This is a genomic window from Bradyrhizobium sp. CCH5-F6, assembly GCF_001556045.1.
Lineage (GTDB): Bacteria > Pseudomonadota > Alphaproteobacteria > Rhizobiales > Xanthobacteraceae > Bradyrhizobium.
In genome coordinates this window covers 1-56,001 of the sequence record NZ_LSIC01000140.1, presented here as the reverse complement: position 1 = coordinate 56,001, position 56,001 = coordinate 1, and the positions used below count along the sequence as shown (strand labels likewise).

60 protein-coding genes (1 of these 60 only partly in view) are annotated in these 56,001 nt (G+C 63.5%); 53 read left to right on the top strand and 7 right to left on the bottom strand.

The genetic code is table 11. The features are described 5' to 3' along the window. The 6 genes from AX729_RS25135 to AX729_RS25110 all read right to left on the bottom strand — a co-directional run. Positions 1-246, bottom strand: the beginning of a protein-coding gene (locus AX729_RS25135) for a transketolase (protein ID WP_082770530.1). It extends 603 nt beyond the left edge of the window; 246 of the gene's 849 nt are visible here — the first part of the coding sequence; it begins with the start codon at positions 244-246; the stop codon falls past the left edge of the window. Further along, entirely contained in the window at positions 221-1,258 is a 1,038-nt protein-coding gene (locus AX729_RS25130; RefSeq protein ID WP_061026896.1) for an aminoglycoside phosphotransferase family protein, read from the bottom strand. The genes AX729_RS25135 and AX729_RS25130 overlap by 26 nt, the downstream gene beginning before the upstream one ends. Then, positions 1,255-1,866 carry an HAD family hydrolase gene (locus AX729_RS25125; protein WP_245325371.1) on the bottom strand — a complete coding sequence of 204 codons (612 nt, stop codon included), beginning with the start codon at positions 1,864-1,866 and terminating at the stop codon, positions 1,255-1,257. The genes AX729_RS25130 and AX729_RS25125 overlap by 4 nt, the downstream gene beginning before the upstream one ends. Positions 1,867-1,871: 5 nt before the next feature. Further along, the gene (locus AX729_RS25120) at positions 1,872-2,873 is read right to left on the bottom strand and encodes an NAD-dependent epimerase/dehydratase family protein (RefSeq protein WP_061026894.1); all 1,002 of its coding nucleotides are present in this window, start codon (positions 2,871-2,873) and stop codon (positions 1,872-1,874) included. A 26-nt stretch (positions 2,874-2,899) separates the two neighbouring features. Further along, positions 2,900-4,465: a PfkB family carbohydrate kinase gene (locus tag AX729_RS25115; RefSeq protein WP_061026893.1), complete on the bottom strand. Its 1,566-nt coding sequence runs from the start codon at positions 4,463-4,465 to the stop codon at positions 2,900-2,902. Between the two features lie 87 nt (positions 4,466-4,552). After that, on the bottom strand, positions 4,553-5,563 hold the full coding sequence (locus tag AX729_RS25110; protein WP_061026892.1) for an SDR family oxidoreductase: 1,011 nt from the start codon (positions 5,561-5,563) through the stop codon (positions 4,553-4,555). Positions 5,564-5,728: 165 nt separating this feature from the next. On the opposite strand from AX729_RS25110, the gene AX729_RS25105 reads away from it, so the two are divergent. From AX729_RS25105 to AX729_RS24870, 48 genes are all read left to right on the top strand, one after another. After that, positions 5,729-6,316, top strand: a complete 588-nt coding sequence (locus AX729_RS25105; RefSeq protein WP_245325370.1) for an SIS domain-containing protein — start codon at positions 5,729-5,731, stop codon at positions 6,314-6,316. A 12-nt stretch (positions 6,317-6,328) separates the two neighbouring features. Continuing rightward, positions 6,329-7,336, top strand: a complete 1,008-nt coding sequence (locus AX729_RS25100; protein ID WP_061026890.1) for a lysylphosphatidylglycerol synthase transmembrane domain-containing protein — start codon at positions 6,329-6,331, stop codon at positions 7,334-7,336. 82 nt (positions 7,337-7,418) lie between these two features. Next, positions 7,419-8,687 carry a class I SAM-dependent methyltransferase gene (locus AX729_RS25095; RefSeq protein ID WP_061026889.1) on the top strand — a complete coding sequence of 423 codons (1,269 nt, stop codon included), beginning with the start codon at positions 7,419-7,421 and terminating at the stop codon, positions 8,685-8,687. A 325-nt stretch (positions 8,688-9,012) separates the two neighbouring features. Continuing rightward, the gene (gene secE / locus AX729_RS25090) at positions 9,013-9,204 is read left to right on the top strand and encodes a preprotein translocase subunit SecE (RefSeq protein WP_007611620.1); all 192 of its coding nucleotides are present in this window, start codon (positions 9,013-9,015) and stop codon (positions 9,202-9,204) included. After that, positions 9,204-9,758, top strand: coding sequence for a transcription termination/antitermination protein NusG (gene nusG, locus AX729_RS25085; RefSeq protein WP_018647229.1), 555 nt, complete (start codon positions 9,204-9,206; stop codon positions 9,756-9,758). Before secE ends, nusG begins: the two co-directional genes overlap by 1 nt. 138 nt (positions 9,759-9,896) lie before the next feature. Further along, on the top strand, positions 9,897-10,325 hold the full coding sequence (gene rplK, locus AX729_RS25080; protein WP_011088164.1) for a 50S ribosomal protein L11: 429 nt from the start codon (positions 9,897-9,899) through the stop codon (positions 10,323-10,325). A gap of 6 nt (positions 10,326-10,331) precedes the next feature. Then, positions 10,332-11,024, top strand: a complete 693-nt coding sequence (gene rplA / locus AX729_RS25075) for a 50S ribosomal protein L1 (RefSeq protein ID WP_025037003.1) — start codon at positions 10,332-10,334, stop codon at positions 11,022-11,024. Positions 11,025-11,131: 107 nt separating this feature from the next. Further along, a complete protein-coding gene (locus AX729_RS25070) occupies positions 11,132-12,085 on the top strand; it encodes a 2-hydroxyacid dehydrogenase (protein ID WP_061026888.1) in 954 nt (317 codons plus the stop codon). Positions 12,086-12,663: 578 nt separating this feature from the next. After that, entirely contained in the window at positions 12,664-13,182 is a 519-nt protein-coding gene (gene rplJ / locus AX729_RS25065; protein ID WP_063817290.1) for a 50S ribosomal protein L10, read from the top strand. Positions 13,183-13,236: 54 nt separating this feature from the next. Further along, positions 13,237-13,614: a 50S ribosomal protein L7/L12 gene (gene rplL, locus AX729_RS25060; RefSeq protein WP_061026886.1), complete on the top strand. Its 378-nt coding sequence runs from the start codon at positions 13,237-13,239 to the stop codon at positions 13,612-13,614. A 483-nt stretch (positions 13,615-14,097) separates the two neighbouring features. Then, positions 14,098-18,222, top strand: coding sequence for a DNA-directed RNA polymerase subunit beta (gene rpoB / locus AX729_RS25055; RefSeq protein ID WP_061026885.1), 4,125 nt, complete (start codon positions 14,098-14,100; stop codon positions 18,220-18,222). Between the two features lie 129 nt (positions 18,223-18,351). After that, entirely contained in the window at positions 18,352-22,548 is a 4,197-nt protein-coding gene (gene rpoC, locus AX729_RS25050) for a DNA-directed RNA polymerase subunit beta' (RefSeq protein ID WP_061026884.1), read from the top strand. Positions 22,549-22,740: 192 nt separating this feature from the next. After that, positions 22,741-24,795 carry an FAD-dependent oxidoreductase gene (locus tag AX729_RS25045; RefSeq protein WP_061026883.1) on the top strand — a complete coding sequence of 685 codons (2,055 nt, stop codon included), beginning with the start codon at positions 22,741-22,743 and terminating at the stop codon, positions 24,793-24,795. Between the two features lie 133 nt (positions 24,796-24,928). Then, positions 24,929-26,956 (top strand): ABC transporter ATP-binding protein, encoded by a 2,028-nt coding sequence (locus AX729_RS25040; RefSeq protein ID WP_061026882.1) that lies wholly within the window; start codon positions 24,929-24,931, stop codon positions 26,954-26,956. Between the two features lie 858 nt (positions 26,957-27,814). After that, a complete protein-coding gene (rpsL, locus tag AX729_RS25035; protein ID WP_007603006.1) occupies positions 27,815-28,186 on the top strand; it encodes a 30S ribosomal protein S12 in 372 nt (123 codons plus the stop codon). A 15-nt stretch (positions 28,187-28,201) separates the two neighbouring features. Next, positions 28,202-28,672 carry a 30S ribosomal protein S7 gene (rpsG, locus tag AX729_RS25030; RefSeq protein ID WP_018647239.1) on the top strand — a complete coding sequence of 157 codons (471 nt, stop codon included), beginning with the start codon at positions 28,202-28,204 and terminating at the stop codon, positions 28,670-28,672. A gap of 33 nt (positions 28,673-28,705) precedes the next feature. Beyond that, a complete protein-coding gene (gene fusA / locus AX729_RS25025; RefSeq protein ID WP_061026881.1) occupies positions 28,706-30,778 on the top strand; it encodes an elongation factor G in 2,073 nt (690 codons plus the stop codon). 40 nt (positions 30,779-30,818) lie between these two features. Next, positions 30,819-32,009, top strand: a complete 1,191-nt coding sequence (gene tuf / locus AX729_RS25020) for an elongation factor Tu (RefSeq protein ID WP_008136415.1) — start codon at positions 30,819-30,821, stop codon at positions 32,007-32,009. A gap of 83 nt (positions 32,010-32,092) precedes the next feature. Beyond that, the gene (gene rpsJ, locus AX729_RS25015) at positions 32,093-32,401 is read left to right on the top strand and encodes a 30S ribosomal protein S10 (protein WP_002712302.1); all 309 of its coding nucleotides are present in this window, start codon (positions 32,093-32,095) and stop codon (positions 32,399-32,401) included. Between the two features lie 98 nt (positions 32,402-32,499). Continuing rightward, complete coding sequence (gene rplC / locus AX729_RS25010) at positions 32,500-33,213, top strand: 50S ribosomal protein L3 (RefSeq protein ID WP_025036993.1); 714 nt, start codon at positions 32,500-32,502, stop codon at positions 33,211-33,213. A gap of 1 nt (position 33,214) precedes the next feature. Beyond that, positions 33,215-33,835: a 50S ribosomal protein L4 gene (gene rplD, locus AX729_RS25005; RefSeq protein WP_018647243.1), complete on the top strand. Its 621-nt coding sequence runs from the start codon at positions 33,215-33,217 to the stop codon at positions 33,833-33,835. After that, positions 33,832-34,134: a 50S ribosomal protein L23 gene (locus tag AX729_RS25000; RefSeq protein WP_008136362.1), complete on the top strand. Its 303-nt coding sequence runs from the start codon at positions 33,832-33,834 to the stop codon at positions 34,132-34,134. The genes rplD and AX729_RS25000 overlap by 4 nt, the downstream gene beginning before the upstream one ends. Positions 34,135-34,146: 12 nt before the next feature. Then, entirely contained in the window at positions 34,147-34,980 is an 834-nt protein-coding gene (gene rplB, locus AX729_RS24995) for a 50S ribosomal protein L2 (RefSeq protein ID WP_061026880.1), read from the top strand. Between the two features lie 12 nt (positions 34,981-34,992). Beyond that, positions 34,993-35,271 (top strand): 30S ribosomal protein S19, encoded by a 279-nt coding sequence (gene rpsS / locus AX729_RS24990; protein ID WP_008136357.1) that lies wholly within the window; start codon positions 34,993-34,995, stop codon positions 35,269-35,271. A gap of 10 nt (positions 35,272-35,281) precedes the next feature. After that, positions 35,282-35,668 carry a 50S ribosomal protein L22 gene (gene rplV / locus AX729_RS24985; RefSeq protein ID WP_008549264.1) on the top strand — a complete coding sequence of 129 codons (387 nt, stop codon included), beginning with the start codon at positions 35,282-35,284 and terminating at the stop codon, positions 35,666-35,668. 17 nt (positions 35,669-35,685) lie between these two features. Continuing rightward, complete coding sequence (gene rpsC, locus AX729_RS24980; protein WP_014494500.1) at positions 35,686-36,411, top strand: 30S ribosomal protein S3; 726 nt, start codon at positions 35,686-35,688, stop codon at positions 36,409-36,411. 30 nt (positions 36,412-36,441) lie between these two features. Beyond that, positions 36,442-36,855 (top strand): 50S ribosomal protein L16, encoded by a 414-nt coding sequence (gene rplP, locus AX729_RS24975; protein ID WP_008136349.1) that lies wholly within the window; start codon positions 36,442-36,444, stop codon positions 36,853-36,855. Between the two features lie 5 nt (positions 36,856-36,860). Next, positions 36,861-37,067: a 50S ribosomal protein L29 gene (rpmC, locus tag AX729_RS24970; RefSeq protein WP_011088144.1), complete on the top strand. Its 207-nt coding sequence runs from the start codon at positions 36,861-36,863 to the stop codon at positions 37,065-37,067. 13 nt (positions 37,068-37,080) lie between these two features. After that, on the top strand, positions 37,081-37,329 hold the full coding sequence (gene rpsQ, locus AX729_RS24965; RefSeq protein ID WP_024342452.1) for a 30S ribosomal protein S17: 249 nt from the start codon (positions 37,081-37,083) through the stop codon (positions 37,327-37,329). Positions 37,330-37,413: 84 nt separating this feature from the next. Beyond that, positions 37,414-37,782, top strand: a complete 369-nt coding sequence (gene rplN / locus AX729_RS24960; protein WP_007603030.1) for a 50S ribosomal protein L14 — start codon at positions 37,414-37,416, stop codon at positions 37,780-37,782. After that, positions 37,782-38,096, top strand: a complete 315-nt coding sequence (rplX, locus tag AX729_RS24955; RefSeq protein ID WP_061026879.1) for a 50S ribosomal protein L24 — start codon at positions 37,782-37,784, stop codon at positions 38,094-38,096. The genes rplN and rplX overlap by 1 nt, the downstream gene beginning before the upstream one ends. After that, entirely contained in the window at positions 38,089-38,646 is a 558-nt protein-coding gene (gene rplE, locus AX729_RS24950; RefSeq protein WP_018647250.1) for a 50S ribosomal protein L5, read from the top strand. The genes rplX and rplE overlap by 8 nt, the downstream gene beginning before the upstream one ends. Positions 38,647-38,692: 46 nt before the next feature. Continuing rightward, entirely contained in the window at positions 38,693-38,998 is a 306-nt protein-coding gene (gene rpsN / locus AX729_RS24945; RefSeq protein ID WP_061026878.1) for a 30S ribosomal protein S14, read from the top strand. 14 nt (positions 38,999-39,012) lie between these two features. Beyond that, positions 39,013-39,411 carry a 30S ribosomal protein S8 gene (gene rpsH, locus AX729_RS24940; protein ID WP_061026877.1) on the top strand — a complete coding sequence of 133 codons (399 nt, stop codon included), beginning with the start codon at positions 39,013-39,015 and terminating at the stop codon, positions 39,409-39,411. A gap of 16 nt (positions 39,412-39,427) precedes the next feature. Further along, positions 39,428-39,961, top strand: a complete 534-nt coding sequence (gene rplF, locus AX729_RS24935; protein WP_061026876.1) for a 50S ribosomal protein L6 — start codon at positions 39,428-39,430, stop codon at positions 39,959-39,961. A gap of 11 nt (positions 39,962-39,972) precedes the next feature. Further along, positions 39,973-40,335: a 50S ribosomal protein L18 gene (gene rplR / locus AX729_RS24930; RefSeq protein ID WP_061026875.1), complete on the top strand. Its 363-nt coding sequence runs from the start codon at positions 39,973-39,975 to the stop codon at positions 40,333-40,335. A gap of 47 nt (positions 40,336-40,382) precedes the next feature. Further along, positions 40,383-40,979 carry a 30S ribosomal protein S5 gene (gene rpsE / locus AX729_RS24925; protein ID WP_014494507.1) on the top strand — a complete coding sequence of 199 codons (597 nt, stop codon included), beginning with the start codon at positions 40,383-40,385 and terminating at the stop codon, positions 40,977-40,979. 25 nt (positions 40,980-41,004) lie between these two features. Continuing rightward, positions 41,005-41,199, top strand: a complete 195-nt coding sequence (gene rpmD, locus AX729_RS24920; RefSeq protein WP_027554162.1) for a 50S ribosomal protein L30 — start codon at positions 41,005-41,007, stop codon at positions 41,197-41,199. Between the two features lie 76 nt (positions 41,200-41,275). After that, positions 41,276-41,761 carry a 50S ribosomal protein L15 gene (gene rplO / locus AX729_RS24915; RefSeq protein WP_061026874.1) on the top strand — a complete coding sequence of 162 codons (486 nt, stop codon included), beginning with the start codon at positions 41,276-41,278 and terminating at the stop codon, positions 41,759-41,761. A 148-nt stretch (positions 41,762-41,909) separates the two neighbouring features. After that, positions 41,910-43,241: a preprotein translocase subunit SecY gene (secY, locus tag AX729_RS24910; RefSeq protein ID WP_061026873.1), complete on the top strand. Its 1,332-nt coding sequence runs from the start codon at positions 41,910-41,912 to the stop codon at positions 43,239-43,241. Further along, on the top strand, positions 43,238-44,449 hold the full coding sequence (locus tag AX729_RS24905) for a preprotein translocase subunit SecY (RefSeq protein ID WP_061026872.1): 1,212 nt from the start codon (positions 43,238-43,240) through the stop codon (positions 44,447-44,449). The genes secY and AX729_RS24905 overlap by 4 nt, the downstream gene beginning before the upstream one ends. Beyond that, on the top strand, positions 44,446-45,324 hold the full coding sequence (locus AX729_RS24900; protein ID WP_061026871.1) for an adenylate kinase: 879 nt from the start codon (positions 44,446-44,448) through the stop codon (positions 45,322-45,324). The genes AX729_RS24905 and AX729_RS24900 overlap by 4 nt, the downstream gene beginning before the upstream one ends. Before the next feature lie 185 nt (positions 45,325-45,509). Next, complete coding sequence (rpsM, locus tag AX729_RS24895) at positions 45,510-45,878, top strand: 30S ribosomal protein S13 (protein ID WP_008549231.1); 369 nt, start codon at positions 45,510-45,512, stop codon at positions 45,876-45,878. Between the two features lie 131 nt (positions 45,879-46,009). After that, positions 46,010-46,399 (top strand): 30S ribosomal protein S11, encoded by a 390-nt coding sequence (gene rpsK / locus AX729_RS24890; protein WP_007603045.1) that lies wholly within the window; start codon positions 46,010-46,012, stop codon positions 46,397-46,399. 112 nt (positions 46,400-46,511) lie between these two features. Next, complete coding sequence (locus AX729_RS24885) at positions 46,512-47,543, top strand: DNA-directed RNA polymerase subunit alpha (protein WP_029674561.1); 1,032 nt, start codon at positions 46,512-46,514, stop codon at positions 47,541-47,543. A gap of 146 nt (positions 47,544-47,689) precedes the next feature. Continuing rightward, on the top strand, positions 47,690-48,106 hold the full coding sequence (rplQ, locus tag AX729_RS24880) for a 50S ribosomal protein L17 (protein ID WP_014494513.1): 417 nt from the start codon (positions 47,690-47,692) through the stop codon (positions 48,104-48,106). A 95-nt stretch (positions 48,107-48,201) separates the two neighbouring features. Next, positions 48,202-48,660 (top strand): hypothetical protein, encoded by a 459-nt coding sequence (locus AX729_RS24875; RefSeq protein WP_061026870.1) that lies wholly within the window; start codon positions 48,202-48,204, stop codon positions 48,658-48,660. A gap of 119 nt (positions 48,661-48,779) precedes the next feature. Beyond that, positions 48,780-49,568, top strand: coding sequence for an SDR family NAD(P)-dependent oxidoreductase (locus AX729_RS24870; RefSeq protein WP_061026869.1), 789 nt, complete (start codon positions 48,780-48,782; stop codon positions 49,566-49,568). 82 nt (positions 49,569-49,650) lie between these two features. Here the strand turns inward: AX729_RS24870 and AX729_RS24865 are convergent, their stop codons facing one another. Then, positions 49,651-50,664, bottom strand: a complete 1,014-nt coding sequence (locus AX729_RS24865; RefSeq protein WP_061026868.1) for a zinc-binding alcohol dehydrogenase family protein — start codon at positions 50,662-50,664, stop codon at positions 49,651-49,653. A gap of 121 nt (positions 50,665-50,785) precedes the next feature. Between AX729_RS24865 and AX729_RS24860 the strand changes: the two genes are divergently transcribed. The 5 genes from AX729_RS24860 to AX729_RS24840 all read left to right on the top strand — a co-directional run bounded on the left by AX729_RS24860 (position 50,786) and on the right by AX729_RS24840 (position 55,855). After that, a complete protein-coding gene (locus AX729_RS24860; RefSeq protein ID WP_061026867.1) occupies positions 50,786-51,163 on the top strand; it encodes a winged helix-turn-helix transcriptional regulator in 378 nt (125 codons plus the stop codon). Between the two features lie 346 nt (positions 51,164-51,509). After that, the gene (locus AX729_RS24855; RefSeq protein ID WP_061026866.1) at positions 51,510-52,916 is read left to right on the top strand and encodes a DegQ family serine endoprotease; all 1,407 of its coding nucleotides are present in this window, start codon (positions 51,510-51,512) and stop codon (positions 52,914-52,916) included. Continuing rightward, entirely contained in the window at positions 52,913-54,250 is a 1,338-nt protein-coding gene (locus tag AX729_RS24850) for a replication-associated recombination protein A (RefSeq protein ID WP_061026865.1), read from the top strand. Before AX729_RS24855 ends, AX729_RS24850 begins: the two co-directional genes overlap by 4 nt. Before the next feature lie 52 nt (positions 54,251-54,302). Further along, a complete protein-coding gene (locus AX729_RS24845) occupies positions 54,303-55,517 on the top strand; it encodes an RluA family pseudouridine synthase (protein ID WP_061026864.1) in 1,215 nt (404 codons plus the stop codon). Positions 55,518-55,558: 41 nt separating this feature from the next. Continuing rightward, the gene (locus AX729_RS24840) at positions 55,559-55,855 is read left to right on the top strand and encodes a hypothetical protein (RefSeq protein WP_061026863.1); all 297 of its coding nucleotides are present in this window, start codon (positions 55,559-55,561) and stop codon (positions 55,853-55,855) included. The last annotated feature ends 146 nt before the right edge of the window (positions 55,856-56,001 follow it).

The window sequence follows — 56,001 nt, the reverse complement described above, 5'->3', positions numbered from 1 at the left end:
CGCCAGACAACCGTGTCCCTTGCTGAGGATCGCGCGATCGCGATTGGGATCGCGCGGGTTCTTGGGATCGATCCGCAACACGTCGTCGTAGAGCACGCGGACCATCTCGATCAGCGACAGAGCCGGACCGACATGGCCGCGTCCGGCAGAGCGGACGGAACCGAGGACCAGGCGGCGCAAATAGAGGCTGCGCTCGTCCAGCGTGCAGGTGAGAGCGGCTTCAGCGTGGGGTGAGATCTGGATCACGTTGGCAAATCGTTTGATGGAGCCGACGGGCTTTGTCGAGCTGGCCGGCAAGGCGGACCGTCAGATCGCCACCTAGCGCAGCCAGGGCGCGCCGGGAGCGGCTTTCCGGCAAAAAGGCATTCAGGACAATCAGGCACCAAATCGCCCCGAACACAGGATACAGTACGTCACGGCGGATCGCAAACGCGTCATCCCCAGCCTCGAAGGCGCGCGAGAGCCGCTCAATCAACCGCTTGGCGCCGGCCTCGGGCAGATCGCTGCCGGGATGGATCGCGGTGTCGGACACCAGCTTCACCGGATCGTCCCAGCCGAAATACTCGAAGTCGATGAAGCGCAATGTGCCGTCTTCGGCGCGCAGCGCGTTGTGCAGTCCGAAATCCGACGGGCTCAATGCGCGATGGGCGGGCGCGAGGTCCGCCGCGGGGTCCAGGCCCAGTTCCGCATAGCGCCGCCGGAGTTGCCGGATTGCGATGGCGGTGCTGGGAACCAGACTGCCGTCGATGAAGGCACGCAGCTCCGGATGTTCCTGCGATACGCGTCTCAACCCGTCCAGGCGCTGCTCGTACTGCGCGATGGCTTCCTCTGGCGAGAAGATGCTGGCTGACGCGTTCCGCAGAGTCTGAGCGCCTCCGGCGTTGCGCAGCCTTTGCAGTTCGATCAGGAAATCGGCCAACTGGTCGGCATCGTCCGGCTGGGGACGCAGGACCGCGGCCTCGCCGTCGAACCATTGATACAGCGCGCAGAACGCAGCCGCATCCTGGGCGATGGGGCGCGGCGTCGATGTGATGCCGTGGCGCGACAGGAACGAGAGCGCGTCATATTCCTGTCCCAGGCGATCACGCCCGTCGGACGGATAGTGCTTGAGGGCGAGGGGCGGTCCCTGCACCATCTCCAGCCGAAACACCCGGTTGTTGCCGCCGGAGCGCGCCGGTTGGGCGGCCGCGACGCCCGCTCCGGAGAGGCGGCTGCCGATCGAGATCGCATCCTGGACGCCGATGTCGGGCTCGCTCATTGCGCGAACACTCCGCGGCGGATATCGGCCCAGGTCGCGATCGGCTCGCAATGCGCGGGATGGGGAGGCCGCGACTGCGTGAACAGGATCGATCGCGTCGTCTTCGGAAAATGCGGCTGCTCGAAGACATCGACGAGATCGTCAATGAAGACATCGAGCCGCAGGCTCGCGAGCCGCTCGACCTTCGCGGTCAGCGTATCCTCGAAATAGATGTTGCCCGCGGCCAGCGCTGCGTCGGCGGCGTCGAGGAGACCCGCCCCCCTCAGCCAGCCGCGCGCGGCCTCGCGCAAGTCGACGCGATCGGGGTCCTGATGTCCGAACTGCGTCTTGTGGCTGACGACGTAGACGTTCGCGCCGGCCTTGCGGCACGCGGCGAGGAACTCGCGGACTCCAGGATAGATTTCGGCGCCGCCAATTCCCTTGCCGTAGACGAAGCCCTGCAGCCCCTGCCAGGCAAGCTCGCCGCCAGCGCGGGAGCGCAGATAGTCACGTACCTCGGTCTTCAGCCCGTCCCAGCTCTCCGGCACCAGCCCACGCTGGCGCGCGACGGCGGCAAAGACCTTGTCGTAGCAGATGATCGTATTGTCGAAATCGATGCCGATCCGCACGCCGCTCACTTCAGGCTGATGTTCTGCATCATCTTGATGTTGAAATACCTGGGATCGTTGAGCGAGTTCGGCAGGCGGCCGGCCTTGAAGGCGTCCACGAGGCCGGACACGGCCTGTTCGATCGTGTGCGTCGGCGTAAACCCGAGCTCGCGGCGGATCTTCTCCGAAGACACGTGGTAGGAGCGCAGATCGTCGGTGGGCTCGACGGCCACCTCGACGTTGCTTCCGACCACCGACTTGACGATGTCGGCGATCTTCATCAGCGAGTGGTTTTCGTAGCCGATATTGTAGGTCTTGCCGTCGATCTTCGCGTCATCCTGCTGAAGCAGGAACAGATAGGCCGCGGACATGTCCTCGATGTGCAGATTGGGCCGCTTCTGCGTTCCGCCGAACACGCGGATGCGGCCGGTGTTGACCGCCAGATTGGTCAGGATGTTGACGACGACGTCGAGGCGCTGCCGCGGTGCGTAGCCGCAGACGGTGGCGGGACGAACCGTGCAGGTGACGAAGCCGGACGCGGCTTCGTCGGCAAGATCGGTCTCGCACATCGCCTTGAACTTCGAGTAGTCCGTGAGCGGTTCGCAGGACAGCTCTTCGGTCACCTCGGCTTCGTCCTTGATGCCGTAGACGCTGGACGAGGACGCATAGATGAAGCGCTTGATGCCGGCCTTCTTGGCGGCGCGCACCATCGGCCGGAAGCAATCGTAGTTGATGGATTTGCCGAGCGCCGGATCCAATTCGAACGAGGGATCGTTGGAGATGCAGGCGAGGTGGATCACCGCGTTGTTGCCGCGCAGGGCCTCGTTGATTGCGGCTTCATCGCGGATGTCGCCCTTGATCAGGCGCAGGTTCGGATTGTTGCGGACGGCGTCGAAGACGTCCTCGCCGTACATGAACAGGTCCAGCACCGTGACCTTGTGGCCCGCCGCCAGCAATTGCGGAACCAGTACGCTGCCGACATAGCCGGCGCCACCGGTCACCATCACGTTCCATTTCTGACCAATCACTGTCGCTCTCCGGAATTTCTTCTGCGCTATTTCAACAACGCGGTGACGAACTTGACCAGCGGGGCCTTTTCGACCGAACTGCGGTGGCCGACGATGCCGACCTTGATCGCGCCCGCCGCATTGCCGATGAAGGCGACGTCCTCGATATTGCCGCCGGCTGCCACCAGCGGCGCCGTAATCGTCAGGAAGGCATCTCCCGCGCCGACGGTATCGACGACGGTCTTGGTGAAGGCGGGCACGCGCGCGACGCCGGTCTTCGACGAGAAGGGGTAGCAGCCGAAGGAGCCGTGCGTGATGATCATCTTGTCGCAGGCGATCTTGCCGTGCAGGCCTTCCTCGATCACCGATGCGATGTCGCTGAACTTGTCGGTGGCCGCCAGGCGCGCTTCCGGTGCGTCGATGCAGATGTAGTCGGCCCGCGGATACTTCGTGATCAGGTTGTAGCCGTGGTTGCCGCTGTTGCTCTGGGCGTTGACCGCCAGGAACTTGGAGTTCGCGATCAACGTCTCGATCGTGCTGGATGCGATCATGCCGTGACCGAAATCGGTGACGATGACCACGTCGGCCCCGCGCACGCGATCCGCGGTGACCTCGTCGATCTCTTTCCGCTGGCTATCGCTGACCGGCGTGTCGTTCATGGTGTAGACTTCGAACAACTTGTGCAGGTAGCCCAGCTCGACGTAACGCAGCTTGCGGGTCGTCGGGCGGTTCTCGACGCGGATCGGCGTCAGCTTGACGTTCGGGCGGATATGCGCGCGCAGGAACGCTTCGGGATAGTCCTCGCCGCCCAGCGTCGTGACGACCTCGACCGACTTGCAGAAGCTCGCGACGTGGTTCGCCGCGGCGATCACGCCGCCGGCGAACTGCTCGCGGTTCTTGAACAGGGTCGCGACGATGTTCTCCTTGGAGGCTTTTCCGAGTGCGGTGACGTACTGGTACTCGTCGATGATGGTGTCTCCGACCAGCACGACGTGCATGTCCTGGATCTTGTCGATCAGCTTCAGCAGGCGTTCGGCGCCGCCGCCTTCGCGCACCTTCTGGAGGTAGTCGCGCAGAGGAGGGTCGTAGATGTCGAAGTAACGGTTCAGCAGCGACGACGAGCTGAAGGTCACGTCGCGCGTGAAGACGATGCGGCCGCCATGGCGCTCGACGGCCTCGCGCTCGGTGGCGATCTTGCCGGTGACGTCATCCTCGGGATTTTCGTAGTCCGAGCCCTTCACGTAGATGTCGGGGCGGACGGTATCGAGGACCGGCTCGGCGCTGGAGGTCCGGTTGATGCCGACCCAGTCGACCGTGCCGAGCGCGGCCAGCATCTCGGCCCGCATGTTCTCCGGAAAGATCGGCCGTCCCGGACCCTTGTTGACGTAACGGTCGGCGGTGATGGTCACGATGACCACATCGGCCTCGTTGCGCGCCGCCAGGATGTGCCGGACGTGGCCGAGATGCACCAGATCGAACACGCCGTGGCACAGTGCGACGGTCAGGCCCTTCGCCTGGGCGGCACGCGCAATCTCTCCCAGCTCCTCGATCGTCTTGATCTTCTCGTGCGGTGCCGGATGGCCGGTCGGCTTGTCTGTCGCAGCATTACCCATGTGCATTTCCCAATGCGCCGGTAGGTCTGAGGTGGCCGGCCCGAAAATGATCGGCTGGCGGCGAATATCTGGCGTGAACGAACCTGCTCAACGGCTCGCCTTCGGCGTGGCGTCGTCGCCGAGATATTTGAACCAGTCCTTGGTCGCGTCGGCGATCTTGTCCACCGTCCACAGCGGAGCGTCCTTGTACTGGTCCATCGATTTCAACATCGTCGCAACGCCGTCCTCGAATTTCACCTTCGGCGACCAGTTCAGCACCCGCTTGATCTTGGTGATGTCGGCATAGGTGCAGTCGGGCTCGCCAGGGCGCTTGGGAATGTGGACCTTGTCGCCGCCGAGCAGCTCCACCAGCCGGTTGACGCTGTAGGTGTTGTCCGAACCGACGTTGAATATCTCATGCGAGACATCGGAGCGCGCGGCGGTCACGAAGGCATCGGCGACATCGCTGACGAAGGTGAAGTCGCGGGTCTGCTCGCCATCGCCGACCACCGTGAAGGGCTTGCCCGCGAGCTTCTGCGCCATGAACACGCCGAACACGGCACCGTAGGTGCCGGTGGTACGATGACGCGGTCCGAACACGTTGAACAGGCGCAGCGCGACGGCGGGCAGCTTGTAGACCTGGCACCAGTGCATGACGCACTGCTCGCCGAGATTCTTGGTGAGCGCGTAGGGATACATCGGACGGATCTCGGCGCTCTCCGGCGTCGGATAGACGTCCGGAATACCGTAGCAGGACGACGAGGCCGCATAGACGAAGCGGTGGGCGCCCGCGTGCCGCGCCGCCTCGAGAACGTTGACCGTGCCGTCGACATTGGCGCGATGGTAGGGGATCGGCGACTCGATCGAGGGAACGATGTCGGCCAGCGCCGCGAGATGGAAGACCCAATCGACCCCGTGGAAATACGGCTTGATCGCGTCGAGGTCGGTGACGTCCGCCCGCGCGACCTTCAACTGGCTCGAACCGGCGCGCGCGGCGAGGTTTTCGGCGCGTCCGATGACGAAATTATCGAGCGCGATGACCTCGTGGCCGTCATCGAGCAAGCGATCGACGAGGTGGCTTCCAATGAAACCGGCGCCGCCAGTTACAATGCATTTCATGGGGAACATCCGTGACGCGAATGCCCAGCGAAACAGGCCCGCCAATGTTGAGTGAAACCCGAAAGCCGACTACCAGCCGCTCGCAAACTTTGCAAGCAATATACCTTTGCAATCCTTGGTAATAGCCGGTATCACCCGGACATGTTGCAATCGAGCCGCCAGCCCATGCCTGTCGAGTCCGTCGATCCCGAGCACAAGGCCTTCCTTGACGACTACGTGGGCCGCCTGCATCGCGCGACGGCGATCGACGACGGTATTTTCGCCAGGATCTCCGCCACGCGCGCGTCCTGGTTGCGCACGCGAGAGCAGGGCGGTCGCGTCATCTTCATCGGCAATGGCGGCTCGGCCGGGATCGCCTCGCATCTGGCGATCGATCTGGCGAAGAATGCCTCGGTGCCTGCACTCTGCTTCAGCGATGCGAGCATGATGTCGTGCCTTGCCAACGATTACGGCTTCGAGGACTGGATCGCGCACGCCGTGCGGCTGAATGCCCGCGCCGGCGATTGCCTCGTCGCAATCAGCTCGTCGGGGCGTTCGAAGAACATCCTCAACGCAGTTGCGCAGGCGCGCACGATGAAGCTCGATGTGATCACGCTGTCGGGCATGAATGCGGACAATCCGCTGCGCAACCTCGGCGACGTCAATTTCTGGGTCGACAGCCGCAGCTACAACATCGTTGAGACGACGCACCAGTTCTGGATGATGGCCGCAATCGACCTCGTCATCGGTCGTGCGGAATATCCGGCGTCCTGAGGCGGGCATCCGATGCAGTCGCGATTCAAGCATGCGGCCCTGTTTTCGGTGAAGCTGCTGCTGTCGATCGCCGTGCTGGTCTACATCGCGCGCGGTCTCGACCTGCGCCAATTGCAAGCTCATCTCGTCTCGGTCGATCCCTTCCTGTTCGTCGTCGCGCTTGCGCTGATCTTCTTGCAGACCTTCGTGCTCAACGGGCGGTGGGAGCTGATCATGCGCGCGCTCGGCGTATCGTTGGACTGGCTGGCGGGCTGGCGAATCCTCATGATCAGCCTCTGGTTCAACCAGGTGTTGCCTTCGTCGGTCGGCGGGGACGCGGTGCGGATGTGGCTGTTGCGCCAACGTGGCGTGCAGTGGCCGGAAGCGGTCAAGGGCGTTGCAGCAGACCGCTTCACGGCGTTGATCGGGCTGATCGTGCTGATGGTGGCCGGATTGCCGTTTCTGTCGTTGCGCGTGTCCAATCAGGCCGCGATCCTGGCCATCGGCGGACTGACGCTGGCGGGCGTCGCCGGTACGTTGGTCCTGTTGACGCTCGACCGTCTGCCCAAACGTCTCATCGCGCTTCGCGCGGTCGCAAGCTTCGTCCGGTTCGGAACGCTTGTCAGGTTTCTTCTCCTGCAGTCCGACCGCCGCGCGCTGCTTTTCGGATCGGCGCTCCTCATTCATCTCGTGACGGCGGCGGCCTGCTACACCTTGGCGCGCGGTGTCGGAGCGCAGCTCTCGATCCTGGATGCCGGTATCCTGATTCCGCCCGTGGTGCTGTTGACGGCCGTCCCGATCTCGATCAGTGGCTGGGGCGTTCGCGAAGGGGCGATGGTCGCCTGCCTCGGTCTTGCGGGTGTGTCGTCCGAGGAAGCGCTGTCGGTTTCGCTCCTGCTGGGCGCCATCAGCGTGATCATCGGGCTCGTCGGCGGCGTGATCTGGCTGGCGAGTCCGGAGCGCGGCTCGTATGCGGCGGCAAAGGCGGCGGAGGAAGCTCCCGGCTACGGGCTGGGCAAGGAGGCTTCGAGCCACCCATGATCCGCCTGAGCCCGCCGCCGATCTGGTCTTCACAGGGTGGGATTGTCTCACTCGCTCGCGTATCTCATTTTTCGGTTTCACGATGAAAAACCTGTTCTACGTCCGCCATACCTGCCGCCTCTGTCATTCGGACAAGCAAGAGCTGGTCGTCCCGATGGCAGGGATGCCCATTGGCACGCCGAACTTCCAGGTGCCGAACGCCAGTGTCGACGATCCCGTCTTCCGCGCTGCGGTACCGATGGCGTTGCATCTGTGCAGGGACTGCGGCCACCTCCAGATTCTCCATGTCGGCAATCCGGAGATCCAGTACCGCAACTACGTCTATACCACCTCGCTCTCGCTCGGCCTGCGGGAGCATTTCGCGGGCTATGCCAACGACGTCGTCAGTCGTTTCGGCATCGCTCCGGGCTCGCTGGTCGTCGAACTCGGCAGCAACGACGGCTCGCTGCTTGGCTTCTTCAAGGAGCGCGGCATGCGTGTGCTGGGCGTCGATCCCGCCGTCGACATTGCGAGGCGTGCGACGGAAGCAGGGATCGAGACCATCGGCGATTTCTTCACCGACGCCATCGGGCGCCGGATCCTGCAGAGCCATGGCGCGGCGAGCGTCGTGATCGCCAACAACATGATCGCCAATGTCGACAACCTCGATCCGCTGGTGATCGGGGTGCGCGACGTGCTCGCACCGGATGGATTGTTCGTCTTCGAAACGCAATACGGCGTCGACGTCACCGAGAAGAACCTGCTCGACACCGTCTATCACGAGCATCTGTCGTATTTTAACATCAAGCCGCTGACGCGCTTCTTCGCCCGGCTCGGCATGGAAGTGATCGACGTCCAGCACATCTGGACCAAGGGCGGCTCGATCCGCGTGACGGTCCAGCGCGCCGGCGGTGCGAAGAAGCCGTCCGCGGAGGTCGCGAAGTTCATCGCCGAGGAGGACCGGCTCGGTGTCGATCAGCCGGCCTATTACGCGCCCTATGTGAAGAGGATCGCCGCGATCCGTGACGAGCTCGTCGCGATGGCCGACGCCGCCCACGCGCGCGGTCAACTCGTTGCCGGCTATGGTGTCTCGGTGGGTACCACGACCCTGCTTCCGCAGTTCGGCCTGGAGAACAAGATCGACTTCCTGGTGGACGACGACCCCAAGAAGGGGAACGTGATGGCGGGCCCGGGTTACGACATTCCGATTCTGTCCCCGGCCGCCCTTTATGAGCGCAAACCAGCCTTCGTCGTGGTCTTCGCCTGGCGCTACGTCGACCCGATCCGGGCCAAGCACGCCCGCTATTTCGCCGAGGGTGGAAAGTTCGTGGTGCCGCTGCCGGGCATTTCCGTGGTCGACCGGGCCGACTGAGTGGCGGGGTCCTGTCGGACTCCCCGGATGGCGCCTTGCCGGCGGTGGATAACCCCTTGATCCCCATCGCCTCTGGACGGTCGTCCGGGGCAGGGCGGCTTGCCCGTGCGTGCCCTCTATACCTTGACCTTTGGCTGCATCCGCAGTAGATACCCGGCACTCGCAGCCGGCCCGTTAGACGCGGATCTCCGGCGCGGCTTTGAAATCCCCGAACAACCGAGCCCGGTTTCCGGCTCATCCTTCGAGACAGAGGGTTGGGCCAACGGCGGCTGTTCGGATCCCTGAAATTCATTCGCGTCCGTCGACGGACGTTGGACATCAAGCGATGGCAGTCAGCCCGTTCAAGTTCTTGCAGGAAGTGCGCTCGGAGACTGCCAAGGTCACTTGGCCGACCCGCCGCGAGACCACGATCACCACGATCATGGTGTTCGTCATGGTCGCAGTGGCCTCGATCTTCTTCTTCGCCGCCGACCAGATCATCCGTTACCTCATCACCTTCCTTCTGGGCATTCACTGATGGCAACAGCAACCGCTCAAGTGTCCGACAAGCGCTGGTACATCGTCCACGCCTATTCGAACTTCGAGAAGAAGGTCGCCGAGTCGATCCGCGAGCAAGCCAAGCAGCGCGGGCTCGAGGAGCTGTTCGAGCTGGTGCTGGTTCCGACCGAGAAGGTCACGGAAGTGCGCCGGGGTCGCAAGATCGACGCCGAGCGCAAGTTCTTCCCTGGCTACGTGCTGGTGAAGATGAAGCTGACCGACGAGGCGTTCCATCTGATCAAGAACACGCCGAAGGTGACGGGCTTCCTCGGCGCGGAAAACAAGCCGATGCCGATCTCGGAAGCCGAGGCCATGCGCATCCTGCACCAGGTGCAGGAGGGCGTGGAACGGCCGAAGGCGTCGGTGTCGTTCGAAATCGGCGAGAACGTGCGCGTGGCCGACGGCCCGTTCGCCTCGTTCTCGGGCGTGGTCGAGGAAATCGACGAGGCGCGCTCGCGCGTGAAGGTCGCGGTGTCGATCTTCGGCCGTGCCACGCCCGTCGAACTGGAATTCGGTCAGGTCGAGAAGGTCTGACCGTTCGTCTCCCTCTTCCCTGACCAGGGGCAAGGGAGAAGCGAGGCCGTGGGAGGACGAGGGCGGTTGCCAGCCGCTCGAGATCCCGACCACGAACCTGAAACCGCTGGCGACATGCCGGCAGAACAGGAGTGATATATGGCAAAGAAAGTGACCGGATACCTGAAGCTTCAGGTCCCGGCCGGTGCGGCGAATCCTTCGCCCCCGATCGGTCCCGCGCTCGGTCAGCGCGGTCTCAACATCATGGAGTTCTGCAAGGCGTTTAACGCCCAGACCCAGAAGGAAGAGAAGAACACCCCGATCCCGGTGATCATCACCATTTATGCGGACCGTTCCTTCACCTTCGAGATGAAGACGCCGCCGATGTCCTACTTCCTCAAGCAGGCCGCCAAGATCCAGTCCGGTTCGAAGGCGCCGGGCCGTGACAAGGCCGGCAAGGTGACCAAGGCGCAGGTGCGCGAGATCGCCGAGAAGAAGATGAAGGACTTGAATTGCGACACCATCGAATCGGCCATGAAGATGGTCGAGGGCTCCGCCCGTTCGATGGGTCTGGAAGTTGCGGGGTAAGCGGTCATGGCAATCGGAAAACGTTTGAACAAGGCCCGCGAAGGCATTGATCGCGAAAAGCTTTACCCGCTCGCGGACGCCATCAAGATGGTCAAGGAGCGCGCGAAAGCGAAGTTCGACGAGACCATCGAGGTCGCGATCAATCTCGGCGTCGACCCGCGTCACGCCGACCAGATGGTCCGCGGCGTCGTGACCCTGCCCAACGGCACCGGCCGTACGCTCCGCGTCGGCGTGTTCGCCCGCGGCGCCAAGGCTGACGAAGCCAAGGCGGCTGGTGCCGACGTCGTCGGCGCCGAGGATCTGGTCGAGAAGGTGCAGAACGGCACGATCGATTTCGACCGCTGCATCGCCACCCCCGACATGATGCCGCTGGTCGGCCGTTTGGGTAAGGTGCTGGGTCCGCGCGGCCTGATGCCGAACCCGAAGATCGGCACCGTGACCATGGACGTCACCGGCGCGGTGAAGGGTGCCAAGGGCGGCTCGGTCGAGTTCCGGGTCGAGAAGGCCGGTATTCTTCAGGCTGGCGTCGGCAAGGCGTCGTTCTCGGAGGAGAAGCTGGTCGAGAACATCAAGGCTCTGGCGGACGCCGTCTCCAAGGCGAAGCCGGCCGGTTCCAAGGGCACCTACATCCAGCGCGTTGCGGTGTCCTCGACCATGGGACCCGGCGTGAAGGTCGAGCCGGGTACGATCCTCGGCTAAGGCCTGCCTCGGCTAGAGGTTCGGAAATTGCATGAGGCGAGGGGCGGAATTGGGCAACCGATTCCGCCCCTCGTCGTTTGTGAAGGCTTTCACTGGAAACAAGAAGAATGGCTGACAAGGTCCTGATCTATTCGCGCTTTCCCAAGACGATGATGGCGCGTTTCGCCGAGCGCTTCGAGTTGCTCGATACCGGTGGCAAGTCCGCGCACGAAGTATTTTCGGCGGATGAGCTCAGCGGCATCCGCGCGATGCTGACGGCGGGCGGCACCCCGCTCGGCGCAGAGGCGATGGACCGCTTTCCAAAGCTCGTCGCCATCGTCTGCTATGGCACCGGCTTTGACGGAATCGACTTGAAGGCGGCAGCCAGCCGCAACATCGCGGTCGGCCACAGCCCGGGCGCCAACGCAGCCTCCGTCGCCGATATCGCGATGACCCTGATGCTCGCGGCGACGCGGCGGATCCTGGTTGCCGACCAATATGTCCGCAGCGGCGACTGGGCGGCGTCGAAGCAGTCGCCGATGATGCGGCCCCAGGCCGGCATGCCCGGCCGTCGCATCGGCGTCTACGGCATGGGCGAGATCGGCCGCAAGATCGCGGCGCGCTGCGCCGCCTTCGAGAGCGAGGTCGGCTATTTCAGCCGCACCAGATACGATCTGCCCTATCAATATTTCCCGACGCTGGAGGAACTCGCCGACTGGTGCAGCGTCCTGATGATTGCGGTCCGGGCAGGGGCCGAGACCGAGCATGTCGTCAACGCCGATATCCTGAGGCGCCTTGGCGCGGACGGATATGTCGTCAACATCTCCCGCGGCTCGGTAATTGACGAGAAAGCCCTCGTCGCGGCGCTCACTGGTAAGACCATCGCCGGCGCCGGCCTTGATGTCTTCGAGAAGGAACCGCACGCGCCGGACGCGCTGACCGCGCTCCCCAACGTTGTGTTCGCCCCCCATATCGGCGGCCACACGCTCGAATCGCACGTCGCCATGCAGAACTGCGTCTTGGCGAACCTGACGGCATTCTTCGAGGGCAAGCCGCTGCCTTATGCCGTCAAATCTGCCTGAATCGGTCCTTTTGGGCCAATTCAAGCTCCGCCGGCAACGGATTGGAACTGGTGTGAATTTTGCTCTTGGCAAGCCGGCGGAGAGCGGCTAAAGAACCGCCTCCGGACGTGCCGGCCTCGGCTGGCGCGTTCGTGCACGCATTCCGAAAACTCGACAGACGGGAGATCATTCCTTCTCAGGACGTCCGTAAGGATTTGCCGGAAAAGGGAGGAAAATCCGTCGGTTGGTGGAATGCGGGCAGAGGTCGGGCGGTTCGCCGTCAGGCCTTGTCCTGTCCAAGACTGCAGGCGCCCGCGCGAAATTTCGATTTCTCAACGGCTTAATCGCATGGCCTGCATAGACGGGTGAAGACCGGATTTCACTTCGCACCCAGCTTCAACGGCTGGGTTCGCGAAACGGGTCTGGTTCGGACCTCGACACGCCGTGGGCCTCATGGGCTCCCGGAGGGCAGGCTTTGAATTGTCGTCTTGCCCGGCGTGTCCTGGGGGATTTGGCCCCGAGGTTCAGGTTTGGGCGGGACGATGGGTGCAACCCGGCGGTCCCGCTTTGCGATGACCGCCAACCGGAAAGAGCTTGCTGTGGAACGAGCGGCAAAAAAGGAAGCGGTCGAACAGCTCAACGAGGTCTTCAAGACCACGAGCGTCGCGATCGTTGCTCAATATTCCGGCCTAACCGTCGCCCAGATGCAGAAGCTGCGCACGCAGATGAAGCAGGCTGGCGCCTCGGTGAAGGTCTCGAAGAACCGTCTCGCCAAAATTGCTCTTGATGGCACTGACGTCGTTGCCATCGGCCCCATGCTGAAGGGGCCGACCGTGATCGCGACTTCCAACGATCCGGTGGCGGCGCCAAAGGTCGCCGTCGAATTCGCCAAGGCGAACGAAAAGTTCGTCATCATCGGCGGTTCGATGGGCAAGACCGTCCTGAATGTCGACGGCGTGAAGGCACTTGCCTCGTTGCCGTCCCTTGACGAACTGCGCGGCAAGATCGTCGGCCTCATCGTGGCCCCGGCGACCAAGCTGGCTCAGCTCGCCAACGCGCCCGCGGGCAAGCTCGCGCGCGTCATCCAGGCTCATGCCTCAAAGGGCGAAGCGGCCTGACGCCCTTCGCAAAACTCAAACCCGAACCAGACTTACACTCAAGGAAACTGAACAATGGCTGACTTGCAGAAGATCGTTGACGACCTCTCGAGCCTCACCGTGCTCGAAGCTGCCGAACTCGCGAAGCTCCTCGAAGAGAAGTGGGGCGTTTCGGCTGCCGCGGCTGTCGCCGTGGCCGGCCCGGCCGGTGGTGGCGCTGCCGCCGCTCCGGCGGAAGAGAAGACCGAGTTCACGGTCGTTCTCGCCAGCGCCGGCGACAAGAAGATCGAGGTCATCAAGGAAGTCCGCGCCATCACCGGTCTCGGCCTGAAGGAAGCAAAGGACCTCGTCGAGGGTGCTCCGAAGCCGCTGAAGGAAGGCGTGAACAAGGAAGAAGCCGAGAAGATCAAGGCGCAGATCGAGAAGGCCGGCGCCAAGGTCGAGCTCAAGTAAGCAGTGCTTGCTGCGGGATCCCGGGCCGCGCATCGGCGAGGCCCGGGATCCCGGTTCGCCCCTCAATCGGGTGGGCCGGATGCAAAAGGCGTGCGACGGAACGTTCCGACGCAGGCCGAACACGAAAAAGTGTGGGGATTTGAGGGTCGGACCCTCGAATCTACACTATTGTCGCCCCATATCGGGTCGGCAGCACGAAAGCGCGGTGGGCAGGGATGCCGGATTTCCCTGTAAGCCGTTGGGAGAGCAGGCTATTTCGGGCTTTTGCAGTCCGTGAAGACGATCGTTGTGACGGGCGGGCGCGCTCTTGCGCCCCGCGCGTCGTTTTGCGTTTTGAAGGTCTGAAGAACAGATTCAGGACATTCGAGCCTGAAACTGCGTCTCTGGCCCCCAAGACGGGTTCGAAAAATTCAACCCGGAGAGCGGTGGCAGCCGCGCTCCGGACGGCGCGCCCCGAGCGGGCGACGAAAATGAGAGGCCACGATGGCGCAGCAGACATTCACCGGTCGCAAACGTGTTCGCAAGTTCTTCGGACACATCAAGGAAGTCGCCGAGATGCCGAACCTCATCGAGGTTCAGAAGGCGTCTTATGACCAGTTCCTGATGGTCGACGAACCCCCGGGCGGCCGTCTCGACGAGGGTCTGCAGGCGGTGTTCCGCTCGGTGTTCCCGATCTCCGACTTTTCGGGCACCTCGATGCTGGAATTCGTCCGCTATGAGTTCGAGCAGCCGAAATACGACGTCGATGAGTGCCGCCAGCGCGGCATGACCTTCGCTGCACCCCTCAAGGTGACGCTGCGCCTCATCGTGTTCGATATCGACGAGGAAACCGGCGCCAAGTCGGTGAAGGACATCAAGGAGCAGGACGTCTACATGGGCGACATTCCGCTCATGACGATGAACGGCACCTTCATCGTCAACGGCACCGAGCGCGTCATCGTCTCGCAGATGCACCGGTCGCCCGGCGTGTTCTTCGACCACGACAAGGGCAAGACCCATTCCTCGGGCAAGCTGCTGTTCGCCGCCCGCGTCATCCCGTATCGCGGCTCCTGGCTCGACATCGAGTTCGACGCCAAGGACATCGTCTATGCGCGTATCGACCGTCGCCGCAAGATTCCGGTGACGTCGCTGATGTTCGCCCTCGGCCTCGACGGCGAGGCGATCCTGTCCACGTTCTACAAGAAGATTCTCTACAAGCGGACCAAGGAAGGCTGGCGCGTTCCGTTCGACGCCAACCGTTTCCGCGGCTACTCGACGGTCAACGACCTGATCGACGCCGACACCGGCAAGGTCGTGCTCGAGGCCGGCAAGAAGCTGACCGTTCGTGCCGCCCGCCAGCTCCAGGAGAAGGGGCTGAAGGCGTTGCGCATGGTCGATGAGGAGCTGGTCGGCAACTACGTCGCCGAGGATCTCGTCAACCCGAAGACCGGTGAGATCCACGCCGAAGCCGGTGAGGAAATCACCGACAAGCTGATGAAGGCGCTCAACGAGCAGGGCTACAAGGAGCTGCCGCTGCTCGACATCGACCACGTCAATGTCGGTCCCTACATCCGCAACACGCTCTCGGCCGACAAGAACATGACGCGCGAGGACGCGCTGTTCGACATCTACCGCGTGATGCGTCCGGGCGAGCCGCCGACGCTGGAATCGGCGCAGGCGATGTTCCAGTCGCTGTTCTTCGACGCCGAGCGTTACGATCTCTCCGCGGTCGGCCGCGTCAAGATGAACATGCGCCTCGATCTCGATGCGCCCGATACCCAGCGAACGCTGCGCAAGGAGGACATCCTCTCCGTCATCAAGACGCTGGTGGATCTGCGCGACGGCAAGGGCGAGATCGACGACATCGACCATCTCGGCAACCGCCGTGTGCGCTCGGTCGGCGAGCTCATGGAGAACCAGTACCGCATCGGCCTCCTGCGCATGGAGCGCGCGATCAAGGAGCGCATGTCCTCGGTCGATATCGACACGGTGATGCCGCAGGACCTGATCAACGCCAAGCCGGCGGCTGCCGCCGTGCGCGAGTTCTTCGGCTCCTCGCAGCTCTCGCAGTTCATGGACCAGACCAACCCGCTCAGCGAGATCACCCACAAGCGCCGCCTGTCGGCGCTCGGACCGGGCGGTCTGACCCGCGAGCGCGCCGGCTTCGAGGTGCGCGACGTGCATCCGACCCATTACGGCCGTATCTGCCCGATCGAGACGCCGGAAGGTCCGAACATCGGCCTGATCAACTCGCTCGCGACCTTCGCGCGCGTGAACAAGTACGGTTTCGTCGAGACGCCGTACCGCAAGGTCAAGGACGGCCGCGTCACCGACGAGGTCGTGTACCTGTCGGCGATGGAAGAGGGGCGCTACTCCGTCGCCCAGGCCAACGTGCCGGTCGACGCCAAGGGCCGCTTTACGGAAGACCTCGTGGTCTGCCGCTCCAGCGGGACCCGCGACGTCGTGCCGATGACGCCCGACAAGGTCGACTACATGGACGTGTCGCCGAAGCAGCTCGTTTCGGTCGCCGCGGCGCTGATCCCGTTCCTCGAGAACGACGACGCCAACCGCGCGCTGATGGGCTCGAACATGCAGCGCCAGGCGGTGCCGCTGGTTCGCGCCGAGGCCCCGTTCGTCGGCACCGGCATGGAGGGCGTCGTTGCCCGTGACTCGGGCGCCGCGATCGCCGCGCGCCGCTCTGGCGTGATCGACCAGATCGACGCCACCCGCGTCGTCATCCGTGCCACGGAAGATCTCGATCCGACCAAGTCGGGCGTCGATATCTACCGTCTCATGAAGTACCAGCGCTCGAACCAGTCGACCTGCATCAACCAGCGTCCGCTGGTGAAGGTCGGCGACATCGTCAAGAAGGGCGACATCATCGCTGACGGTCCGTCGACCGATCTCGGCGAGCTCGCGCTCGGCCGCAACGTGCTGGTCGCGTTCATGCCGTGGAACGGTTACAACTTCGAAGACTCGATCCTGCTGTCCGAGCGGATCGTGAAGGAAGACGTCTTCACCTCGATCCACATCGAGGAGTTCGAGGTGATGGCCCGCGACACCAAGCTCGGGCCTGAGGAAATCACCCGCGACATTCCGAACGTCTCGGAAGAAGCGCTGAAGAACCTCGACGAAGCCGGTATCGTCTACATCGGTGCGGAAGTGCGCGCCGGTGACATCCTGGTCGGCAAGATCACGCCGAAGGGCGAAAGCCCGATGACGCCGGAAGAGAAGCTCCTGCGCGCCATCTTCGGCGAGAAGGCCTCCGACGTCCGCGACACCTCGCTGCGCGTTCCCCCGGGCGTGCAGGGCACGATCGTCGAAGTGCGCGTGTTCAACCGTCACGGCGTCGACAAGGACGAGCGTGCGCTGGCGATCGAGCGGGAAGAGATCGAGCGCCTTGCCAAGGACCGCGACGACGAGCAGGCGATCCTGGACCGCAACGTCTACAACCGTCTCGCCGAGCTGCTCGAAGGGCGGCAGGGCATTGCGGGTCCGAAGGGCTTCAAGAAGGACACCAAGATCACCCGTGCGGTGCTCGAGGAGTACCCGAAGTCGCAGTGGTGGCTGTTCGCTTCGCCGAACGACAAGCTGATGGCCGAAATCGAGGCCATGCGGAAGCAGTACGACGAGTCGAAGAAGGGGCTGGAACAGCGCTTCCTCGACAAGGTCGAGAAGCTTCAGCGCGGCGACGAATTGCCGCCCGGCGTGATGAAGATGGTCAAGGTCTTCGTCGCGGTAAAGCGCAAGATCCAGCCCGGCGACAAGATGGCCGGCCGCCACGGCAACAAGGGCGTGGTGTCGAAGATCGTGCCGATCGAGGACATGCCGTTCCTCGAAGACGGCACGCATGCCGACATCGTGCTCAATCCGCTCGGCGTGCCCTCGCGCATGAACGTCGGACAGATCCTCGAGACCCATCTCGGCTGGGCCTGCGCCGGCCTCGGCAAGCGTATCGGCCAGACCGTCGATGCGTACCTGTCGAAGCAGGACATCAAGCCGCTGAAGGAAACCTTGAAGAAGGTCTACGGCGAGGACGAGACGATCAAGTCGCTCAACGACAACGAGCTGATCGAACTCGGCCAGAACCTCAGCCGCGGCGTGCCGATCGCGACACCGGTGTTCGACGGTGCCAAGGAAGCCGACATCGAGGAGATGCTGAAGCTTGCCGGTCTCGACGCTTCGGGTCAGTCGACCGTCTATGACGGCCGCACCGGCGATCCGTTCGATCGCAAGGTGACGGTGGGCTACATCTACATGCTCAAGCTGCACCATCTGGTCGACGACAAGATCCATGCGCGTTCGATCGGTCCGTACTCGCTCGTCACCCAGCAGCCGCTGGGCGGCAAGGCGCAGTTCGGCGGCCAGCGCTTCGGCGAAATGGAGGTGTGGGCGCTCGAGGCTTACGGCGCGGCGTACACGCTCCAGGAGATGCTGACGGTGAAGTCGGACGACGTCGCCGGCCGTACCAAGGTGTACGAGGCGATCGTGCGCGGCGACGACACGTTCGAGGCCGGTATTCCGGAATCGTTCAACGTGCTGGTCAAGGAAATGCGCTCGCTCGGCCTCAACGTCGACCTGCACAATTCCAAGGTGGGTCCGGCGCCGACGTCGGAAGCGGCCGAGTAACGCGACCTTTCATGCCCGGCCTTCACGGCCGGGCATTGGCGCCCCTCCCGAGGCCTTGAGGGCAGGGCGCCCCGATTGAGTGATTTTCGAATTTGCGGCCGTAGGCGACCGGCACGCGAGGAGAAGACGATGAACCAAGAAATTATGAATCTCTTCAACCCGACGACTCCGGCTCAGGTCTTCGACCAGATCCGGATCTCGATCGCGTCCCCCGAGAAGATTCTGTCCTGGTCGTACGGCGAGATCAAGAAGCCGGAGACCATCAACTACCGTACCTTCAAGCCCGAGCGCGACGGCCTGTTCTGCGCCCGCATCTTCGGGCCGATCAAGGACTACGAGTGCTTGTGCGGCAAGTACAAGCGCATGAAGTACAAGGGCATCATCTGCGAGAAGTGCTCGGTCGAGGTCACGCTGTCGCGCGTCCGGCGCGAGCGCATGGGCCATATCGAGCTGGCGGCTCCCGTCGCCCACATCTGGTTCCTGAAGTCGCTGCCCTCGCGCATCGGCCTCCTGCTCGACATGACGCTGAAGGATCTCGAGCGGATCCTCTACTTCGAATATTACGTCGTGCTGGAGCCGGGCCTCACCGCGCTGAAGGACCGTCAGCTGCTGTCGGAAGACGAGTATCTGAAGGCGCAGGACGAGTACGGCCAGGATTCCTTCACCGCCATGATCGGCGCCGAAGCGATCCGCGAGCTGCTCAAGGGCATGGACCTCGAGAAGCTCGAGGCCTCGCTGCGTGTCGAGATGCAGGAGACCGACTCCGATATCAAGCACAAGAAACTCGCCAAGCGCCTGAAGATCGTGGAAGCGTTCCGCCACTCCGGCAACAAGCCGGAATGGATGATCATGACCGTGGTCCCGGTGATCCCGCCGGACCTGCGTCCGCTGGTGCCGCTCGACGGCGGCCGCTTCGCGACCTCGGACCTCAACGACCTCTACCGCCGCGTCATCAACCGCAACAACCGCTTGAAGCGGCTGATGGAGCTGCGCGCGCCCGACATCATCATCCGCAACGAGAAGCGCATGCTTCAGGAGGCCGTCGACGCGCTGTTCGACAACGGCCGCCGCGGCCGCGTCATCACCGGCGCCAACAAGCGCCCGCTGAAGTCGCTCGCCGACATGCTCAAGGGCAAGCAGGGCCGCTTCCGTCAGAACCTGCTCGGCAAGCGTGTCGACTATTCGGGTCGTTCGGTGATCGTGGTCGGTCCCGAGCTGCGCCTGCACCAGTGCGGCCTGCCGAAGAAGATGGCACTCGAGCTGTTCAAGCCGTTCATCTATTCGAGGCTTGACGCCAAGGGCCTGTCCACCACGGTGAAGCAGGCCAAGAAGCTGGTCGAGAAGGAGCGGCCCGAGGTCTGGGACATCCTGGACGAGGTCATCCGCGAGCATCCGGTGCTGCTCAACCGCGCGCCGACGCTGCATCGCCTCGGCATCCAGGCGTTCGAGCCCGTGCTGATCGAGGGCAAGGCGATCCAGCTCCACCCGCTGGTCTGCTCCGCGTTCAACGCCGACTTCGACGGCGACCAGATGGCCGTGCACGTTCCGCTGTCGCTCGAAGCGCAGCTGGAAGCGCGCGTCCTGATGATGTCGACCAACAACATCCTGCATCCGGCGAACGGCCAGCCGATCATTGTGCCGTCGCAGGACATCGTGCTCGGTCTGTACTACGTCTCGATCATGCGCGAAGGCCTGCCCGGCGAGGGCAAGGTGTTCGGCGACATGGCCGAGCTCGAGCACGCCCTGCACGCGAAGGTCATCCACCTCCACACCAAGATCAAGTACCGGTGGGAAGGCATGGACGAGACCGGCAAGGTCTCGAGGCGCTGGATCGAGACCACCGCCGGCCGCGTCATGCTCGGCAACCTGCTGCCGAAGAACCCGCGCATCTCGTACGAGATCATCAACAAGCTGATGACCAAGCGCGAGATCTCCGGCGTCATCGACCAGGTCTACCGCCACTGCGGCCAGAAGGAGACGGTGATCTTCTGCGACCGCATCATGGCGCTCGGCTTCTACAACGCGTTCAAGGCCGGCATCTCGTTCGGCAAGGACGACATGGTCGTGCCGCACGGCAAGTGGAAGATCGTCGACACCACGCGTACGCTGGCGAAGGATTTCGAGCAGCAGTACAACGACGGTCTGATCACCCATGGCGAGAAGTACAACAAGGTCGTCGACGCCTGGTCGAAGGCCACGGAAGAAATCGCCAAGGCGATGATGAAGGAAATCTCCGCCACCAAGAAGACGGCGAGCGGAGCCGACGCCGACATCAACTCGATCTACATGATGGCTCACTCCGGTGCCCGCGGTTCGCCGGCCCAGATGCGCCAGCTCGCCGGCATGCGCGGCCTGATGGCCAAGCCGTCGGGCGAGATCATCGAGACGCCGATCATCTCGAACTTCAAGGAAGGCCTCTCGGTGCTCGAGTACTTCAACTCGACCCACGGCGCCCGCAAGGGCCTCGCGGACACGGCGTTGAAGACCGCGAACTCCGGCTACCTGACCCGTCGTCTCGTCGACGTGGCGCAGGACTGCATCATCACGCAGAGCGATTGCGGCACCAAGCTCGGCATCAAGATGCGCGCCATCGTCGATGCCGGCACCGTGGTCGCTTCGCTCGGCTCGCGCATCCTCGGACGCACGGCCTGCGAAGACGTGCGTGACAGCTCGGGCAAGGTGATCATCAAGCGCGATACGCTGATGGAAGAAAGCCATCTGGAGGCCATTCAGCAGGGTGGCGTGCAGGAGGTGAAGATCCGCTCGGCACTGACCTGCGAGCTCGTCAACGGCATCTGCGGCAAGTGCTACGGCCGCGACCTCGCCCGCGGCACGCCGGTCAACCACGGCGAAGCGGTCGGCGTCATTGCGGCGCAGTCGATCGGCGAGCCGGGCACCCAGCTCACCATGCGCACCTTCCACATCGGCGGTGCGGCGCAGCTCAACGAGCAGTCGTTCGTCGAAGCCAATTTCGACGGCAAGATCGTGATCCGGAACAAGGCCATCGCCCGTAACAGCGAAGGCCACCTGATCGCGATGGTGCGCAACATGGTTGTCGCGATCGTCGATGCCGACGGCACCGAGCGTGCGACGCACCGTATCCAGTACGGTTCGCGCCTGCACGTCGACGAGGGCGATATGGTCAAGCGCGGCCAGCGTATCGTCGAATGGGATCCCTACACCCGTCCGCTCCTCACCGAAGTCGAAGGAACCATCGGCTTCGAGGATCTGGTCGAGGGGCAGTCGATCTCGGAAACGCTCGACGAAGCCACCGGCATCGCCAAGCGCGTGGTCATCGACTGGCGCTCGACTCGCGGCGGCGCGGATCTGCGTCCGGCCATCGTGGTGAAGGGCAAGGACGGCAAGGTGCTCAAGCTCGCCCGTGGCGGCGATGCCCGCTACATGCTGTCGGTCGATGCCATTCTCTCGGTCGACATCGGAGCCAAGGTGCAGCCGGGCGACATCCTCGCCCGTGTCTCGACCGAAAGCGCCAAGACGCGTGACATCACCGGCGGTCTGCCGCGGGTGGCGGAACTGTTCGAGGCTCGGCGTCCGAAGGATGCGGCGATCATCGCCGAAATCGCGGGCACCATCCGGTTCGGGCGCGACTACAAGAACAAGCGTCGCATCTCGATCGAGCCGATGGACAAGACCGACGAGCCGCGCGAGTACCTGATCCCGAAGGGCAAGCACATCCACCTTCAGGACGGCGACGTCGTCGAAAAGGGCGACTTCATCGTGGAAGGCAACCCGGCGCCGCACGACATCCTTGCGGTTAAGGGCATCGAGGAACTCGCGGCCTATCTGGTCAACGAGATCCAGGAGGTCTACCGGCTGCAGGGCGTGCTCATCAACGACAAGCACATCGAGGTGATTGTCCGTCAGATGCTCCAGAAGGTGGAAATCACCGATCAGGGCGATACGGACATGATCTCCGGCGAGCAGGTCGACAAGATCGAGTTCGACGCGCTGAACGTGAAGGCCAAGGAAGAGGGCAAGAAGCCCGCTACGGGAACGCCGGTTCTGCTCGGCATCACCAAGGCGAGCCTTCAGACCAGGTCCTTCTTCTCGGCGGCATCGTTCCAGGAGACCACGCGCGTCCTCACCGAAGCGGCGGTCAACGGCAAGATCGATCCGCTCGAAGGCCTCAAGGAGAACGTCATCGTCGGCCGGCTGATCCCGGCAGGTACCGGCGCCTCCATGGCCAAGATCCGCGAAGTCGCGATGAAGCGCGACAAGCTGATCCTGGACGAGCGCGAGAAGCAGGCGGCCGTCGTGTCGCCGGCACCGGAAGCCGAGCTTCCCGCGCTGCCGCCTGCGGAATGATCGTTCATCCGTAGGACTACCGAGGACAATGAAAAGGCCGGCTTTTGCCGGCCTTTTTGTTGCTTTCATTGCTTGCTGCGATGCGGCATCAACCTTTGTTCATCTTTCCTTCAGCCGCAAAAGCGCTTCTGCTAGGAGAGCTTAGACCGGTGGTCCCGTGAAGGGGGGCAGGCCGGAGACCACGGAACTCTCATGCTTGATCTCGCAATCGTAGGCGGCGGCCCCGGCGGGCTGATGAGCGCTTGGTATCTGAGGCGTAAGCTCGGCGATCTCTGTCGCGTCACCATTTTCGAGGCGTCCGACCGGCTCGGCGGCAAGATCGTCACGCGCAAATTCGATTCGGCGCCCGCGATGTACGAAGCCGGCGTTGCCGAGATCTACGACTACTCGATGACGGGGCCGGACCCGCTGCGCGAGCTGATCCAGCATTTCGGCCTCCAGACCATTCCGATGGACGCCGAGCAGGTGCATTTCGGTGGCGAGCTCCTCAATGACGTGCCCGGCATGCGCCGCAAATACGGCGCCAAGACCGCGGCTGCGATCGAGGCGTTCCGCAAGCGCTGCGCCGAGGTGATGTCGCCGATCGAATATTACGAAGGCGTCGGCGCGCACGACAACGAGAATCCCTGGGCCTACAAGACCGCCGAGCAGGTGCTCGACGAGGAGGTCGAGGACGAGACGGCAAAGCGTTTCTTCAAGGTGATGGCGCGCTCCGACATCGCGACCGAGAGCCACAACACCAACGGTCTCAACGCGCTCAAGAACTATCTGATGGACGTCGACGGCTATATCGGCCTCTATTCCATCCAGAACGGCAACGAGCAGCTGATCGGATGCCTGCAGTCGGAGGTCAATGCCGACATCCAGCTCAATCACCGCGTGCTCACCGTCGGCAAGGCGCCGACCGGCCGCTATCAGCTCAAGATGATGAACGGCAAGGGAGCTGAGACCCGCGACTTCGATCTCGTCCTGGTCTGCCTGCCGCATTCGTGGCTCGCCACCCTCAGCTGGGAGGGCGAGCAGCTGCGCAAGTCGATGGTCAAGCACGTTGCCTATTTCGACCGCCCCGCGCATTATTTGCGGGTCTCCATCCTGTTCGACGAGCCGTTCTGGGGCGAGAAGATTCCGGGCGCCTGGTTCATGTCGGAGGCTTTCGGCGGCTGCTGCGTCTACAACGAGGGCGCACGCCACGACGTCGGCAAGCACGGCGTTCTCAACTGGCTCATTCCGGGCTCCGACGCGCTGGCTTTCGCCAATCTGTCGGACCAGGAGCTGATCGATGCCGCCCTGAAATCGCTGCCGGCTTCTCTCGGCGATGCGCGTTCGCATTTCATGGAAGGCAAGATCCACCGCTGGCTGTCGTCGGTGAACGCGATTCCCGGCGGTCTGCCCGTGCGCGACGTGATGACCAATCACCGCCCCGAGCCGAAGGAGCATCCCGGCATCGTGGTGGTCGGCGACTATCTGTTCGACTCCACGCTGAACGGCCTGCTCGATTCTTCGGATGCGGCGACAGACATCATCCTGACCGAGATGATGCGCCTGCGCCGCGAGCGCGCACAGGACGACAAGCCGCTGTCGGACAAGATCGATCGCGATTATTTCGAGAACTATCGCGGCCTCGGTCCCTATCACGAGGCGTGGCGGCACTTCACCGATCCCGATTACCTCACGAGGCTGATCGGGATCGTCTGGGGCAAGGCAACGGGCGCCAAGCTGCTGGTCGCGGGCTCCGCCAGCGGCGAGCTGGTCGGCGCGCTGCGCGATCGCGGCATCGATGCGTGGGGAATCGAGAACAACCGTGCCATCCACGCCAAGACGCCGAAATCGCTGAAGAAGTACAACAAGCTCGGGTCTATCACCGACATGCCGTTCAAGGACGGCGCTTTCGACTTCGTATTCGAGACCAGCCTCTGCCACGTTTCCCCGAAGCAGGTGGTCCGCGCGATCCGCGAGCTGAACCGCGTGGTCAAGACCGGTCTCGTGTTCGGTTCGGTCACCTCGGACATGGCGCCGGCACTGATCGACCGCTACGACCTCTTGCGTGGAGTCAAGAAGCTCGGCACCTGGTGGGAATGGTCCGAGCTGTTCTTCGGCAACGGCTTCGACCTGTCGATGCACCGCAAGGACTGTACCGATGCACTTTGGGAGGCGACGCTCGCCGCCAACAAGGGGCCGGGGCAGTGGTACGCCGACGCCGACAGCTTGCGCTATTCCTTCTTCGACAAGGTCGAGGAGGAGGATTAATCGCGGGGCGCGGATCGAATTCGCCAATTGTTTTGCCGAATTCATCCTGATCGCATAGAATCGGTGCAATAGCGGTTGCCGCTATTTCCTGCATTTTCTGCGGTCATGCCGGCCGTCAGCATCGGTTGGTTTCATGGCGTCCAAGCCCGACGACAAGCCTCTCCCGCCCGACAAAAAGAAGCTCGCTGCGGAAGATGCGGTTGAGCTCAAGGACGAGCTCTCCTCCGCTGCAAAGCCGGATCTCGAGGACGACGAGGACGCCGAAGACGAGGGGGATGACGAGCTGGAACTCGACGAGGACGATGAGGACGAGGACCTCGTCGTCTATACCGCGCGTGAAGCCGCCGGCGCGCTCGCCACCATCGTCGGGTTCGTCAGGCCCTATCTGTCCAACTACAAGCGGATGTTGTCCTACGTGGCGTTCGGCGTATTCGTCGAGACGCTATTCAACGTCATCATGCCGCTCAGCCTGAAGTACCTGATCGACGATGCGCTCGGCGAGGAGGATTTCCAGGCCCTCTACAAGATCCTCGGCGTGCTCGCCGTCGCCGGCATCTTCACCTCGATCGTTGCCGTCTGGTACGAGCGCTGGGACGCGCGATTGGCTGCCTGTATCATCTCCGATGTCCGCAAGCGACTGTTCGAGCACGTCCAGGACCTGCCTGCGGCCTATTTCGGCCGCACCAGGCGCGGCGAGATCCTGTCACGCTTCTCGGTCGATCTCTCGGCCTTCGAAGGCTCGGTCAAGACGTTTGCCAACAGCGCCGCGCTGCCGTTCCTGGAGCTGATCGCCGGCATCATCCTGATGCTGTTCCTCAATTGGCAGCTCGCCGTCGTCGCGCTGCTGGTGTTCCCGATCACACTGATCGGCCCGCGGATCCTGACGCCCAAGGCGGTGCAGGCCAACTACGAGCAGAAGCTCAACGAGTCGGCGCTGCTCGGCATGGTGCAGGAGAACGTGGCGGCCCAGGCTGTGATCAAGGCGTTCAGCCTGCAACGCAGGATGTTCGGCTTCTTCACCTTGCGCAACGACGAGACCCGCAACAAGATCGCCTCGGCCGCGTTCCTCTCGACCATGGTGGAGCGGACGGTCACCATCTCGGTGCTCCTCCTGCACCTCGTGGTGCTCGCGATCGGCGCGTATCTCGCGACCAAGGGCCAGATCACCATCGGCACCTTCGTCACCTTCGAGAGCGCGTTCTGGGAGGTCTCCTACAACATCGCTCATGTGATGCATTACGTCCCGGTGTCGATCTCCTCGGCCGCCGCGATTCGCCACATCCAGGAGCTTCTCGACGAGCCGACCCGCGCCGCCGATCGCCCCGGCGCACCCGATCTGCCGCGCATCACCAACGACATTACCTTCGATCACGTCACCTTCCGGTACGAAGGCAGCCAGACGCCGGTGCTGGACAATCTCAGCCTCAAGCTCAACGCCGGCAAGCGCATCGCCATCGTCGGTCCGAGCGGCTCCGGCAAAAGCACGCTGCTCAACCTGATCCTGCGGCTCTACGTGCCCGACGAAGGCCGCGTCACCATCGACGGTGTCGATGTCCGCAAGGTGACGCTGGATTCGCTGCGCCGGAGCATGGCGGTGGTGTTCCAGGAGAACATGCTCTTCAACATGTCGATCCGCGAGAATATCCGGCTCGGCAAGGAGGGGGCGACGGACGAGGAGGTGGAGGAGGCGGCCAAGAAGGCCGAGATCCACCGCTACATCATGAGCCTGCCGCAGCGATACGATACGCCGGTCGGCGAGCGCGGAGATACGCTTTCGGGCGGTCAGCGTCAGCGCATCGCGATCGCGCGCGCGATCATCCGTAACCCGTCCGTGCTGCTGCTGGACGAAGCCACCTCGGCGCTCGACCAGACCACCGAAGCCGCGATCAACCGCACGCTGCTCAAGGTCGCCAAGGGCCGCACCATGATCTGGTCGACCCACCGCCTGACTTCGGTGGTCGAGATGGACGAGATCATCGTGATTTCAGGGGGCAGGGCGATCGAGCGCGGCTCCCATGCAGAACTGCTTGCCAAGAACGGCACCTATCGCAAGCTGTGGAACGACCAGATTCACCAGCCCCATGGCGCGGCGACTCATGGCGTCGATGACAGATACGACGAGGATGAGGACGATCTCGATGAGGACGACGAGGAGGAGTGATCGGGCGGCGCGATCAGCTTCGGAGGGAGCGCCGTGCCCGATTCTCGTTGCCCAAGGATGCCGGCCGGCAGCGATTCTCTGATCCAGGGCGTTTGGCTGCCGCGATGCCGCTGACTTTTTTCTCCGCCTCGCGGTCCAATCCGCACCGCCAAGTCGCCCACGCGACCGTGCATGGCGGCTCGCCAGAGAGCTGGAAGGCCTGCCGCCCGCCAGCAGATCTCTGCAGGGGCGGGAAAAAGCCCTCAGGTTGGTAATAAAGCAATATTTAATCCGGGTGTAATAGGGTTTGGGGCTGGCGAACCACGGCTCTTATTCCTATATCGGGTAGGCGCGGGGATGCGGCCGAGAGCCGATTTTTGCAGGCGCTTGAAGCGCTTTGTGACTGTCGTTTCACCTTGACTTGACCGATTCCCACTTATAGAAAGCGCCTCACTTAACGACAGGCGGTGAGCATCGCCAGCGTCGGAACGGGCCACCCGTTTGATCCCTCAGGGGATCGCCAAGGCGGGCACCAACCTCGACGAATGCCGCTCAAACGCTGTCGATCATAGCTAGGCAATGCCAGTGCGACTTTAGTTCTCTTGAGCACGTTCTCTTGAGATCGAATTCGGATGCATGACCTCAGTTGGCGGGCCGCGGCTTTGTGCTGAGCGGTTTCGATACTGCGGTCCTCTGTGGCGTCGAAGCGCTTTCCGCCCGCTGATGGGGTGGTTGGCGCAATTTCGCTTTGCGTGGGTTATTTCGCGCAAGGTGGCCCCTCGGGCGGGTAGCTCGAACAGAATTTGCGGACCCGGTGACGGGCCGCGGCAAGACAGCGGGCCCGCAAGGGGCCGCAGCAGAAAAAGGGTGAAGGCCAGAATGCCGACGATCAACCAGCTGATCGCTCAACCGCGGGAAGTGCAGAAGTCGCGCAAGAAGGTGCCGGCGCTGCAGCAGTCGCCGCAGAAGCGTGGTGTTTGCACGCGCGTCTACACCACGACCCCGAAGAAGCCGAACTCGGCGCTTCGTAAGGTTGCCAAGGTGCGCCTGACCAACGGCTTCGAGGTGATCGGCTACATCCCCGGCGAGGGTCATAACCTCCAGGAGCACTCGGTGGTCATGATCCGCGGCGGCCGCGTCAAGGACTTGCCCGGCGTGCGCTACCACATCCTCCGCGGCGTTCTGGATACCCAGGGCGTCAAGAACCGTAAGCAGCGTCGTTCGAAGTACGGCGCCAAGCGTCCGAAGTAAGCGGGAACCTCGTCCATGTCTCGTCGCCATTCTGCTGAAAAGCGCGAAGTCCTTCCCGATCCGAAGTTCGGGAACATCATCGTCACGAAGTTCATGAACTCGGTGATGTATGCCGGCAAGAAGTCGGTCGCCGAAGGCATCGTCTATGGTGCGTTCGGAATCATCGAAAGCAAGACCAAGCAGAATCCGCTTGGCGTGTTCGAGCAGGCGCTCGAGAACGTCATGCCGACGATCGAAGTGCGCTCCCGCCGCGTCGGCGGCGCGACCTACCAGGTCCCGGTCGAGGTTCGCTCGACCCGCCGGCAGGCGCTGGGCATCCGCTGGCTGATTGCTGCCGCGCGCGAGCGCAACGAGAAGACGATGACCGAGCGGCTCTCGGCGGAGCTCTTGGACGCATCGAACAACCGGGGGAACGCCGTCAAAAAGCGCGAAGACGTGCACCGCATGGCGGAAGCCAATCGCGCCTTCTCGCACTATCGCTGGTAACGGCGACACACTCGGACTCGCAAGGAACACCCCATGCCCCGCCAACATGCCATCGAGGACTACCGAAACTTCGGTATCATGGCGCATATCGACGCCGGCAAGACGACGACGACCGAGCGCATCCTCTATTACACCGGCAAGAGCCACAAGATCGGCGAAGTGCACGAAGGTGCCGCGACGATGGACTGGATGGAGCAGGAGCAGGAGCGTGGCATCACGATCACTTCGGCTGCGACCACCGCGTTCTGGAACGGCAAGCGCCTGAACATCATCGACACGCCCGGCCACGTCGACTTCACCATCGAGGTTGAGCGTTCGCTGCGCGTGCTCGACGGCGCCGTCTGCGTGCTCGACTCGAACCAGGGCGTCGAGCCCCAGACCGAGACCGTCTGGCGCCAGGGCGACAAGTACAAGGTTCCGCGCATCGTCTTCGCCAACAAGATGGACAAGATCGGTGCGGACTTCTTCAAGTGCCTGTCCGACATCGTCGACCGTCTGGGCGCCAAGCCCGTCGCGATCCAGCTCCCGATCGGTGCCGAGAACAACTTCAAGGGTCTGGTCGACCTTGTGAAGATGAAGGGCGTCGTCTGGAACGATGAAGCGCTCGGCGCGAAGTTCGACTACGTCGACATTCCGGAAGACCTCGTCGACCAAGCCAAGGAATACCGCGAGAAGATGGTGGAAGCCGCCGTCGAGCTCGACGACGATGCCATGTCCGCCTATCTCGACGGCAAGGAGCCGGACGAGGCCACGCTGAAGAGGCTGATCCGCAAGGCGGTGCTGACCGGCGCGTTCTATCCGGTGCTGTGCGGCTCGGCCTTCAAGAACAAGGGCGTGCAGCCGCTGCTCGACGCCGTCGTCGACTATCTGCCGTCGCCGCTCGACGTGCCCGCGATCAAGGGCACCGACGACAAGGGCAACGAAGTCGTGCGCAAGGCGGACGACAAGGAGCCGCTGGCGCTGCTCGCGTTCAAGATCATGGACGATCCGTTCGTCGGCACCATCACCTTCTGCCGCATCTACTCCGGTATCCTGCAGAGCGGCACCGGCGTCGTGAACTCGACCCGCGAGAAGAAGGAGCGGATCGGGCGCATGCTCTTGATGCATGCGAACAACCGCGAGGACATCAAGGAAGCCTATGCCGGCGACATCGTCGCTCTGGCCGGCCTGAAGGAAGCGCGCACCGGTGACACGCTGTGCGATCCCGACAAGCAGGTGATCCTGGAGAAGATGGAATTCCCCGAGCCGGTCATCGAGATCGCGATCGAGCCGAAGTCCAAGGCCGACCAGGAGAAGCTGGGCGTGGCGCTGGCCAAGCTCGCCGCGGAGGATCCGTCCTTCCGCGTGTCGACCGACCACGAGTCCGGCCAGACCATCCTCAAGGGCATGGGCGAACTCCATCTCGACATCAAGGTCGACATCCTCAAGCGCACCTACAAGGTCGACGCCAACATCGGCGCGCCCCAGGTGGCCTTCCGCGAGCGGATCACCAAGCGGGTGGAGCACAGCTACACCCACAAGAAGCAGACCGGCGGTACCGGGCAGTTTGCGGCGGTGTCGTTCATCGTCGAGCCGAACGAGGCCGGCAAGGGCTTCGAGTTCGAATCGAAGATCGTCGGCGGCGCGGTGCCGAAGGAATACATCCCCGGCGTCGAGAAGGGCCTGGAGAGCGTGCTGTCGTCTGGCGTGGTCGCGGGCTTCCCCGTGGTCGACGTCAAGGTCCAGCTCGTCGACGGCAAGTATCACGACGTCGACTCGTCGGCGCTCGCCTTCGAAATCGCCTCGCGCGCCTGCTTCCGCGAAGCGCTCCAGATGGGCAAGTCCGTCCTGCTCGAGCCGATCATGAAGGTCGAAGTGGTGACCCCGGAAGACTACACCGGCTCGGTCATCGGCGACCTGAATTCCCGGCGCGGTCAGATCCAGGGTCAGGACATGCGCGGCAACGCCAACGTCATCAACGCGATGGTGCCGCTCATGAACATGTTCGGTTACGTGAACAATCTGCGCTCGATGAGCCAGGGTCGCGCGACCTTCACCATGCAGTTCGACCACTACGCAGAAGCGCCGGCCAACGTGTCGGCAGAAGTCCAGAAGAAGTTTGCCTGATTGTCGTCGGTCTAAAGCTGACGATTGAACGGAGAGTCAAATGGCCAAAGCAAAGTTTGAACGTAACAAGCCGCACTGCAACATCGGCACCATCGGTCACGTCGACCATGGCAAGACGTCGCTGACCGCGGCGATCACCAAGGTTCTCGCCGAAGCCGGCGGTGCGACGTTCACCGCGTACGACCAGATCGACAAGGCGCCGGAAGAGAAGGCCCGCGGCATCACCATCTCGACCGCGCACGTCGAGTACGAGACGCCGAACCGCCACTATGCCCACGTCGACTGCCCCGGCCACGCCGACTACGTGAAGAACATGATCACCGGCGCCGCCCAGATGGACGGTGCGATCCTGGTCGTGTCGGCCGCTGACGGCCCGATGCCGCAGACCCGCGAGCACATCCTGCTCGCCCGCCAGGTCGGCGTTCCCGCGCTGGTCGTGTTCCTGAACAAGTGCGACATGGTCGACGATCCGGAACTGCTCGAGCTCGTCGAGCTCGAAGTCCGCGAGCTGCTCTCGAAGTACGACTTCCCGGGCGACAAGATCCCGATCATCAAGGGTTCGGCGCTCGCCGCTCTCGAAGATTCCGACAAGAAGCTCGGCCACGACGCCATCCTCGAGCTGATGAAGAACGTCGACGAGTACATCCCGCAGCCGGAGCGTCCGATCGACCAGCCGTTCCTGATGCCGGTTGAAGACGTGTTCTCGATCTCGGGCCGCGGCACCGTCGTGACCGGCCGTGTCGAGCGCGGCATCGTCAAGGTCGGCGAGGAAATCGAGATCGTCGGTCTCCGTGCGACACAGAAGACGACCGTCACCGGCGTCGAAATGTTCCGCAAGCTGCTCGATCAGGGCCAGGCCGGCGACAACATCGGAGCGCTGCTCCGCGGCACCAAGCGCGAAGACGTCGAGCGCGGCCAGGTGCTGTGCAAGCCGGGTTCGGTCAAGCCGCACACCAAGTTCAAGGCCGAGGCCTACATCCTCACCAAGGAAGAGGGCGGTCGCCACACCCCGTTCTTCACCAACTACCGTCCGCAGTTCTACTTCCGCACCACCGACGTGACCGGTGTCGTGCACCTGCCGGAAGGCACCGAGATGGTGATGCCGGGCGACAACATCGCGATGGAAGTGCACCTGATCGTGCCGATCGCGATGGAAGAGAAGCTCCGCTTCGCGATCCGCGAAGGCGGCCGCACCGTCGGCGCCGGCGTCGTCGCCTCGATCATCGAGTAACAAGCGAATAGGGAATGGTGAGTGGCGGATAGGGGATTCTATTCGCTACTCGCTACTCGCCACTCACTAGAGAAAGCACGGCAATGAACGGCCAAAACATTCGTATCCGTCTCAAGGCGTTCGACCATCGTATCCTCGATACGTCGACCCGCGAGATCGTGAACACGGCGAAGCGCACCGGCGCGCAGGTTCGCGGACCCATTCCGCTGCCCACGCGTATCGAGAAGTTCACCGTCAACCGTTCGCCCCACGTCGACAAGAAGAGCCGCGAACAGTTCGAGATGCGCACTCACAAGCGCCTGCTCGATATCGTCGATCCGACCCCGCAGACCGTCGATGCTTTGATGAAGCTCGACTTGGCCGCCGGTGTCGACGTCGAGATCAAGCTCTGAGCAAGACCCCGAGAAGTGGGCACCGGTTCTCGGACCGGGTCTTGCTCACTACGAAGATTAGCTAGTCCGCAAGGACAGAAAGAACAGGAAGCAAGCCGATGCGCTCCGGAGTGATCGCACAAAAGGTCGGGATGACGCGGGTCTTCACGGAGGCCGGCGAACATATTCCCGTGACCGTGCTGAAGCTCGGCAATTGCCAGGTCGTAGGCCACCGCACCGAAGAGAAGAACGGTTACGTCGCGCTCCAGCTCGGTTCTGGCAGTCGCAAGACCGTTTACATGCCCAAGGCCGAGCGCGGCCAGTTCGCGGTCGCCAAGGTCGAGCCGAAGCGCCGGGTCGAGGAATTCCGCGTCACCGCGGACGCCATGATCCCGGTCGGCGCCGAGATCCAGGCCGACCACTTCGTCGTCGGTCAGTTCGTCGACGTCACCGGCACTTCGGTCGGTAAGGGGTTTGCGGGCGGCATGAAGCGCTGGAACTTCGGCGGTCTGCGCGCCACGCACGGTGTGTCGATCTCGCACCGTTCGATCGGTTCGACCGGTGGTCGTCAGGATCCCGGCAAGACCTGGAAGAACAAGAAGATGCCCGGCCACATGGGTGTCGACCGCATCACCACGCTCAACCTTCGCGTCGTCCAGACCGATGTCGAGCGCGGCCTGATCCTCGTCGAAGGCGCCGTTCCCGGCTCCAAGGGCGGCTGGATCCGTGTGCGCGACGCCGTCAAGAAGCCGCTGCCGAAGGAAGCTCCGAAGCCCGGCAAGTTCAAGGTTGCTGGCGACGCGGAAGCCGCTCCGGCTGCGCAGGAGGCTTGAGATGGAATTGAAGGTCACCACCCTCGAAGGTAAGGAAGCCGGCTCGGTCCAGCTCTCCGACGCCATTTTCGGCCTCGAGCCGCGCGAAGACATCATTGCGCGTTGCGTGCAGTGGCAGCTCAACAAGCGCCAGGCCGGCACGCACAAGGCCAAGGGCCGCGCCGAGATCTGGCGCACCGGCAAGAAGATGTACAAGCAGAAGGGCACCGGCGGTGCTCGTCACGGCTCGGCCCGCGTGCCGCAGTTCCGTGGCGGTGGCCGTGCCTTCGGTCCGGTGGTGCGCTCGCACGCAACCGACCTGCCGAAGAAGGTCCGCGCGCTCGCCCTCAAGCATGCGCTCTCGGCCAAGGCCAAGGACGGCGATCTCGTCGTGATCGAGAAGGCCGCGCTGGAAGCCGCCAAGACCAAGGCGCTGCTCGGTCATTTCTCGGGTCTGGGCTTGACCAACGCGCTGATCATCGACGGCGCCGAGCTCAACAACGGCTTCGCCGCCGCGGCCCGCAACATCCCGAACATGGACGTGCTGCCGATCCAGGGCATCAACGTCTATGACATCCTGCGCCGTCAGAAGCTCGTTCTGACCAAGGCCGCCATCGATGCGCTGGAGGCGCGCTTCAAATGACGAAGAACATCGAGCCTCGCCACTACGACGTGATCCTGTCGCCGGTCGTGACCGAGAAGGCGACGATCGCCTCGGAGCACAACAAGGTGCTGTTCAAGGTGGCCGCGAAGGCGACCAAGCCGCAGATCAAGGAAGCGATCGAGAAGCTGTTCGACGTCAAGGTCAAGAGCGTCAACACGCTGGTCCGCAAGGGCAAGACCAAGGTCTTCCGCGGCAATCTCGGCTCGCAGTCGAACTCCAAGCGCGCGATCGTGACTCTCGAAGAGGGTCACCGGATCGACGTGACCACCGGTCTGTAAGGTCGCACGACGATGGCACTGAAGACATTCAATCCCACGACGCCGGGCCAGCGCCAGCTGGTCATGGTCGATCGTTCGGCCCTCTACAAGGGCAAGCCGGTCAAGGCGCTCACCGAAGGCAAGCATTCCTCGGGCGGCCGCAACAGCACCGGTCGCATCACCGTGCGCTTCCGCGGCGGTGGTCACAAGCGGACGCTGCGCACCGTCGATTTCAAGCGTGAGAAGGTCGACGTTCCTGCGACCGTCGAGCGGCTGGAATACGATCCGAACCGCAGCGGCTTCATCGCGCTGATCAAGTATCAGGACGGCGAGCAGGCCTACATCCTGGCGCCGCAACGCCTGGCCGTGGGTGACACCATCGTCGCCGGCAACTATGTCGACGTGAAGCCGGGCAACGTCATGCCGCTCGGCAACATGCCGGTCGGCACGATCATCCACAACATCGAGCTCAAGATCGGGAAGGGCGGCCAGCTCGCCCGTTCCGCCGGTACCTATGCCCAGCTCGTCGGTCGCGACCAGGACTACGTGATCATCCGCCTGAATTCGGGCGAGCAGCGCCTGGTGCACGGCCGTTGCCGCGGCACGATCGGCGCTGTGTCGAACCCGGATCACATGAACACCTCGATCGGCAAGGCCGGCCGCAACCGTTGGCTGGGCCGCAAGCCGCATAACCGCGGTGTTTCGATGAACCCGATCGACCATCCGCACGGCGGTGGTGAAGGTCGTACCTCGGGCGGCCGCCACCCGGTCACGCCGTGGGGCAAGCCGACCAAGGGCAAGAAGACCCGCACCAACAAGTCGACCAACAAATTCATTCTCCTAAGCCGCCACAAGCGGAAGAAGTAAGGAACGCCGGACATGGTTCGTTCAGTCTGGAAAGGCCCGTTCGTCGAGGGTTCTCTGCTCAAGAAGGCAGATGCCGCGCGCGCGTCCGGCCGTCACGACGTCATCAAGATCTGGAGCCGTCGTTCGACGATCCTGCCGCAGTTCGTCGGCCTGACCTTCGGCGTCTACAACGGTCAGAAGCACGTGCCGGTGGCCGTCAACGAGGAAATGGTCGGTCACAAGTTCGGCGAGTTCTCGCCGACCCGGACCTTCCATGGCCACTCCGGCGACAAGAAAGCCAAGAAGGCTTGAGGATTAAACGATGAGCAAACCTAAGCGCGAACGGAGCCTCGCCGACAACGAGGCCAAGGCGGTCGCCCGGATGCTGCGGGTGAGCCCGCAGAAGCTCAACCTGGTCGCCCAGCTCATTCGCGGCCGGAAGGCGTCTGCCGCGCTCGCGGATCTGCAGTTCTCGCGCAAGCGGATCGCGGTCGACGTGAAGAAGTGCCTGGAATCGGCGATCGCCAACGCCGAAAACAACCACGACCTCGACGTCGACGATCTCGTCGTGGCGCAGGCTTTCGTCGGCAACGGCCTCGTGATGAAGCGCTTTGCCGCCCGCGGCCGCGGCCGCTCGGGCCGTGTCTACAAACCGTTTTCGCAACTGACGATCATCGTTCGTCAGGTCGAAGCTGAAGCCGCCGCTTAAGGGCGCAGGAGAACACGATGGGTCAAAAGATCAATCCGATCGGTCTGCGTCTCGGCATCAACCGGACCTGGGATTCCCGCTGGTTCGCCGGCAAGCAGGAATACGGCAAGCTGCTGCACGAGGACGTCAAGATCCGCGAGATCCTGCACAAGGAGCTGAAGCAGGCGGCCGTCGCCCGCATCGTGATCGAGCGTCCGCACAAGAAGTGCCGCGTCACCATCCACTCGGCCCGTCCGGGCGTGGTGATCGGAAAGAAGGGCGCGGACATCGACAAGCTGCGCAAGAAGGTCGCGGACATCACCTCGTCCGACGTCGTCATCAACATCGTCGAAATCCGCAAGCCGGAGCTCGACGCGACGCTGGTGGCCGAGTCGATCGCGCAGCAGCTGGAGCGCCGCGTGGCGTTCCGCCGCGCCATGAAGCGCGCGGTGCAGTCGGCGATGCGTCTCGGCGCGGAAGGCATCCGCATCAACTGCTCGGGTCGTCTGGGCGGTGCGGAAATCGCCCGCATGGAGTGGTATCGCGAAGGTCGCGTGCCGCTGCACACGCTTCGCGCCGACATCGACTACGGCGTTGCGACCGCGTTCACGACCTTCGGCACCTGCGGCGTCAAGGTCTGGATCTTCAAGGGCGAGATCCTCGAGCACGATCCGATGGCCCAGGACAAGAGAATGGCCGAGGGCGAGACGGGCGGCAGTGGCGATCGCGGTGGCCGTCAGCGCCGCGATACGGCTGCAGCCTGAGCTGCACCAAGAATTTGAGGGCTTGAAGCCATGATGCAACCTAAGAAAACGAAGTTCCGGAAGGCGCACAAGGGCCGCATCCACGGCGTTGCGTCTTCGGGCGCGACGTTGGCGTTCGGCCAGTTCGGCCTGAAGGCGACCGAGCCTGAGCGCGTCACCGCGCGCCAGATCGAAGCCGCCCGCCGCGCGCTGACCCGCCACATGAAGCGCGCCGGCCGCGTCTGGATCCGCGTGTTTCCCGACGTTCCGGTGTCGAAGAAGCCGGCCGAAGTCCGCATGGGCTCCGGCAAGGGTTCGCCGGAACTGTGGGTCGCGCGCGTCAAGCCGGGCCGGGTGCTGTTCGAGATCGACGGCGTCAACACCCAGACGGCGCGTGAGGCGCTGACCCTGGCGGCGGCCAAGCTGCCGATCAAGACGCGCTTCGTCGAGCGCATTGCGGAGTAATGGCCATGGCCCAGATGAAGATCGAAGACATCCGCGCGATGAGCCCCGACCAGCAGGATGACGCCATCCTGAATCTGAAGAAGGAGCGCTTCAACCTGCGCTTCCAGCGCGCCACCGGGCAGCTCGAGAACACCTCGCGCCTGCGCGAGGCTCGCCGTGACATCGCCCGGATCAAGACCGTCGCCGCGCAGACGCGCGCGAAGAAGAAGTAAGAGGCTTACGAAGATGCCGAAACGTACTTTGCAGGGCGTGGTCGTCAGCGACAAGCAAGCCAAGACCATTGTCGTGCGTGTCGATCGCCGCTTCACGCACCCGATCTACAAGAAGACGATCCGCCGTTCGAAGAACTACCACGCGCACGACGAGAGCAACCAGTTCAAGCCGGGCGACATGGTGTGGATCGAGGAAACGAAGCCGATTTCGAAGTTGAAGCGCTGGGTCGTGATCCGGGGCGAACACAAGAAAAGCGCCTGATCTGTTGGCTCTGGCCGACTGACTTCAGGGAAATGTTGAGCGCCGGCTGGGCTGGCGCAAAGAGAAAGAGGACGAGGTGCATCAATGATTCAGATGCAGACCAACCTCGACGTGGCCGACAATTCTGGCGCACGCCGTGTCATGTGTATCAAGGTGCTCGGGGGCTCCAAGCGCCGCTACGCCACGATCGGCGACATCATCGTCGTCTCGATCAAGGAAGCGATTCCGCGTGGCAAGGTGAAGAAGGGCGACGTGATGAAGGCCGTCGTGGTGCGCGTCCGCAAGGACATCCGCCGCGCCGACGGTTCGGTCATCCGCTTCGACCGCAACGCCGCCGTCCTGATCAACAACCAGTCCGAGCCGGTCGGCACCCGTATCTTCGGGCCCGTGCCGCGCGAGCTGCGCGCCAAGAACCACATGAAGATCATCTCGCTCGCGCCGGAGGTGCTGTGATGGCTGCGAAGATCCGCAAGGGCGACAAGGTCATCGTGCTGACCGGCCGCGACAAGGGCCGCACCGGCGAGGTGTTCGAGGTTCGTCCCGACGCCGGCACCGCGCTCGTGCGCGGCATCAACGTGGTCAAGCGTCACCAGAAGCAGACGCAGGCCCAGGAGGGCGGCATCATCTCGAAAGAGGCGCCGATCCAACTGTCCAACATCGCGTATGTCGGCAAGGACGGAAAGCCGACCCGCATCGGATTCAAGATTCTGGCGGACGGCAAGAAGGTCCGCATCGCCAAGAGCTCGGGAGCTGAGATCGATGGCTGAGGCCGCTTACACGCCGCGCCTGCGCGCGGAATACGATGCGAAGATCCGCACGGCTCTGACCGAGAAGTTCGGTTACGAGAACGTCATGCAGGTTCCGCGTCTGGACAAGGTCGTGCTGAACATGGGCGTCGGCGATTCCGTCAACGACCGCAAGAAGGCCGAGACCGCCGCCGCCGAGCTGACCCAGATCGCCGGCCAGAAGGCGATCGTGACCTATTCGCGCATCGCGATCGCGACCTTCAAGCTGCGTGAGAACCAGCCGATCGGCTGCAAGGTCACGCTGCGCAAGGCCCGCATGTACGAGTTCATCGATCGCCTGGTGACGGTCGCGCTGCCGCGCGTCCGCGACTTCCGCGGCCTGAACCCGAAGAGCTTCGACGGCCGCGGCAACTACTCGCTCGGCATCAAGGAGCACATAATTTTCCCCGAGATCGACTTCGACAAGGTCACGGAAGCCCGCGGCATGGACATCACGGTCTGCACCACGGCCAAGACCGACGAAGAGGCGAGGGCCTTGTTGACCGCTTTCAATTTCCCGTTCCGGCAGTGAGACGCTGAGCTAAAGCCTCTCAAACGCGGATACCCAGGAGCCAAGCATGGCAAAGAAGAGTTCAATCGAGAAGAACAACCGGCGCAAGCGGATGGCGAAGAACGCCGCTCCGAAGCGCGCCCGGTTGAAGGCGATCATCGCCGACAAGACGCTGCCGATGGAGGAGCGCTTCGCCGCGACCCTGAAGCTGGCTGAGATGCCGCGCAACTCGTCGGCGACCCGCATCCGCCTGCGTTGCGAGCTGTCGGGCCGTCCGCGCTCGAACTATCGCAAGAACAAGCTGTCCCGTATCGCGCTGCGCGAGCTTGGCTCCAAGGGCATGGTCCCGGGCCTCGTCAAGTCGAGCTGGTAAGGAGGGTCGTTTAGATGTCTACGCACGATCCAATCAGCGATCTGATCACCCGCATCCGCAACGCGCAGATGCGCTCGAAGAGCAAGGTCTCCACGCCGGGCTCCAAGATGCGCGAGAACGTGCTCGAAGTCCTCAAGACCGAGGGCTACATCCGCGGCTACGCCACGCTCGAGCACGCCTCGGGCCGCAGCGAGATCGAGATCGAACTAAAGTATTTCGACGGCGAGCCCGTCATCCGCGAGATCGAACGTGTTTCCAAGCCCGGGCGCCGCGTCTACGCCTCGGTGAAGAACCTGCCGCGGGTCAACAACGGGCTCGGCATTTCGGTGTTGTCGACGCCGAAGGGGATCATGGCCGACCACAGCGCGCGCGACGCGAATGTGGGCGGTGAAGTCCTCTTCACGGTGTTCTGAGAAGGATTTTCGATCCATGTCACGAGTTGGCAAAAGGCCGGTAGCGGTTCCGTCGGGTGTAACCGCGACCGTCGACGGTCAGACCGTCAAGATGAAGGGGCCGAAGGGCCAGCTTCAGTTCATCGTCCACGACGACGTCGAGGTGAAGCTCGAGAACGGCCAGATCAAGGTCGCTCCGCGCGCCGAGACCAACCGCGCCCGCGCGCTTTACGGCACCGCGCGCGCCCAGGTCGCGAACCTCGTCGAGGGCGTCACCAAGGGTTTCGAGAAGAAGCTCGAGATCACCGGCGTCGGCTACCGCGCCGCGATGCAGGGCAAGAACCTGCAGCTCGCGCTCGGCTATAGCCACGACGTGATCTACCCGATCCCGGAAGGCATCACGATCACCGTGCCGAAGCCGACCGAGATCACGGTGGCCGGCAGCGACGTCCAGCGCGTCGGCCAGGTCGCCGCCGAGATTCGCTCGTATCGTCCGCCGGAGCCCTACAAGGGCAAGGGCGTGAAGTATGTGGGCGAATTCATCTTCCGCAAGGAAGGCAAGAAGAAGTAACGGAGCCGGTCATGTCGAAAGCCAAGGTTACGAATGCCCGGCGCAAGCGGAGTGTGCGGCTGAAGCTGCGCCGCTCCGCCGGCGGCCGTCCGCGCCTGTCCGTGTTCCGTTCGTCGAAGCACATCTACGCCCAGGTCATCGACGACCTGAAGGGAGAGACGCTAGCCTCGGCTTCGTCGCTCGAGAAGACGATGCGCGACGGCGGCAAGACCGGCGCCGACATCGATGCGGCGAAGGCGGTCGGCAAGTTGCTGGCCGAGCGCGCTGCCGAGAAGGGCGTTAAGGAAGTCGTGTTCGATCGCGGCAGCTATCTCTACCACGGGCGCGTCAAGGCTCTTGCCGACGCCGCGCGTGAGAGCGGGCTGAGCTTCTAACAGAATTTGAGGATTGAGGCGCAAGCCTCTGAAGGATTGGAAAAACCATGGCAGCTGAACGCGAACAACGTGGTGGACGCGATCAACGCGGCGGCGGACGTGAACGCAGGGAGCGCGAGGAGCGCGACAGCGAGTTCGTCGACAAGCTCGTCCACATCAACCGCGTGGCCAAGGTCGTCAAGGGCGGCAAGCGCTTCGGTTTCGCAGCGCTGGTCGTGATCGGCGACCAGAAGGGCCGCGCCGGCTTCGGTCACGGCAAGGCGCGCGAAGTGCCCGAGGCGATCCGCAAGGCGACCGAATCCGCCAAGCGCAACCTGACCCGCGTGTCGCTGCGCGAGGGCCGCACCCTCCATCACGACATCGCCGGCCGTCATGGCGCGGGCCGTGTCTACCTGCGTGCCGCTCCGGCCGGCACCGGCATCATCGCCGGCGGCCCGATGCGCGCCGTGTTCGAGACGCTCGGCGTCCAGGACGTGGTGGCGAAGTCGATCGGTTCGTCGAACCCGTACAACATGGTTCGCGCCACCTTCGACGCGCTGAAGCATCAGGATTCGCCGCGCTCGGTTGCTGCCCGCCGCAACATCAAGGTGTCCACCCTCCAGTCCCGCCGTATCGGCGGCGACGCCGAGGCGGCTGCCGACTAACGGAAGCTTTTCGGAGTAGATCACGATGGCCAAGGCCGCAAAGACGATCAAGCTCGAGCAGACTGGCAGCGCGATCCGCCGCCATCATTCGCAGCGCTCGACGCTGATCGGGCTCAAGCTCAACAAGATCGGCCGCATCAGCGAATTGCCGGACACCCCGGCCGTGCGCGGCATGATCGAGAAGGTTCACCATCTCGTCCGCATCGTCGACGAGAAGTAAGAAACGGCGCAGGATCCCGAAAGCCGGGCACCCGGTTTTCGGTGAGGATCGTGCGCAAGACACAAGGAGAAGGGCGATGAAGCTCAGCGATATCGCCGACAACGCCGGCTCGCGCAAGAAGCGCATGCGCGTCGGCCGCGGCATCGGTTCGGGCAAGGGCAAGCAGTCCGGCCGCGGCGGCAAGGGCCAGACCGCGCGTTCGGGCGTGCGCATCAAGGGCTTCGAAGGCGGTCAGATGCCGATGCATCGCCGTCTGCCCAAGCGCGGCTTCAACAACATCTTCCGCATCGAGTTCGCCGAGATCAATCTCGACCGGCTCCAGGAAGCGGTCGATGCCAAGAAGATCGACGCCGGCAGCGTCGTGAACGTCGAGGCCCTGGTGAAGGGCGGCGTGCTGCGACGCGCCAAGGGCGGCCTGCGGCTGCTCGGCCGCGGCGAGCTCAAGTCCAAGCTCAACATCGAAGTGCACGGCGCCTCCAAGACCGCGATCGCGGCGGTTGAGAAGGCCGGCGGCTCGGTGAAGATCCTCGCCCCTGCCAAGGAAGAAGGCGAGGCGGCGTAACAACTGCGTCATTGGCCCGCGGCTCGCGGGCCTTTACGCATGCGGGACGTGGACTTATCGAAGCCGAGCCCCAGATAATGTCCGGCGTCCGCTAAACTAGCCCGGCCGCGGGCATGACGGCGCAACAGGCGGCGGGAGAAAGTCCAAGATGGTCTCTGCAGCGGAACAACTGGCAGCCAATCTCAATTTCGGCGCGTTTGCCAAGGCCGACGAACTGAAGAAGCGCATCTGGTTCACCCTGGGTGCGCTGCTCGTTTATCGGCTCGGAACCTACATCCCGCTGCCCGGCATCGATCCCAACATCTGGGAGCAGGTGTTCAAGTCCCAGGCGGGCGGCATCCTCGGCATGTTCAACATGTTCGCCGGCGGCGGCATCCACCGCATGGCGATCTTCGCGCTGAACATCATGCCGTACATCTCGGCCTCGATCATCATCCAGCTCCTCACCACCGTCTCGCCGCAGCTCGAGGCGCTGAAGAAGGAAGGCGAGGCCGGCCGCAAGACGCTGAATCAGTACACGCGCTACCTGACGGTCATCCTGGCCGCGTTCCAGTCCTACGGCATCGCCGTGGGCCTCGAAGGCGCCGGCAACGTCGTCAGCGACCCCGGCTTGTTCTTCCGCCTCTCTACGGCGATCACGCTGACCGGCGGAACCATGTTCCTGATGTGGCTGGGCGAGCAGATCACCTCGCGCGGCATCGGCAACGGCATCTCGCTGATCATTCTCGCCGGCATCGTCGCCGAACTGCCCGCGGCGCTCGCCGGCATGCTCGAACTCGGCCGTCAGGGCGCGATGTCGACCGGCCTGATCCTGGTCGTCATCATCATGGCCGTCGCCGTGATCGCCTTCATCGTGTTCATGGAGCGCGCGCAGCGCCGCCTCCTGATCCAGTATCCGAAGCGTCAGGTCGGCAACAAGATGTTCGAGGGCCAGTCCTCGCATCTGCCGCTCAAGCTCAACACCTCGGGCGTCATCCCGCCGATCTTCGCGTCCTCGCTGCTGCTGCTGCCGACCACGGTGGCGAACTTCAATTCGGGCAGCGGGCCGGAATGGTTCCAGTGGATCAACACCCAGCTCGGCCACGGCCGTCCGCTGTTCCTGATCTTGTATCTGGCGCTGATCGTGTTCTTCGCCTTCTTCTACACAGCGATCGTGTTCAACCCGACCGAGACCGCGGACAATCTGAAGAAGCACGGCGGCTTCATTCCGGGCATCCGTCCCGGTGAGCGAACCGCCGAATACATCGATTACGTGCTGTCGCGCATCACCGTGCTCGGCGCGATCTATCTGGCGATCGTCTGCTTGATCCCCGAAATCCTGATCTCCTACGCCTCGGTGCCGTTCTATTTCGGCGGCACCTCGCTGCTGATCGTCGTCAGCGTCACCATGGACACGGTGGCGCAGGTGCAGGGCTATCTGCTGGCGCACCAGTACGAAGGCCTGATCAGGAAGTCCAAGCTGCGGGGCCGCCGTAGATGAGCAGGGAGTTCGCGCGCCGAATCGCTTTCACGATTGGCGCGCTGCTCCTGTTCAGGTTGGGCACGCAAATCCCGATCGCGGGACTGAATATCTCGACCTACTCGCCGATGCTCGACTTCATTGGCCGACTCTCGGTCTTTGCGCTTGGCCTCATTCCGTATCTGACGGCGGCGATCTTTGTGCGGTTGCTTTCCGTGGTCTGGCGCGGTCTGAGCTCGCTCGAGCGGTCAGGTGAGGCAGGCCGGCGCAAGATCGCGCGGGTCACGCTCGGCCTGACTTTGTGTCTTGCTGCCTTTCAGGCCTACGGCATTGCTTCGACGCTGGCGACCATTCCGGGCCTTGTCAGGAATCCCGACGGCTGGTTCGTGATGACGGCCACGACCTCGATGGTCGGCGGCGTCTTCGTGCTGGTGTGGCTCAGCGAACAGATCACCCGCCACGGCATCGGCAACGGCCTGGCGCTGATCTTGAGCGTCGGCTTTATCGTGGCGATTCCGCGAGACGTCGCCGGCATCGTGGGGCTCCTGGAGAGCGGGGCGCTCTCGGGCAACCTCGTTCTCGCGCACGCCATGTTCTGGGTCCTGCTCGTGGCCGTCATGGTGCTGGTCGAGGGCGCCTGTCGCAATATTCGCGTCGAGTTCGGCGCTCTCGACACCGGCCGGCGGCAACTGCCGGCGCGCGAAGCCGTGCTCCCGATCAAGCTCAACAGCGCCGGGTTCCTGATTCCCGTGACTGTAGCGCCGTGGATCTTCTTTCTCCCGCTCGCCCTTGCGGGCCTCGTCATGGGCGCCGACCACCCGCTGGTCGCCGCGGCCTATCGCCATCTTCAGCTGGGGCAGCCGGCGCACCTCATCCTGGTGTCCATCGCGGTCTTCGTGCTGGCCTTCATCTATACCGCTTATGTCATCGATCCCGAATACACGGCCAAATCCCTGGCGCAACGTAACGGGATCGTCTCCGGTGTCGCGCCCGGCGAGGCGACCGCCGCCTATCTCGATCGCGTCGTGTCATTGACGACGGTCGTCGGAGCCGTCTACCTGACGGCGTTGCAGGTGATTCCGGGGGTGTTCGACCTTTACGGGATCGGCCTGCCTTATAGTATGGTCGTCAATGGTGGTGCTGCGCTGGTTGTGGTCTGCACCGCCCTTGATATCAAAGCACAGGTGCGCGACGTATCGCTCACCAATCCGGGGGGCGTACGCCGATGAGAATTATACTTCTGGGACCGCCGGGGTCGGGCAAGGGGACACAGGCTCAACTGCTGGTGCAGCGCTATGGCATCGTGCAGCTCTCGACCGGCGAGATGCTGCGCGCGGCGGTCGCGGCGGGAACGCCGGTCGGGCTCAAGGCCAAGGAAATCATGGCCAGCGGCGGCCTCGTGCCCGATGACGTCGTGGTGGGAATCATCTCCGACCGCATCGACCAGCCGGATGCCCGGAATGGTTTCATCCTTGATGGTTTCCCCCGTACCGTGCCGCAGGCCGAGGCGCTGGATGAGCTGCTCAAGCGCAAGCACCTCAAGCTCGACGCCGTGATCGAACTCCGCGTCAACGAGAGTGCGCTCCTGAGTCGTGTCGAGACCCGCGTTGCCCAGATGCGGGAACGCGGGGAGGAGGTCCGGGTCGACGATACCCCGGAGGTCCTGACCAAGCGCTTGGCCAGCTACCGTAGCCAGACGGAACCGCTGATTCACTACTATTCCGAGCGTCGGAAGCTCTCGACCATCGACGGCATGATGGCCATCGACGAGGTCACCCGCGCCATCCACCGCCAGCTTCTGGCGCTGGGGGCGGTGGAGCCCAAGGCTCATTCCCGGAGCGCGGCCAAGGCGTCGCCGGCCAAGACAGCGAAGGCGGTCAAGAAGCGGGCCAAGAAATCAGCCCAAAAGCCCGCTAAGGCCGCCAAAAAGGCCGCAAAGCCGGCAAAAACCGGCAAAAAGGCTTCGAAGAAGGCCGTGAAGGCCGGCAAGAAGGTGGCCAAGAAGACCGTCAGGAAAGCGGCGAAATCGACCGCCAAGAAGGCGGTCAAAAAGGGTGCCAAGACGACCGCAAAAAAGGTCACGAAAAAGCGAGCCAAACGCTAGCAGCGGTTGACGGAAGCCCCCGGAATCCCCTAATAAGCCCCGCATCCAAGTCGGATAGTTTCAGACGATGCCGGGCCCCAGGAAGACCGGGGGTGGGCGTCGTGTTCGCGTTTGTGAACACCTGCCCGAGAACACAAGCACTTAAAGCCCGATCCTGACGAGGATCGGCGACAGGAGAGAAGGCCGTGGCCCGTATTGCCGGCGTGAACATTCCCACCAACAAGCGCGTGCTGATCGCGCTCCAGTACATCCATGGCATCGGTCAGAAGATCGCCGGTGAGATCCTGGAGAAGGTGAAGATCCCCGTGGATCGTCGCGTCAATCAGCTCAGCGACGCCGAAGTGCTCCAGATCCGCGAAGTGATCGACCGCGATTATCTCGTCGAGGGCGATCTGCGTCGCGAGGTCGGCATCAACATCAAGCGTCTGATGGACCTCGGCTGCTACCGCGGCCTGCGCCATCGTCGCGGTCTGCCGGTGCGCGGTCAGCGCACCCACACCAACGCGCGCACGCGCAAGGGTCCGGCAAAGGCCATCGCCGGCAAGAAGAAGTAAACTGGCGAATAGGGAATGGCGAATGGCGAGTAGGGAGCATCCCTATTCGCCATTCGCTACTCGCTATTTGCTTCCACAGGTGTAGCCGCTGGCATTACGGCGGCGTTTGAGATCTTCAGGAAAGGGACTCAATGGGCAAGGAAGCCACCCGCGTTCGTCGTCGCGAGCGCAAGAACATCGCCTCCGGCGTCGCGCACGTGAACTCGTCGTTCAACAACACGACCATCACCATCACCGACGCGCAAGGCAATACGATTGCCTGGTCTTCCGCCGGCACGATGGGCTTCAAGGGCTCGCGCAAGTCGACCCCCTATGCCGCGCAGGTTGCCGCCGAAGACGTGTCCAAGAAGGCGCAGGAGCACGGCATGCGCACGCTGGAAGTCGAAGTCGCCGGTCCCGGTTCGGGCCGTGAGTCGGCGCTCCGTGCGCTCCAGGCCGCGGGCTTCACCGTCACCTCGATCCGGGACGTGACCACGATCCCGCACAACGGTTGCCGTCCCCGCAAGCGTCGGCGCGTTTGATACCAAGTCGCGGGCACATTGGTGGCCGCGACGACTTTTGTACGAAGCCGCGGGTGCGACCTGCGGCCTTTCTCCAACGCCAGTATTTGAATTCTCAAATTGACTGGCCTGTATGGGTGAAACAGTGACGATCCAGAAAAATTGGCAAGAACTGATTCGGCCGAACAAGCTCCAGGTCACGCCCGGCAGCGATCCCTCGCGTTTCGCGACCATCGTCGCCGAGCCGCTCGAGCGCGGTTTCGGCCAGACCCTCGGCAATGCGCTTCGCCGCATCCTGCTCTCCTCGCTCCAGGGCGCGGCGGTGCAGTCGGTGCACATCGACGGCGTGCTGCACGAGTTCTCCTCGATCGCGGGCGTCCGTGAGGACGTCACCGACATCGTGCTGAACATCAAGGACATCTCGATCAAGATGCAGGGCGAAGGCCCCAAGCGCATGGTCGTGAAGAAGCAGGGTCCGGGCGTCGTCACCGCCGGCGACATCCAGACCGTCGGCGACGTGGTCGTGCTGAACCCGGACCTCCAGATCTGCACGCTCGACGAGGGCGCCGAGATCCGCATGGAGTTCACGGTCTCGACCGGCAAGGGCTACGTGCCGGCCGAGCGCAACCGTCCCGAGGACGCGCCGATCGGCCTGATCCCGGTCGACAGCCTGTACTCGCCGGTCCGCAAGGTCTCCTACAAGGTCGAGAACACCCGCGAGGGCCAGATCCTCGACTACGACAAGCTGACCATGACGATCGAGACCAACGGCGCGATCACGCCGGATGATTCGGTGGCCTACGCCGCCCGCATCCTGCAGGATCAGCTCAACGTGTTCGTCAACTTCGAAGAGCCGCGCAAGGAAGTCGCCCAGGAGATCATCCCGGACCTCGCCTTCAACCCGGCCTTCCTCAAGAAGGTGGACGAGCTCGAGCTGTCGGTGCGTTCGGCCAACTGTCTGAAGAACGACAACATCGTCTACATCGGCGACCTCGTGCAGAAGAGCGAAGCGGAAATGCTCCGCACCCCGAACTTCGGCCGCAAGTCGCTGAACGAGATCAAGGAAGTGCTGGCCCAGATGGGTCTGCATCTCGGCATGGAAGTGCCGGGCTGGCCGCCGGAGAACATCGACGAGCTCGCCAAGCGCTTCGAGGATCACTACTGAGCGAATGGCGAATAGGGAGTGGCGAATGGATGACTATTCGCCATTCGCTACTCACCACTCGCTTCCTACGGGCGAACGCAGGCAGCCCACCTGAGCAACATGTCCGACGAACCGTCGCGGCAGTATTTATGTAAAGGACTACACACATGCGTCACGGCAAGGTTCATCGCAAGCTCAACCGCACCGCCGAGCATCGCCGCGCGATGTTCGCCAACATGTGCGCCGCGCTGATCAAGCACGAGCAGATTGTCACTACGCTCCCGAAGGCGAAGGAGCTCCGTCCGATCGTCGAGAAGCTCGTCACCCTCGGCAAGAAGGGCGGCCTCTCCATGCGCCGCCAGGCGATCTCCGAGATGCGCGACAAGGATCAGGTCAAGAAGCTGTTCGACGTGCTCGCGCCCCGCTACAAGGATCGCCAGGGCGGTTATACCCGCATCATCAAGGCTGGCTTCCGCTACGGCGACAATGCCGCAATGGCCGTGATCGAGTTCGTCGATCGCGACGTCGACGCCAAGGGCCAGGATTCCGGTCCTGTGCAGGAGAAGGAAGCCGAAGCGGCGTAAGCCGATCGGTTTGGGAGTTAAGAGAGCGGCGCCCCTCGGCGCCGCTTTTTTGTTGCAGCGTCGTAGTCAAGCGATTGGCGCAAGCGGAGCTCCAAATGGGTGCTGCAGAACTGCAAGTCATCTACCGGACGGACGAGGAGTATACTGGCCGGCTCACGGCAATCGTAAAGTCGGGTCGATTTTCCGCAGAAGGTGCGGCTTGGTTCGATCGGATCTACGTCAAGGAGACATTCCTGGTCGCGCTCCGGAAGTTTCCGCTATCGGCGGGCAATCCGCCAATCCTTGAGGGCGGCTTTTGGCGCAGTGGCAATCCGACGAGCCTCGACCAATGTCATCTGAGAATCCTCATCAAGCCGTACGACAGCCGCGGGACCTTGCTTGTGCGTGTGGATGTCTCCTCTGAAGTTTGGAAAACGCCCGATGCCGACCTGCAGAATTCGGCAACTGTCCGTTTCCGAGCCGAATATCCTGCCGTGGAAGCCTTCGCGCGAGAGTTCGAACAGGTCTTGGACGGAAAGAGAGAAGTTGCAGTCCTGAGTGGCATTGTGGAGTAGCAGGTTCAGCGGGCACGCTTCGCTTTGCCGCCCTTCTGCGAGGCTCACGCCTCGGTGAATGCAATTGCGGGTTCGCGCGCCACGCACGATATCCCCGTCAGCAGCAACGGAGATGAGCCATGAAGATCGACCTGACCGGCAAGATCGCCCTCGTGACCGGCTCGACTGCCGGCATCGGCCACGCCATCGCCAAGGGCCTCGCCGCCGCGGGCGCCAGTGTCGTGATCAATGGACGCGGTCAGGACAAGGTCGATGCGGCCATACGCAAGCTGGAAGCGGCCGGCGCCAAGGTGCGCGGTATCGCGGCCGACGTCTCGACCTCGGCGGGCTGCAAGACGCTGGTCACGGCGCTCCCCGACGTCGACATCCTCATCAACAATGCCGGCATCTTCGAGCCCAAGGACTTCTTCGACATTCCGGACGAGGACTGGACGCGCTTCTTCGAGGTCAACGTGATGAGCGGCGTGCGGCTGTCGCGCGCGTATATGCAGGGCATGCTCAAGCGCAATTGGGGCCGCATCGTTTTCATCTCCTCGGAGTCCGGACTGAACATCCCCGTCGAGATGATCCACTACGGCATGAGCAAGACGGCCCAGCTCTCGGTCGCGCGCGGCCTCGCTCAGCTCACCCGCGGCAGCGGCGTCACCGTCAATTCGGTGCTCCCGGGTCCGACCATGTCGGAGGGCGTCGAGACCTTCGTCAAGGATCTGGCGAAGCAGAACGGCCAGTCGGTTGACGAGGCCGCCGCCAATTTCGTCAAGCAGCACCGCCCGAGCTCGCTGATCCAGCGCTTTGCCAGCGTGGAAGAAATCGCCAACATGGTGGTCTATGTCGCCTCGAAGCAGGCGTCGGCCACCAACGGTGCGGCGCTGCGGGCCGAGGGCGGCATCGTCAACACGATCGCCTAGCGCGAGGAATCGGAGGGTAGGATACGCCCAGCAACTGCGCTTTTGCGCAGTCGCAGGGCTAACCGAGCTACGGCATCTTGGCTTACCAGCCCTCCAGCACGATCTTGCCGCGCGACTTGCCGCTCTCGAGCAGCGCATGCGCGCGCTTGAGGTTGGCGGCGTTGATCGTGCCAAGGGTCTGGTCGAGCGTGGTGCGCAAAACGCCCTTGTCGATGAGGTCGGCGACGTCATTGAGCAGCTGATGCTGCGCGATCATGTCAGGCGTCTGGAACGAGGAGCGCGTGAACATCGATTCCCAGTGCACCGAGATTGCCTTGCCCTTGAACGTGCTCATGGTGAACTCCGGCGGATCGTCGATCAGGCCGAACTTGCCCTGCGGCGCCATGAACTCGGCGATCGCCTTGTAGTGCTGGTCGGTGAAGGTCAGGCTTGCAACCAGCGCGACCGGCGGCAGCTTTAATTTCTCGATCTGCTCCTTCATCGGCTGGCCGTGGTCGATCACCGCGTGTGCGCCGAGATCGAGGCACCATTTCTGCGAGTCCGGCCGCGTCGCGGTCGCGAGCACCGTCAGCCCGGTGAGGCGGCGGGCCAGTTGGATCAGGATCGAGCCGACGCCGCCGGCGCCGCCCGTGATCAGGAGCGTGCGCGGATCGACGCTCTTGCCGGGGACCGCGCCGAGTCGATCGAACAACAATTCCCAGGCGGTGATGGAAGTGAGGGGAAGGGCGGCGGCCTGCGCGAACGACAGGCTCTTCGGCTTGCTGCCGACGATGCGCTCGTCGACCAAATGGTATTCCGAGTTGGTGCCCTGACGCAGGATCGATCCGGCGTAAAACACCTCGTCGCCCGGTTTGAACAGCGTCACGTCGGGGCCGACGGCATCGACCACGCCCGCCGCGTCATAGCCCAGGATCTTCGTCTCGCCCTCGGGTGGGGCAGCGCGCTTGCGCACCTTGTAATCGACCGGATTTGCCGAGATTGCCTTCACTGTGACGCGGATGTCGCGCCCCCTGGGTTCGGGCTTGGCGGTCTCGAAATCGATCAGCGAATCCGCGTTCTCGATCGGAAGCGATTTTTTGTAGCCGACGGCCTTCATGGCTTGTCTCCATCAGATGGGCTGTTCGCCTGCCGCTCTAACTGTCGCGCTGGCTTCAAATTGGCAAGTACTGTAAATTTGGGGATATAGTCCCTGTTTTGATACTATTGGGAAAACAAGCATGAAGCGGCGCAATTTTGCCCGTCGTCCCGGCTGCTCGGTCGAGGCGACGCTGGACCTGATCGACGGCAAGTGGAAGGGCGTGATCCTCTACCACCTCCAGAGCGGCACCCAGCGCTTCGGCGAACTGCGCCGCCGGATGCCCGGCATCACCCAGCGGATGCTCACGAAGCAGCTGCGCGCGCTCGAGGAAGACAAGCTCGTCATCCGCAAGGTCTATGCCGAGGTGCCGCCGCGCGTTGAATACTGTCTGTCCGAACTCGGCGAGAGCCTCAAGCCGGTGATCGATATCCTCAAGGCCTGGGGCGAGAGCCATCAGGAGCGCCTGTCCTGCGCGCCGCCGCCGGTGGTCGTGAAGAAGCCGAAGCGCGCCGCGTAGCTCGTCGATGAGCGGGTGCGTCGCACTCGGTGTCGTTCGCGCGACCGCGAACGCGGGAATCCTGCATCCGCCGCGGTAGCGCGATCTTCCGCTGCCTGCCGATTGGGCCTGGGGCCTGCGAGGCCGCCATCGGTTCCCACTGATGACAATTCGCTGCAACCGAATCAGCTCGCCATCCCTGCAAGATGACGTGCATCATGCCAATCCATCGCTCAGGCAACTTTCCGAATCGCACGCTCTGCTTGCATGCCGGACGCAGCGGGAAGGGGCCGAATATTGCCGCCCGGCGCCCTTCTATTGGGTGGCGAACGCGCCTATATTCCGGCGTCTTTTCCAAGAGGTAGGAATGTTTCGATCGATCTGGACCGCCGCCATTACGGCATTGTGCGTGGCTTTTTCGGCCCACTTCAATCCGGCCTCAGCGCAGGACCGCCGTGTGCCGTCATCGCCGGCCGAGTTGCGGCTGTCCTATGCGCCGATCGTGCAACGGGTGCAGCCGGCGGTCGTCAACGTCTATGCCGCCAAGGTGGTGCAGAACCGCAACCCGCTCCTGGACGATCCGATCTTCCGCCGCTTCTTCGGCGTGCCGGGCCAGCAACCCGAGCAGATGCAGCGCTCGCTCGGCTCCGGCGTCATCGTCGATGCCTCGGGTCTCGTCGTCACCAACGTCCACGTCATCGAAGGTGCGGACCAGGTGAAGGTATCGCTGTCGGACAAGCGCGAGTTCGAGGCCGAGATCCTGCTGAAGGATTCGCGCACCGATCTCGCAGTGCTGCGCGTGAAAGACCCCAAGGAGAAATTCCCGACCCTCGATTTCACAAACTCCGATGAGCTGTTGGTCGGCGACGTCGTGCTCGCGATCGGCAATCCCTTCGGTGTCGGCCAGACCGTGACCCACGGCATCATCTCGGCGCTGGCGCGCACGCAAGTCGGCATCACCGACTACCAGTTCTTCATTCAGACCGACGCGGCGATCAACCCCGGCAATTCCGGCGGCGCGCTGGTCGACATGAGCGGCAAGCTCGCCGGCATCAACACCGCGATCTATTCGCGCTCCGGCGGCTCGCAAGGCATCGGCTTTGCGATTCCCGCCAACATGGTGCGCGTCGTCGTCGCCTCCGCCAAGAGCGGCGGCAAGGCGGTGAAGCGGCCGTGGCTGGGGGCAAAGTTGCAGGCGGTGACGCCCGAGATCGCCGAGAGCCTCGGCCTGCGCTCGCCGACCGGTGCGCTGGTCGCGAGCGTGGTTCCGAATGGCCCGGCAGCGAAGGCCGGCCTGAAATCCTCCGACCTCATCACCGGCATCGACGGTCAGATCGTCGATGATCCCAACGCCTTCGATTACCGCTTCGCAACCCGTCCGCTTGGCGGCACCGCGCAGATCGACGTGCAGCGCGGCAGCAAGCCGATCAAGCTGACCGTCGCGCTGGAGACCGCACCTGATACCGGGCGCAACGAACTCGTCGTCACCGCTCGCTCGCCGTTCCAGGGCGCGAAAGTCTCGACCATCACGCCCGCGGTCGCCGACGAGCTGCGTCTGGACGCCGACACCGAAGGCGTCGTGATCACCGATATCGGCAGCGATACTGCGGCCGCGAATGTCGGATTCCAGAAAGGCGACATCATCCTGGCCGTCAACAACCAGAAGATCAGCAAGACCGGTGACCTCGAGAAGGCTGCAGGCGAGCGGCAACGGATCTGGCGCATCACGCTGGTGCGCGGCGGCCAGCAGATCAACGTCACGCTGGGCGGATGAGTCCGAAGCGACCACAGCAGACCCCGACTCTCTTTGCCGCGGCGGGGCTCGACCACGAGGCGCCGCATCCGCTGCCGGATCGGTTGCGTCCGCGCACGCTGTCGGAGGTCGTAGGCCAGGACCATATCCTCGGCCCTGACGGCGCGCTGACGCGCATGCTGGAGACGCGCACGCTCGGCTCCCTGGTGTTCTGGGGCCCGCCGGGCACCGGCAAGACCACGGTGGCGCGGCTGCTGGCGGATGCCACCGATCTGCATTTCGAACAGATCTCCGCGGTGTTCTCCGGCGTCGCCGATCTCAAGAAGGCCTTCGATGCTGCGCGCGCCCGCCGCGAGATGGGCAAGGGCACGCTGCTCTTCGTGGACGAGGTGCACCGCTTCAATCGCGCCCAGCAGGATTCGTTTCTGCCCGTGATGGAAGACGGCACGGTCGTCATGGTCGGCGCCACCACGGAGAACCCGTCCTTCGAGCTCAATGCGGCGTTGCTCTCTCGCGCGCGTGTGCTGGTGTTTCGCTCGCTCGACGCCGCCGCGATCGAAAAACTGTTTGCGCATGCCGAGGCGGTCGAGGGCAAGAAGCTGCCGCTCGATGCGGAGGCACGCGCGGTGCTGGTGCGCATGGCCGACGGCGACGGCCGCGCATCGCTGACGCTCGCCGAAGAGGTTTGGCGTTCGGCGCGGGCGGACGAGATTTTCAATGCCGCTCAGTTGCAGGACATCCTGCAACGCCGCGCGCCGATCTACGACAAGTCGGCTGACGGCCATTACAACCTGATCTCCGCACTCCACAAGTCGGTGCGCGGCTCCGATCCCGATGCTGCGCTCTATTATCTCGCGCGCATGCTGGATGCCGGCGAGGACCCGCTGTTCCTGGCCCGCCGCGTCGTGCGCATGGCGGTCGAGGACATCGGCCTTGCCGATCCGCAGGCCCTCGTGATCGCCAATGCGGCAAAAGACGCCTTCGACTTCCTCGGCCATCCCGAGGGCGAGCTCGCCATCGCGCAGGCCGTGGTCTATCTCGCCACCGCGCCGAAATCGAACGCCGTCTATACCGCCTTCAAGGCGGCGATGCAGACCGCCAAGCAGGCGGGATCGCTGCTGCCGCCGAAGCACATCCTCAATTCCCCGACCAAGCTGATGAAGTCGGAAGGCTATGGCGAAGCCTACGAATACGACCACGATACGCCGGAGGCCTTCTCCGGCCAGGACTACTTTCCGGAAGCCCTGGGCCGGCAGACCTTCTACGACCCGCCCGAGCGCGGCTTCGAGCGCGAGATCCGGAAGCGGCTGGATTACTGGGCCAAGCTGCGCAAGGAGCGGGGTGGGAAGCGCTAGAAGCGGCCATTTCGCCGTGACGGCAGTCGGCTTTTAGGGTACGCAGGCAACCATGAGCCGCCGCACCAAGAGAACCGATCCCAAGCCCCGTTCGCGCGACGAGCGCAAGGAGGCGCGTCCGTTCAAGGCGCACAGCGCGAAGAAGGCAGGGCCGCGGCCAGGCGGTAAGCCGGGCGCGAAGCCGCAGCGGCTTGCAGGCGAGCGTGCCGAGCGGCGTCCCTCCAAGCCCGAGCTTGAGAGAGCCGCGCCGGCAAAGCCCGCCGAAGCGCTGCTGCCGACCAAGGTGCAGACCGTCACCGTCACGGCCGACGAGAACAACATGCGCGTCGATCGTTTCCTCGAAGCGCGCTTTCCCGGGCTGTCGTTTTCCCACATCCAGCGCGTCGTCCGCAAAGGCGAGCTGCGCGTCGACGGCAAGCGCGTCGACAGCAAGGACCGGCTGGAGGAAGGGCAGAGCGTCCGCATCCCGCCGCTGAAGCTCGACGCGCCGAAGGTCGTCGGCGAGCTCTCGGAGGCTGCGCAGAAAACGCTCAAGGCACTGAAGGAGATGACGATCTTCGAGGACGACGACGTCCTCGTGCTGAACAAGCCGGCGGGCCTTGCCGTGCAGGGCGGCTCGGGCATGACGCGGCACATCGACCAGATGCTGGAGGTGATGCGCGATTCCAAGGGCCAGAAGCCGCGGCTCGTGCACCGCATCGACAGGGAGACGTCGGGCTGTCTTCTGATCGCCAAGACGCGCTTTGCCGCCTCGCATCTGACCGGCGCATTCCGCTCGCGGTCGGCGCGAAAGGTGTATTGGGCTCTGGTACCGGGCCTACCCAAGCCCAAGCAGGGCCGCATCTCGACCTTCCTCGCCAAGGAAGAGAGCGAGGACGACACCATCATGCGCATCGCCCAGCATGGCGACGAGGGCGCGAGCCACGCGGTGACCTATTATGCGGTGGTCGAGACCGCCGGCAACAAGCTGACCTGGGTGTCGCTGAAGCCGGTGACCGGCCGCACCCACCAGCTGCGCGCGCACATGGCCCATATCGGCCATCCCATCGTCGGCGATCCCAAATATTTCAACATCGAGAACTGGCAGCTGCCGGGCGGCCTGCAAAACCGGCTGCATCTGCTGGCACGGCGCATCGTCATTCCGCATCCGCGCGGCGGCGTGATCGACGCCACCGCGCCGCTGCCGCCGCACATGCAGCAGTCCTGGAACCTGCTCGGGCTGGACGCAACCAGATTTGATCCGATCGAGAATGCGCCTGAAGATTAGCACGGTTGAATGGGGGCGGCAGACACACGACATGTCCTCCCATGACAAGGCTACCGATCCTTCTTGCGCTGTTGGCTGTGCTGCTCACAGGACAGCTCGCGCACGCGCAATACGTGCAGCCGGGCGCCCCTCAGCTCGTTCCGGTGCCGCCCCCTCCGCCGCCCCCGAAGATCGAGGTGCCGAAGGTTCCGCAGTTCGACGCGCCGCCGCGCTACAATTATAAGCCGATCCCGCGCAACTCATTCAGCGACCGCGTCACGAAGTGCCTCGATGATGCCGCAGGCGCTGGGCTCGGCCCCGCGGACCGCGGCACTTATGCGCGTAGCTGCGCAAATTAGGGGCGTTTCGGGCCTCACGTGCAGCGGCGCCCGCAAGTTCCCGCATGCCCGCTGCTCGCTTTATCAGGCGCCGCTTCTATCTTAAAAGCCTGTTAGAGCGTTTTCGAGCGAAGTGGACGCCGGTTCGCGTCAAGAAAACGCGTCAA

Excerpts from the sequence above, each read along its gene's own strand:
- AX729_RS25130 (WP_061026896.1), bottom strand. The coding sequence starts at position 1,258 with ATGAGCGAGCCCGACATCGGCGTCCAGGATGCGATCTCGATCGGCAGC.
- AX729_RS25115 (WP_061026893.1), bottom strand. The coding sequence starts at position 4,465 with ATGGGTAATGCTGCGACAGACAAGCCGACCGGCCATCCGGCACCGCAC.
- AX729_RS25110 (WP_061026892.1), bottom strand. The coding sequence starts at position 5,563 with ATGAAATGCATTGTAACTGGCGGCGCCGGTTTCATTGGAAGCCACCTC.
- AX729_RS25105 (WP_245325370.1), top strand. The coding sequence starts at position 5,729 with ATGCCTGTCGAGTCCGTCGATCCCGAGCACAAGGCCTTCCTTGACGAC.
- AX729_RS25100 (WP_061026890.1), top strand. The coding sequence starts at position 6,329 with ATGCAGTCGCGATTCAAGCATGCGGCCCTGTTTTCGGTGAAGCTGCTG.
- AX729_RS25095 (WP_061026889.1), top strand. The coding sequence starts at position 7,419 with ATGAAAAACCTGTTCTACGTCCGCCATACCTGCCGCCTCTGTCATTCG.
- secE (WP_007611620.1), top strand. The coding sequence starts at position 9,013 with ATGGCAGTCAGCCCGTTCAAGTTCTTGCAGGAAGTGCGCTCGGAGACT.
- nusG (WP_018647229.1), top strand. The coding sequence starts at position 9,204 with ATGGCAACAGCAACCGCTCAAGTGTCCGACAAGCGCTGGTACATCGTC.
- rplK (WP_011088164.1), top strand. The coding sequence starts at position 9,897 with ATGGCAAAGAAAGTGACCGGATACCTGAAGCTTCAGGTCCCGGCCGGT.
- rplA (WP_025037003.1), top strand. The coding sequence starts at position 10,332 with ATGGCAATCGGAAAACGTTTGAACAAGGCCCGCGAAGGCATTGATCGC.
- AX729_RS25070 (WP_061026888.1), top strand. The coding sequence starts at position 11,132 with ATGGCTGACAAGGTCCTGATCTATTCGCGCTTTCCCAAGACGATGATG.
- rplL (WP_061026886.1), top strand. The coding sequence starts at position 13,237 with ATGGCTGACTTGCAGAAGATCGTTGACGACCTCTCGAGCCTCACCGTG.
- rpoB (WP_061026885.1), top strand. The coding sequence starts at position 14,098 with ATGGCGCAGCAGACATTCACCGGTCGCAAACGTGTTCGCAAGTTCTTC.
- rpoC (WP_061026884.1), top strand. The coding sequence starts at position 18,352 with ATGAACCAAGAAATTATGAATCTCTTCAACCCGACGACTCCGGCTCAG.
- AX729_RS25045 (WP_061026883.1), top strand. The coding sequence starts at position 22,741 with ATGCTTGATCTCGCAATCGTAGGCGGCGGCCCCGGCGGGCTGATGAGC.
- AX729_RS25040 (WP_061026882.1), top strand. The coding sequence starts at position 24,929 with ATGGCGTCCAAGCCCGACGACAAGCCTCTCCCGCCCGACAAAAAGAAG.
- rpsL (WP_007603006.1), top strand. The coding sequence starts at position 27,815 with ATGCCGACGATCAACCAGCTGATCGCTCAACCGCGGGAAGTGCAGAAG.
- rpsG (WP_018647239.1), top strand. The coding sequence starts at position 28,202 with ATGTCTCGTCGCCATTCTGCTGAAAAGCGCGAAGTCCTTCCCGATCCG.
- fusA (WP_061026881.1), top strand. The coding sequence starts at position 28,706 with ATGCCCCGCCAACATGCCATCGAGGACTACCGAAACTTCGGTATCATG.
- tuf (WP_008136415.1), top strand. The coding sequence starts at position 30,819 with ATGGCCAAAGCAAAGTTTGAACGTAACAAGCCGCACTGCAACATCGGC.
- rpsJ (WP_002712302.1), top strand. The coding sequence starts at position 32,093 with ATGAACGGCCAAAACATTCGTATCCGTCTCAAGGCGTTCGACCATCGT.
- rplC (WP_025036993.1), top strand. The coding sequence starts at position 32,500 with ATGCGCTCCGGAGTGATCGCACAAAAGGTCGGGATGACGCGGGTCTTC.
- rplD (WP_018647243.1), top strand. The coding sequence starts at position 33,215 with ATGGAATTGAAGGTCACCACCCTCGAAGGTAAGGAAGCCGGCTCGGTC.
- AX729_RS25000 (WP_008136362.1), top strand. The coding sequence starts at position 33,832 with ATGACGAAGAACATCGAGCCTCGCCACTACGACGTGATCCTGTCGCCG.
- rplB (WP_061026880.1), top strand. The coding sequence starts at position 34,147 with ATGGCACTGAAGACATTCAATCCCACGACGCCGGGCCAGCGCCAGCTG.
- rpsS (WP_008136357.1), top strand. The coding sequence starts at position 34,993 with ATGGTTCGTTCAGTCTGGAAAGGCCCGTTCGTCGAGGGTTCTCTGCTC.
- rplV (WP_008549264.1), top strand. The coding sequence starts at position 35,282 with ATGAGCAAACCTAAGCGCGAACGGAGCCTCGCCGACAACGAGGCCAAG.
- rpsC (WP_014494500.1), top strand. The coding sequence starts at position 35,686 with ATGGGTCAAAAGATCAATCCGATCGGTCTGCGTCTCGGCATCAACCGG.
- rplP (WP_008136349.1), top strand. The coding sequence starts at position 36,442 with ATGATGCAACCTAAGAAAACGAAGTTCCGGAAGGCGCACAAGGGCCGC.
- rpmC (WP_011088144.1), top strand. The coding sequence starts at position 36,861 with ATGGCCCAGATGAAGATCGAAGACATCCGCGCGATGAGCCCCGACCAG.
- rpsQ (WP_024342452.1), top strand. The coding sequence starts at position 37,081 with ATGCCGAAACGTACTTTGCAGGGCGTGGTCGTCAGCGACAAGCAAGCC.
- rplN (WP_007603030.1), top strand. The coding sequence starts at position 37,414 with ATGATTCAGATGCAGACCAACCTCGACGTGGCCGACAATTCTGGCGCA.
- rplX (WP_061026879.1), top strand. The coding sequence starts at position 37,782 with ATGGCTGCGAAGATCCGCAAGGGCGACAAGGTCATCGTGCTGACCGGC.
- rplE (WP_018647250.1), top strand. The coding sequence starts at position 38,089 with ATGGCTGAGGCCGCTTACACGCCGCGCCTGCGCGCGGAATACGATGCG.
- rpsN (WP_061026878.1), top strand. The coding sequence starts at position 38,693 with ATGGCAAAGAAGAGTTCAATCGAGAAGAACAACCGGCGCAAGCGGATG.
- rpsH (WP_061026877.1), top strand. The coding sequence starts at position 39,013 with ATGTCTACGCACGATCCAATCAGCGATCTGATCACCCGCATCCGCAAC.
- rplF (WP_061026876.1), top strand. The coding sequence starts at position 39,428 with ATGTCACGAGTTGGCAAAAGGCCGGTAGCGGTTCCGTCGGGTGTAACC.
- rplR (WP_061026875.1), top strand. The coding sequence starts at position 39,973 with ATGTCGAAAGCCAAGGTTACGAATGCCCGGCGCAAGCGGAGTGTGCGG.
- rpsE (WP_014494507.1), top strand. The coding sequence starts at position 40,383 with ATGGCAGCTGAACGCGAACAACGTGGTGGACGCGATCAACGCGGCGGC.
- rpmD (WP_027554162.1), top strand. The coding sequence starts at position 41,005 with ATGGCCAAGGCCGCAAAGACGATCAAGCTCGAGCAGACTGGCAGCGCG.
- rplO (WP_061026874.1), top strand. The coding sequence starts at position 41,276 with ATGAAGCTCAGCGATATCGCCGACAACGCCGGCTCGCGCAAGAAGCGC.
- secY (WP_061026873.1), top strand. The coding sequence starts at position 41,910 with ATGGTCTCTGCAGCGGAACAACTGGCAGCCAATCTCAATTTCGGCGCG.
- AX729_RS24905 (WP_061026872.1), top strand. The coding sequence starts at position 43,238 with ATGAGCAGGGAGTTCGCGCGCCGAATCGCTTTCACGATTGGCGCGCTG.
- AX729_RS24900 (WP_061026871.1), top strand. The coding sequence starts at position 44,446 with ATGAGAATTATACTTCTGGGACCGCCGGGGTCGGGCAAGGGGACACAG.
- rpsK (WP_007603045.1), top strand. The coding sequence starts at position 46,010 with ATGGGCAAGGAAGCCACCCGCGTTCGTCGTCGCGAGCGCAAGAACATC.
- AX729_RS24885 (WP_029674561.1), top strand. The coding sequence starts at position 46,512 with ATGGGTGAAACAGTGACGATCCAGAAAAATTGGCAAGAACTGATTCGG.
- rplQ (WP_014494513.1), top strand. The coding sequence starts at position 47,690 with ATGCGTCACGGCAAGGTTCATCGCAAGCTCAACCGCACCGCCGAGCAT.
- AX729_RS24875 (WP_061026870.1), top strand. The coding sequence starts at position 48,202 with ATGGGTGCTGCAGAACTGCAAGTCATCTACCGGACGGACGAGGAGTAT.
- AX729_RS24870 (WP_061026869.1), top strand. The coding sequence starts at position 48,780 with ATGAAGATCGACCTGACCGGCAAGATCGCCCTCGTGACCGGCTCGACT.
- AX729_RS24865 (WP_061026868.1), bottom strand. The coding sequence starts at position 50,664 with ATGAAGGCCGTCGGCTACAAAAAATCGCTTCCGATCGAGAACGCGGAT.
- AX729_RS24860 (WP_061026867.1), top strand. The coding sequence starts at position 50,786 with ATGAAGCGGCGCAATTTTGCCCGTCGTCCCGGCTGCTCGGTCGAGGCG.
- AX729_RS24855 (WP_061026866.1), top strand. The coding sequence starts at position 51,510 with ATGTTTCGATCGATCTGGACCGCCGCCATTACGGCATTGTGCGTGGCT.
- AX729_RS24850 (WP_061026865.1), top strand. The coding sequence starts at position 52,913 with ATGAGTCCGAAGCGACCACAGCAGACCCCGACTCTCTTTGCCGCGGCG.
- AX729_RS24845 (WP_061026864.1), top strand. The coding sequence starts at position 54,303 with ATGAGCCGCCGCACCAAGAGAACCGATCCCAAGCCCCGTTCGCGCGAC.
- AX729_RS24840 (WP_061026863.1), top strand. The coding sequence starts at position 55,559 with ATGACAAGGCTACCGATCCTTCTTGCGCTGTTGGCTGTGCTGCTCACA.